A 57671-nucleotide genomic window follows, 5' to 3' on the forward strand; every position below is an offset into this window, starting at 1 on the left:
ATCTAACTAGACAGTTAACTTATATAAAGGGATATGTTTCCAAAGCTGAAGGTAGATTTAAAAACTTTGTGTCAGTCTTAGTGAAGGGTTTTAAGAGAATCTTAGAACTTTAGAGTTGTTTGAGCACAGCGAGTTCTCGAAAGTTCTTAGGTTGTCTTGAAACACAAGCTTTAGACTGATTAAAAGTTTTTAACGGACTGAAGCTTGGAAACATAGCCCGGGGTATAAGTTAACTGTCGGTCTTTGAGCCCTATCTCCCCACTTCATTCGCACTGCTATTGAATTAGCATGAGCTGTAAGACCTTCTGTATCTGCAAGCTTAATTATCTTATCTCCAACATCAAATAATGCTTCTTTGGAGTAATACATAAAACTTGATTTTTTCACAAAATCATCTACTGAAAGTGGTGAGAAAAATCTTGCTGTTCCACTGGTTGGCAACACATGATTAGGTCCTGCTATATAATCTCCTAATGGTTCTGGTGAATAAGATCCTAAAAATATAGATCCTGCATTTTTAATTTCTCCAAAAACTAAAAATGGATTTTCAACACAAACTTCTAAGTGCTCTGGTGCAATTTTGTTTGACATATCAATTGCTTCTTTTAAATTATCTACTACTATAATTACTCCGTAGTTTTTAAGAGAATCTAAAATAATATCTTTTCTGCTTAGATTTTCTACCTGTAGCGCTAATTCTTCTTTTACTTTTCCCACCAATTCTAAAGATGTAGTAACTAGTATTGATGACGCTAATCTATCATGTTCTGCCTGTGACATTAAGTCTGCTGCTATATATTTTGCATTTCCACTTTCATCTGCTATAATTAGAATTTCGCTAGGGCCCGCTATCATATCTATATCCACATAACCATAGACATTCTTTTTTGCCATAGCCACGTAAATGTTTCCTGGTCCAACTATTTTATCTACCTTATCAATACTCTCTGTTCCAAAAGCAAGCGCCCCTACTGCTTGTGCTCCTCCTACCTTGTAAATCTTATTGACTCCAGCTACATCTGCTGCTACAAGTATGTTAGGATTAATACCTCCATTCTTTGAAGGAGGGGTTACCATAACTATATTTTTAACACCTGCTACCTTAGCTGGGATAGCATTCATAAGCACCGATGATGGATAAGATGCCGTACCACCTGGTACATAAATCCCTACATTCTCTAAAGGTCTTATATTCTGCCCAAGCATAACTCCCTTTTCTTTAGTAATCATCCATGAATTTCTTTTTTGTTTTTCGTGGAAAAATTCTATATTTTCAGCGGCTAATTTAAGAGCATCTAAAAATTCTTTATCTACCATTTCATAAGCCTTATTAATTTCTTCTTTGCTTACTAAAATGTTATTTTTATTTACATTCTCGCTATCAAACTTATTTGTGTATTTTATTAAAGCTTCATCTCCATTTTCTTTTATGTCATCTAATATATTTTTAACTGTATTTGTTACATCTTGTTGTATACTTTCTTCTCTATCTTTAAGCTTACCCAAATATCTTTTACCTTCTTCAGTGTTTCCGTATACCACATTTATAATATCCATAATTTACCCTCCAATTACAACGATAGTTTGTCATTCTTCTCCCTTAGGAATTTCTATGCATTACTTGCTAATAAAACGTCTCTTAAGCTTACCTCTCTATGAACTTTTCCAATTATTTCCTCTATCTCATCCTTTTTCATCTTCATGCTAGCCATATTTACTACCATTCTTGCACTTATGCTGCATATATCTTCGTAAACTTCAAGGCCGTTTTCCTTTAGAGTACTCCCTGTTTCAACAATGTCTACTATTGCATCTGATAAACCTAATATAGGGGTAAGTTCTACAGATCCTTCTATTTTTATAATTTCAACATCCTGTCCTATTTTTCTAAAATATTCTCTTGCAACATTAGGATATTTTGTTGCTATTTTTTTTCTATTATATCCTTCATAAAAATTCGAATTTTTAGGCCCTGCAACTGCAAATCTGCAGCAACCAAACTTTAGGTCTAAAACTTCATAGAAGTTCTTGTTCTGCTCTAATAAAGTATCTTTTCCAACAATACCCATATCTACTACTCCATGCTCAACGTAAGTTAGCACATCTGGCGCTTTTACAAGTACAAAGTCTATATTATAATGTTCATCATGAAATATAAGCTTTCTTCCTTTATTTTTAAGTTGACTACAGTCAATTCCTGCTGATTCAAATATATCTATAGCACCTTCTTCAATTCTTCCTTTAGTAAGGGCTATTCTAACTGTCTTCTTATTCTTCATATAAAAACTCCTCATCCTGATTAAAATAAACTTACACTATTATGACCCTATTTATTCCCTTTTCTTTTGCATACTCCATAGCCTCTTTCTTAGACTCTAAAAGACTGAGTTCAGCAACTATATCTTTCTCTCTTAACTCCTCTGCTTTTTTATAAGCCTCTTTAAATGATTCATCTCTATAGTAAATTAATACTTTTTCCCTAGTTGCTTCTTGATTTGTATTCTCAAGAGCTCTAATTATACTGTCCACATCTAATGCAAAACCTGTGGCTGGCTGATCCTCACCAAATTGACGGATTAAGTTGTCGTATCTTCCTCCGCTTAGTATGTTTCCGCCTACTCCATGAGTATACCCTCTAAAAATTATTCCAGTGTAATAATCTAAATGCTGCACCATTCCCAAATCTACTGATAAGTAATCTTTAAATCCTGCACTTTTAATTATGCTGTATACTTTTCTTATGCTCTCAATAGATTTAAGCACCTTAGGATTATCTGTTAGCTCTTCAGCTTTGTCCAAAATCCTAATATCTCCAAATAGTCTTGGTAGTTCCTTAAGCATGCGTAGTGTATTCTTATTTATTACATCTTTTTTATCTTCTAAAAGCTCCGACAGAGCTGTGAAATTTTTATTCTCTATATATTTCCTTAATTTTTCTTTATCTTCATCACTTATATTTATTTCTTCAATTACTGCTTTAAAAAATTCAGCTTGCCCTAATTCTATTTTAAAATCCTTAAGTCCACACTTAATCAATGCTGTAATTCCCATTATTATAGCCTCAGCATCTGCTTTAAGACTTTTAATCCCTATTATCTCAATACCGGATTGAGTAATCTCACTATTTTTTCCGTTTAAACTTTCATTAACCCTATATATATTTGATGTATAGCATAATTTTAGTGGATGAGGTGCCTCTTTTAATTTAGTAGCTGCAATTCTCGCTATTGGTGTAGTCATATCTGGTCTTAGCACTAATATTCTCCCTTGATTATCAAATAGCTTATACATTTTTTCTTGAGGCAATGTAGCATTTTCACCATTAAATACATCATAGAACTCAAGAGTTGGTGGCACCACCTCTAAGAATCCACTATTTATATAGGTTTTTCTTAATATATTTTGAAGCTCTATTTTTTTTGTACATTCTTCAAATAAAGTATCCTTTGTTCCCTCTGGTATATATCTTTTCCACTTAATCATTATATTCACTTCCCTGTTTTATTACGTTACCAATTCACCATGTTAAAGCACTAATTCGTCATAGTAATATACTAACAGTTTATTTCTATAATTTCAATAGCATATCCAAAATATTAATAATTTTTCTATGATTAAAATGACTTTTTATTTTATAGACTTTTAATCTTATATTTGGTATGTTTAAATTATTAAAAATTACTATATGCTCTATAATTTATCCGATGACTTACCCGCTCTAATACTTCCATCGCACTCTGTGAAAGCGATTCGCACCAAATCGGAGATTTGGGCTCTCTGCTTTTCTTCAAGTGGGAGTAAAGAGCGGCTATGTCCCTGGATAACGACTTCTAAGCTTCAGATGGAGGTTAAATGCCTAAATGGCATTTAACGGGCAGAATTGCCCAGTGGTCGCAGACAAACTCCACCTGAAGCTAAGAATTCTGTTTATAAGAATGTAGAATCCTAATCCAGAAAGCTAGCTTTCCGCCTTATACCCTGTATTTTATATTAGAATAAAAGGAGTAGTTGTTAATGAAAAATTATCTAAGGCTTAAAATAACAGCAAAAGATCGAGTTGGCATAGTGCTGGATATTTTAAAAAAGCATTATGAAAATAATATAAATATACACTCTCTAGAAGTTTTCCCAGGTAAAGCGTACATAAAAATTGAAATTTTGAAAAATGAAAACAAATTGAATTTAATTAACAGCATACTTTCTCTAGACGAAGTATTTGAAGTTCAGGATGTAGAGTTGCTTCCTTATGAGAGAAATGAGCGAAGATTACTTGCTATGATAGACGCTGTACAAGATGGTATTATGGCTATAAATCATGATGAAGAAATTGAACTTTTCAACAAGTACTGTGAGAACATATTTCACATTGACAAAGAAAGTGTTCTTGGGAGAAAGGTTGGTGAATTTTTAGGCTTTGAAGCACCTATGATTAAGCTTTTAAAAACTGGAGAAAATTATGACAATATTGAAGTACATATAAAAAATAAGAATGGTCATATTCATTATATTACTACAGGACGTCCTATAAAAGATGATAAAGGAAAAACTATAGGTGCAGTAGCTTCCCTTAAGGATATAAATGAAGCAATAGAATTATCTAATGCTATTACCTCAAAAGAAGAAATAGCTTTTAAAGATATTATTGGAAATAGCTCTTCAATTATAAAAATAAAAAAAATATGCTCTGCTGTGGCCAAAAGTAACTCTACTATACTACTTCGTGGTGAAAGCGGTACAGGTAAAGAACTTTTTGCAAAAGCTATTCATAACTTGAGCTCAAGAACTGATAGAAACTTTGTTGCTATAAATTGTGCTGCCCTTCCTGACAACCTTATAGAAAGCGAACTTTTCGGATATACAAAAGGAAGCTTTACCGGTGCAAAGGAAGAGGGAAAAGATGGTCTTTTTAAAATAGCCGATAAGGGAACTATATTCTTAGATGAGATAGGTGAGCTTTCTCTTTCTCTTCAAGCAAAACTTTTAAGAGTACTTCAAGAAGGAACCATAAGAAAAATAGGAAGTGTATTAGAGGAAAAGATAAATGTAAGAGTAATAGCTGCTACAAACAGAAATCTGGAATCTATGATTAAAGATGGGACTTTTAGAGAAGATTTGTACTACAGACTTAATGTAATACCTATATTTATATCTCCTCTTAGAGATAGAATTCAAGATATCCCAATGTTAGTTAATTTTTTTATCAATAAATTAAATAAACAACTGGACAAAGATATAAAAGGTGCTGAAACTGAATTTATCGAGAAACTAGTAAAATATCAATGGCCTGGAAATGTAAGAGAATTAAGAAATGTTGTTGAGAGAGCAATGAACTTATGTTATAGTAATCTGCTTAACGAAGATAACTTAATTTTAGATTTCGAAAAAAATACAAATTACATAAATGAAGAAAAAAGAGATGATTTTAGTTTTACTCTCAAAGAAGTGGTAGAAATTGCTGAAAAGAAAGCACTATTGTCAGCAATAAAAAAACATTCTAGCTTCAGAAAAGCTGCAAAAACTTTAGGTATATCTCATACAACTATAATGAATAAAATAAAAAAATATAATATAGAATGTAAAGAATAATTTACATATGTAAAGAAAAATTGCCACAATTTAATATTGAATGGCAACTTTTTTTTACACCTTGACACAAATAGCCCCTTAAACAATTGGCATGAGTTTTGCTTTATATATAATCAAAATTATATTTTATAGAAATAAGGGGGATAAATCTCATGGAAAATATAAAAGAAATGGGTTTTGACACAAGAGCAATACATGGAGGACATATTGGAGATAAGCAATTTGGTTCTTTAGCTACTCCTATATATCAAACATCAACATTCATATTTGATTCAGCAGAACAAGGTGGAAACAGATTTGCTGGACAAGAAAATGGATACATATACACAAGATTAGGAAACCCAACTTGTACAGAAGTTGAAGAGAAATTAGCTTTACTTGAAGGCGGAGAAGCTGCAGTAGCTACAGGATCAGGCATGGGAGCTATTTCATCAGCTCTTTGGACTGCACTAAAAGCTGGAGATCATGTAGTTGCATCTGATACTTTATATGGTTGTACTTTTGCTCTTTTAAATCACGGTCTTACAAGATTTGGCATTGATGTAACTTTTGTAAATGCATCAAATCCAGAAGAAGTAAGAGAAGCATTAAGACCAAATACAAAAGTAGTTTATCTTGAAAGTCCTGCAAACCCAACATTAAAAATTAATGATATTAGAAAAATATCTGACATCGCTCACAAAAATAACAGTGATTGTCTTGTATTTGTAGACAATACTTTCTGTACTCCATGTCTTCAAAGACCATTAGAGTTAGGCGCTGACGTTGTAGTTCACTCTGCTACTAAATATTTAAATGGTCATGGAGATGTTATAGCAGGCTTTGTTGTTGGTAAACAAGACTTTATAAATCAAGTTAGATTCTTTGGATTAAAGGACATGACTGGTGCTGTACTTAGCCCATTTGATGCTTACCTTATCATAAGAGGTATGAAAACCTTACCTATAAGAATGGAAAGACATTGTAAAAATGCTATGGAAGTTGCTAAATTCTTAGAAGCACATCCTGCTGTAGATAAAGTTTATTATCCTGGACTAGAAAGCTTTGAAGATTATGAGCTTGCAAAGAAACAAATGAGCCATCCAGGAGCTATGATTTCCTTTGAATTAAAAGGAGGAGTTGAAGAAGGAAAAACTGTTATGAATAATGTTAAGCTTTCAACCCTTGCAGTAAGTTTAGGCGATGCTGAAACACTTATTCAACACCCAGCTTCTATGACTCACTCACCATATACAGCAGAAGAAAGACATGCTGCTGGCATTAGCGATGGTTTAGTTAGACTATCCGTTGGTCTTGAAAATGTTGAAGACATAATAGCAGATTTGAAACAATCTCTTGACTTAATAGTAAAGTAGCTTGTAAATAAAAAAAAAGAATCACCAAGGTGATTCTTTTTTATTGGAATGAGATTTATTATATTATATATGCAAGCATTTTCCCTTTTTATTAGAAATCTACTTTTTTACCGCTGTATGTGCATTGGAATACTTTCTTCATTTCTTCCACAGTTATTGGTCTTGGGTTTGATCCTGTACATGCATCTAAAATAGCATTCTTTGATATAAAGTCTAGATTTGCATTAAAGTCTTCTTCAGTTACTCCGTATTCTTTTAATGTTAGAGGTATATTTAAGTTCTTATTCTTTTCTTGTAAATAAGCTACTAGTGAATCTGTTAATTCAGCATCGGTATTTCCAGGTAATCCTATATACTTAGATATAGCAGCAAATCTGGATTCGCTAACTTTTCTATTAAATTGAATTACATATGGAAGGTATATAGCATTAGCACATCCATGAGGAATGTGGAATACAGCACCAGTCTTATGTGCCATACTATGAACTATTCCAAGTAGAGCATTTGAGAATGCCATTCCAGCTAGACATTGAGCATCATGCATTTCAGCTCTTGCTTCCTTGTCGCCATTATAGGACTTTTCTAAGTACTTATCTATCATCATTATTGCTTTTATAGCAAGTGGATCAGAAAAACTAGATCTTGCAGTTGCTACATAAGCTTCTATTGCATGAGTTAATGCATCCATTCCAGTATGAGCTGTTAACTTAGGTGGCATTGTTTGGGCTAATGCTGGATCTATTATAGCTACATCTGGTGTTAAGTTAAAATCAGCTAAAGGATACTTTATTCTAGCTTTATAATCAGTAATTACTGAAAATGCTGTAACTTCTGTAGCAGTTCCACTTGTGGATGATATCGCAACAAATTTAGCTTTTTGTCTTAATTCTGGCAACCCAAATGGAACAACTGCTTTTTCGAAAGTAAAATCTGGGCATTCATAGAATATCCACATAGCTTTAGCAGCATCTATTGGTGATCCTCCACCCATAGCTACTATCCAATCTGGACCAAAATCTCTCATCATTTGAGCACCCTTCATAACAGTATCAACTGATGGATCTGGTTCAACGCCCTCAAATATTTTAACTTCCATACCAGCTTCTTTTAAATAATCCTCTACTTTAGCTAGAAAGCCAAATCTTTTCATTGAGCCTCCACCAACAACTACAAAAGCTTTCTTACCTTTTAATGTTTTTAATGCCTCTAAAGCATTCTCTCCAAAATAAAGATCTCTTGGTAGCGTAAATCTTCCCATATCTATCCCTCCTAATAACCTAATTTTTTCCACAACTATTTATATAGCAAAATTTATGCCAAGTGTTTAAAGTTTTATTTTATGTGCTTAGATTATGAGAATCTCAAATTGAGATTTCTCATAATCTCAATTTGAGATTATAATGTTTTTATAATACTTAATAACCATTTATAGAATATTTTTTAATTTTTCTATATATAGTGGCTCTACTTATATTGAGCATTTCAGCAGCTTTTATTAAATCTCCCTTAGCTTCTTTAATAGCCTTTCTTATGCTCGACTTTTCCATTTCTTCTATGGTCATAACCTCAGAATTTTTATCATCTATGGTTGCAACCTCTTCATCATTTACTAAAGAGAGTCGCTTCTTAATATTTATGTAATCATATAAATACTCCTCTGTAATATTATTACTTTCACATAAATAATAAGAGCGTTCTACAACATTTCTCAACTGTCTTACATTGCCAGGCCAACTATAGTTACTTATTAATTCTAAATAGCGACTACTTAAAGCTTTAAAGCAGCTAGGGTTCTCACTGTTCAATCTATGAATAAAATAGTTAGCCAGTATTTCAATATCTTCTACTCTTTGCTTTAATGAAAGAGTCTTAATATTCATAACATTTATTCTGTAATATAAGTCTTCTCTAAAATTCTTATTTTTTATTTCATCTATTAAGTCACGGTTTGTAGCAGCAATAATCCTAACATTTAGTTTTTTTTCATAAGTTCCACCAAGTCTTGTAATTTTATTGTTATCCAGGACTCTCAAAAGCTTGGACTGCATATCTAAAGGCAACTCTCCTATTTCATCTAAGAAAATAGTTCCTCCATCGGCTAATTCAAACTTACCAGGATGTCCATCTTTAGCCGCTCCAGTAAAAGCTCCCTTTTCATATCCAAAGAGTTCACTTTCCATAAGTTCCTTAGGTAAAGATGCACAATTTACTGCTACAAAGGGACCATTTTTTCTAGTGCTATAGTTATGTATTGATTGGGCAAATAATTCTTTTCCCGTACCACTAGGCCCCTCTATAAGTATGCTGCAGTTAGTTATAGCAGCTTTTTTTGCAAATTCTATAGTCCTTTTCATATCTTTATTCTTAGTTACTATATCTTCAAAATTGTACTTAGCATTATATCCTGCCATAACATTTACTATCTTATGTAAATATCCCTCATCTTTAAAGGTTATGACTATACCATTAGCTTTCCCATTAAATATAATAGGAAAAGCGTTCATGCTGCACTTAATTCTTCTGTTTTTTATATAAAGATTACAATCTAAGTTATAGTATACATTCTCAATATTTAGTATTTTCTTTATAAAATCCATATCTTTAGTTAACGAATTAATATCAGTACTTAAAATTTCCTCTTCAGATATTCCAAGTATTTTTGATGCCATTTTATTGGTTCTTTTAATTTTCAAATCTTCATCTAGCACAAGCATTCCTTCAGAAATAGAATTAAATATTACATTTAGAAGCTTATTAGATTCTTGTAGAGCAAAATGCTTTTCAATTAAGCGGGCTCCCGAAGCTACAATTCCTGTAGTATGGGAATGTGCTTCAGAGTAGTTTCCAGACATATTTATGCACCCTATAATTTTATTTTCTTCATCATGTATAGTTGCAGCAGAGCAAGTAAGGCAGTGGTTTTTTGAACAGTAATGTTCTGCTCCTATTATCTGAACAGGCTTATCTAAACAAAGAGAAGTTCCGATAGCATTGGTTCCTGCAGATTTTTCAGACCAATTAGCCCCTACCACAAGATTTAATTCTTTTGACCTTTTAAATTCATGATTACCTATAGCATCTATAATATAACCATTCTTATCTGCAAGTACTATTACAAAACCTGACCCAGCAACTATCTCATATAAGCCTTCCATTATAGGATGCGCTACCTGTATTAACTGAGCATTTTCCTTTATTATGAAGCTCATTTCCCATTCTGATAGCTTTTCTACATGTTTTCTAAAAGGATTAACTTTAAGCTTCCTACATCTCATCCAGGATTCTCTTATTATAGAATCTAAATTTTCGTCTAATCTATCACTTTTAATACAATCTTCCCAATATCCTCTTATATACGGTAAATTTATTCTCACAAAATCACCTCGGATCTAAATAGTTTTATTTAGGCATCTGAAAGAAAATAACAAGTCAAAGATGCGACGGATATTTTGTGTCAGACAAGGAGGCAGGTTCCGCAGATAGTCAGCACTATCTAAGGGCTCTGCCGACGCAGTATGACGAAAAATAGACTAGCATACTGACTAGTTATTTTTTTGAAGATGCCCTAATATAGTTTTAACCTATATTAGTAATAATAACAATAATTTACAAAAATATCAATGCGACAAAAAAGCATATATTGTAAACAATATATGCCCTCTAACATATTAATCATGCATTTTGGTTATAACCTTGTAATACCTTTTCCAATAATTCCATAGCTTTATCTATATCATCATTCTCTACATTAAGTGGTGGTAAAAGCCTTATAACATCGCTCCCTGCAGTAACTGCTAGCAGCTTATTTTCAAAGCACTTCTTGCTAAACTCCTTTACATCTACCTTAAGCTTTATACCTAGTAATAATCCTACTCCTTTTATCTCTTCTATTATTGGATATTTCTCTTTTAAATCTTTTAATTTAGAAATAATATATTCACTTTTCTCATTTACCTTGTCTACTACTCCGCCATCTGTTAACTCCTTTAAAACAGCAAGACTTACTGCACAAGCAAGTGGATTGCCACCAAAAGTACTTCCATGATCTCCTGGTACAAGTACAGAGGCTTTTTCGTTAGTCATTACAGCTCCTATCGGAAATCCTCCACCAAGTCCTTTTGCCATACATATAACATCAGGAATCACTCCAAATTTTTGATAAGCAAATAAAGTTCCTAGCCTTCCCACACCACATTGAATTTCATCAAATATAAGAAGAGCATCATATTTTTCACATAATTCTTTAGCTTGCTTCAAATATTCAATGGCAGCTGAGTTTATTCCACCTTCTCCTTGTATAGGTTCGATTATAACTGCACAAACTTCACTACTCATTTTATCTTTCAAATCTTCTATATCATTAAATTTAGCACTTCTAGTTCCACCAATCAATGGCATGAAATCTTCTTGATACTTCTTCTGTCCTGTTACAGACAAAGCACCCATAGTCCTACCATGAAAAGAATTTTCCATGTATATTACTATATTTTTATCTGCTCCACCTTTTATCTTTCCATATTTTCTTCCTATCTTTACTCCACATTCCATAGCTTCTGTACCACTGTTACAGAAAAAAACAGATTTATGATCACTAAAATAGCATATCTTTTCAGATAACTCAACAGCTTGTTTACTCCAGTAGTAGTTAGATATATGCATTAGCTCACTGCTCTGATCAGCTATTGCTTTTGTTATTGCTGGATGACTGTGCCCTAAACAGTTAACAGCTACCCCTGATACAAAATCCATATATTCTATACCATTACTATCATATAGCTTACTTCCTAAGCCTTTTTCAAAAACTATATCAAATCTTCCGTAAGTATTCATTATATTACCTTTTGACATTTTTTTTCTCTCTCCCTTGAAGTAATTTTAGTTCCAAAATCATATACTATATTTGAAATCAAACTGTGCTTCTTTCTGCCATCTATAAGGTGTATATCTTTTGTTCCATTTTCTATAGCCTCTATACAGCACTCCATTTTTGGTATCATACCACCATTTATTATTCCTTCATCTATATAGTTTTTCACATCATCAGAGGTTATATTTCTAATGATACTTGATTTATCATTTATATCTTTATATACACCTTCTACATCCGTAAGGATCATAAGTTTTTCGCACTTAAGCTCGGAACTTATAAAGGACGCTGCATAATCTGCATTTATATTATATTTGTTGCCATAAGAATCACAGGCTATAGGAGAAATAACTGGCACCCTTCCCTTCTCTAGAATACTCAATAAAAAGGATTTATTTATACTTACTACCTCTCCAACAAAACCTATATCTATTTTCTTACCATTTTCATATATATATTTCTTCTTTGCCTTAATTAAATTGCTGTCTCTTCCACTTAGTCCTATGGCACTTATTCCTTGATTGCTTAAGCTTGCAGATATATCTTTGTTTATATGTCCTGAAAGAACCATCTCAGCTATATCCATTACATTTTTATCAGTAACTCTAAGCCCATTTTTAAATTCACTTTTTACACCGGTCATTTTTAACCACTTAGATATTTCTGGACCACCACCATGGACAATAATTATATTTATACCAAAGCGCTTTAGTAGAACTATATCCTCAATAAAGGCTTTAGATGCATTTTCATCATTCATTATGCTTCCACCATATTTTATTACAAAGGTTTTACCCTTAAACTTATCTATATCATGTAGTGCTTCTAAAGGTATAGAATTTTCTTCCTCCAACATCTGCTCCACCAACCTTATTAAATTTTATGAGAATAATTATACTCTCATTGTTATTAATATGCAATACATTTTAAATAATTTCATATTTTTATTGCATAATTATATTGGTTTATGTATAATTATTTTTATGAATAATTTAAAATATCTAGAGGTGATAAGATGATTAACGTAGGAATATTAGGTTCTACAGGCTACGCAGGCCAACAACTAGTATGGCTTTTAACTAATCATTCAAATGCAAATATTGTTTTTCTTTCTTCCCATAGTTATGAAGGAGACTTATACAGTGATATATATAAAAATTATTATGGTTTCAATAAAAATATTTGCATAAATATACAAGAAGCTGAATGTAAATTAAATAGCATCGATGTGCTTTTCATAGCCCTACCTCATGGAAAATCTTTTGATATAACAAAAAAAGCTCTTGAAAAAGGAGTAAAAGTCATAGATTTAGGGGCTGACTTTAGAATTAAATCAAAGGCTACTTATGAACAATGGTATGGATTGGACCACCAATGTAGTGAGCTTCTGGAAGATTCAGTTTATGGACTTCCTGAACTTAAACGTGAAAGCATAAAAAATGCTTCTCTAATTGCTAACCCTGGCTGTTACCCTACTGCGAGCATTTTAGCACTTGCCCCACTTTTAAAAGCTAAAATAGTTGACCCTAAGTCTATAATTATAGATGCTAAATCTGGAGTTTCTGGCGCAGGAAGAAATGCTGCTATACCAAATATATATACAGAATGTAACGAATCCATAAAAGCATATTCTGTTGCCTCTCATAGACATACTCCAGAAATTGAACAAGAACTTTCACATTTATTAGGAAGTGATTTAACTCTTGTTTTTACCCCTCATTTAGTTCCAATGAACAGAGGAATTCTATCTGTATGTTATGCAAACTTAACTATCGATATGTCGCAAGAGGAATTATATAAGCTATATGATGAATTTTACAAAGATGAGTTTTTCGTAAAAGTTACAGAAGATATGCCCGAAACCAAGTATGTTAAGGGTTCTAATATGTGCCATATAGGTCTAAGATTAGATAAAAGAACAGGAAAAGTAATAGTATGTTCGGCAATAGATAATTTAATGAAAGGTGCCGCAGGGCAGGCCATTCAAAATATGAATATTATGTTTGGGATTGACGAAAAGACAGGACTTAACTTTCCAGCAATGCTTCCTTAAGGCATGTAATTGACAATTGACAGTGGACAGTGAAGGAGGATTTTCTTACGTTTTGCTCCAGAAAATCTTTAATTTATAAAAACTCGTTTCACATTAATGAAACGAGTCTTAAAATATAATGGTTTTCTGACTTAAGGAAGGAAACTCACCTTATCTGTCCTCTGTCAATTGTCAATTGTCAATTGTCCTCTAAAACTTATTGTTATTCATAAGTTATCTTTTTATTCTCATCACATACAATCTTCGTATCTTTTCCATTTAGATTAGTTTTTAAAATTACTTTGTGTTTCCACAAATCAACTACATGTTTGAGAGTCTCCACTGCATATTGAAGTTGAAGCTCTCTTCCTTCAAAGACATGCTCAAGAGTTAAAGTTTTATCCATTTTAGACATATCTTCAACTCTGATATTAGGAATACTACCCATGCCACAGCTATTGCTTAAGGTATCTCTTATTTCCTTCCATCCTTCATCATCGGATATTTCATCAATCACATAATTTTTATCTTTCTTAATATATTGGAATAAATTAAGCTTGGTGCAAAGCTCCTTTGTCAAGTACCTTCTTAAGAAAGACTCATCTCTTTCTATGAGTCTTACCTCAAATATTTTTTCTTCTCCGTATTTCTGAACTAGGTCTTTATAAATTTCAAAGCCTAAGAAATACGGATTTATATTTCCTTGTAGTGGTACGATAACATCATTATGTCTTTTTATAAACTCAAGATAAAGCTTTTGAGGTAATTCTAATTTCTTTAGAATATTATAATGCCAATAGCTGGCCCAACCTTCATTCATAATTTTGGTTTCTATTTGAGGAACAAAATACTTTGTTTCATCTCTAACTATTTCTATAATATTTTTCTGCCACTCAAATAAATCACCATGCATAGATATAAAACCTAATATATCCTCTACAGGTTCTTGAGGTACTTTTTCAACATCAGGAGGCTCTGGCTTTTCTCTAGGTACAATTGGACTATAATTCATATCCAAACTTTTATAATCTTCCATTTTTCTTTTTCTAATCTCTTCATCGCTTAAGTTCTTAACTCCAACAGCTCTATTTGTTTGATATTTTAGAGCATGAGCTGCATTTAACATCTTTTCGACTTCTACATATCCTATACTCGGATCGTTGATGTATGATCTTATAATATCTGCATGATTTTTAAACATTTCCAAAGTATAAATTGCACTTGTGGCTTCTTTAAACATTCTATTATTTTTAAAAAAATCGTTGTGTCCATAAACATGGGCCATTGTTAATATTTGAAGCAGCATTGTATTATCCTTCATTAAATATGCAATACATGGATTTGAGTTTATTACCATTTCATAAGGAAGCCCTGTAAGATTATAATTATACAGAGTTCTTAGCTTTTCATATGCTTTTCCAAAGCTCCAGTGCGGATACATAGAAGGCATACCTACATAAACTTCATATGCCAGCATATCATTATAGTTTATGATTTCAAATTCCTGAGGATAATAATCAAGTCCAACTTCCCTTGCCTTTTCTTCTATTAAGTCATTCCACATCTCCAGATCAGCTACAGTGTATTCCAATTCCTCACCCCCTCTAACAAATTAGTAGTCATTATTTATTTCTACAGTAAGCATTTCTCTAAGCGCATCCCACATATCTTCTTTCTTTTTCATTGCCACAGATACAAAATTCTTTCTTTTAACTTCATTAGAATATCTCTTTTTTATTGCACTAGTATATCCATAAGCCATAATCTCTGCATATCCAAATAGGTTGCTAACATCACACAAGGTATTAGCCGCTTTAACAGCCCTATCATTATCTTCACTCCAATTATCTCCATCACTTACATGAAAAGCATATATATTCCATATAGCCGGATTGTATTTCTCGTCAATAATTTCTAAAGCCTTATTGTATCCGCTAGATATATAAGTGCCTCCAGATTCAACCTTGTGAAAGAATTCATTTTCTGTAACAACTTTAGCAGTGGTGGAGTGTGCAATAAATACAACCTCCACGTTTGAATATTTAGCTTTTACAAACTGATACAGCATAAAGAAAAATGATCTAGCTAAATACTTTTTATTTTGATCCATGGATGCCGAAGTATCCATTATGCACATTACCACTGCACTGTATTCTCTCTTCTTGGTTGGTTTTACTCTATAATATCTTAAATCATCTTCTTTAAAAGGAAATCTCCCTACAAGATCTTCTCCATCAAGAGAATATTGATTTAGCACTTCTTCATTCATTCCATTTTTTTGAACATCTTCTTTAAGTGCTCTTTTCATACCCTGTTTTCTTTTTAACTTTTCAACAACAGTTTTCTTTTTGGCAAGTCTTGGGGGGATTCCACTTTTCTGATAACCACACTTCTTCTTTGAACCATCTGACAATATTTCAGAAAATCTCTTTTTAGTCAAATTAGGTAAATTTAAATCCTGAAATATATATTCCATAATATCTTCTATGGTTATTTCAGTTTCGTATATATCTTCTCCTTCCTCATTACCTGCCCCTTTATTTCCACTTCCTTTGGCTTCTTTTTCAGTGCCTATTACGTCTCCTCTTTTCTCTGTTCCGTCACCACTTCCTACACCAGGCACATTTTTCCCATATACAAATTGATATTCTTTGAGCCCTTTAATAGGAATTTTTATTTTTTTATTTTTTGTCTGCCCTATAATACTTTCCTCTGACAGAATATCTACGAGATTCTTCTTTATTGAATCTTCAACAAGTTCTTTATGTCTTCTCCTATCCTCGCCAGCCCTATCATGCCCTATAGGGTTGAATTCTCTAAATACTGCCATAATATCAATCCTTCCATAGATTATTAGCAGCATATTTTAATATTACATCACAACAATGATCGCAATACCCGTTTTTCTTCATTTCTTCTACCATAGAATTATATTTCTTATGCTGTTCCTTATCTCTAACTTTTGATTTAGTAACTATACGTGACATCTCTCTTACTGATGATGTTATTTTCTTTTCTATAGCTTCTTTTAAAGGCTCATAGGATGTATAATCTACTTTTCCACCTTTTCTCATTAGATAGAACATATAAGAGGTGACATCGGATCTAAAGCCTTTAGCAGAACCTTCTGATATGCCAATTTGTTCTTCTATAGAACGCATAAATTTTTCGTCTGGGTCTAACTGTTCTCCAGTTGATTTATCTTTAATTTTAGCCCTATTAACATAAGCTTCTGCATGATCTAAATAATTATTGAATAAGCTCTCAGCTTGTTCCTTAAAGCTTTGAATAAATGCCTTAGTTATTTCTTTTTCAAGAACCTTATTATATTCTTTTCTTATGCTATCTTGAATTAATCCAAGATATTTCTTTCTCAAGTCATCAGCAACATCTAAATCTTTTATTGATTTAATAATACTTTCCATTACACTTAATGGATTAATACAATGATGTTCTGAGTCTGAAAGAGCATTATCTATAGCTTTAATAATAAATCTTGTTGATATACCCTCCATACCTTCTCTTATTCCGGCTTCTTCTCTAAGTTCCATAATATCTATCTTCTTAGTAGTTCCCTTTTCAACTATTTCTTCTCCATTATAAATCTTTAACTTAGTCAAAAGATCTACTTTATTAGATAGAGATAGTCTGCTTAATATAGCAAACATAGCAGCTACTTCAATAGTGTGTGGTGCTATATGAGCTTTAAAGTGACTCTTCTTTAATATCTTTTCATATATCTTTGTTTCCTCGCTTAATTCCATACAATATGGAACTTCAACCTTAACTATTCTGTCTAATATGGCTTCATTTGTATGGTCTGATTTAAACTTATTCCACTCAGCTTCATTAGAGTGGGCTATTATAACTCCATCGAAATAGATCATAGAACCCTTCCCTGGAGATGGTATAGATTTTTCTTGAGTAGCAGTTATAATAGTATGAAGATACTCTACATCATTTTTAAATACTTCTATAAATTCAACCAATCCTCTGTTTCCAACATCAAAAGCACCATTTAGGGAGAATATACGAGGATCATCTTCTGGATATAAATCCATCTTTGAAATATCTACTGATCCAACCAAAACTGATGTGTCTTGATTATTTGGATCAACAGGTGGTACTACCCCTATTCCTTTTCTAGATCTAATCGAAAATCCTGTTTTAACTACCGGGAAGTTTTCATACTGACCTTTAAATTCTTCTTTTAGCCTATGTCTACATACCGGACATAAATCTCCTTCTATTTTTATTCCTAAGTTTTCTTCAAACTGCTTTCTTAAATGTTTAGGAATAAGATGGAGAGGTTCTTCTCTCATAGGACAGCCTTTCAAAGCATATATAGCTTCACTTTCTTCTAAAGCTCTTTTTAATACTTCTACTATAGAAGACTTTCCTGAACCTACAGGTCCAACTAAATAAAGTACCTGTCTTGACTCTTCACCATTCATAGCTGCTGAATAAAAATAACTAGCTATTTTCATAAGAGTCTTTTCGATGCCGAAAAAATCATTTTTAAAAAAGTTATAACTTTTTATTGTTTCATTACCATATATTTTTCTTATCCTTAGGTTTTCTTCTGATTTTAAAATTTCCACACCTGGATCTGTTATTAAATTATACATTCTTCTATGTGCAAGCTGAGCAACTTCCGGATTTTCTTTTATAATCTGGAGATACTCTAATAAGGTTCCTTCAAATTCGTCTTTTCTTCCTTTTTCTCTATCCTGCTCTATTAATTCTTTAAAATTCATCCCTCAACCTCCATATAAAGTGATAAAAGAAAGACTATTTATATAATAATTTTAGATACATCATTATTTGATATATCTTTGTAGTATTTATATTAAATTTTTACATGTTTTAGAACAAAGTTAATTTTAGAAAAGACTGCAAATTTATAAGGGGTGTTTTCCTCGAAAACACCCCTTATAAATTATTCAATGATATAATTAGAATTCACTATATATGTAGTTAATTGCGTTATTGTCAGAAAAAAGGAAAATCAAGATTAATCCAAAGACTATAACTCCACAATACATAAATAACAAAGTATTATTATTTTTTATTTTATTATCTACCTTCATGATAATATTTATCAATCGCCTCGTCAATATATATCCATCCTTTCCATCCAAGATGCATAATATCCTTTAAAAAGTATCTTTCATACTCATGCTCTGATAAATCAAGCATTTCAAAACCATAACCTGTAACCAACGTTTTTATTTCCTTATAGCATGTCTCTCTATTTTCTTTTGGAAACTCACAATAGTCATACCACTTCCCATGAACAGGCACACTTACAAAAAGTGGTTTTATATTTTGACTTTTACATATTTCAAGTAATAGTTTAAAGTCTTCATATTCTGGTGAATTTATATAGGATTCGTTTTTATATGATCCACTATATGTATTTAAATTATCTTTTATATATTGATTGTAATAATCATTTAAAATATAAAAATCGTTATTATTAGTTTTAGTTTTTGCTAGTAATTCAGCCTTTTCCATTTGAACATTCCAGTCATACACTGAGAGCTTAGGTTCAATATACTGTTTTTCACCAGCTTTTTTATACTTTAACAATCTATCATATGCAATCCTCTTATCCCTGATGCTAAGTATATAAGACTTAAACTTGTAGTAGGGAGTTAAAATATCAAGCACAATCTTTGATGGTGTATTATTATAGGTATATAAACTTGCATATATACTAACCATTAAATTATTCTTATCACTTTCTAGAAGTTGCTTAGTTCTTTTTGCAAAGGACAATTTTATAGATTTATCAATATTATTATTAAACATAAAAGTATAAAATTGAAGTTCAGAAAAATTCATAAGGAATTCATTAGTTCCTAATCCTTTAGTATTAAACCATTGAGGAGATATAATTATTACAAGCTTTTTATCCTTGTACTCTTTACTTAATGCTCCAACTCTAGCAGCATGAATAATACTTTGACAATATCCTCTACCAACACCATTTATCTGAAACCCATCAGCTTTATCTGCAAAAATATTCATAGGATGGGTAGGTATTGTTTTATCTGCTAGCTCTGAAGAACCAAGTAATTGGAGATTATCTTTTCTCTCTAAAGATTTTTTTTGAAGAATAAGCCCTTTTTCTTTTTCTGACATAAGTTCATTTCCAAACTTATCATAATAAATGTTATCTATTCGGGTTGTATAATAATTATCTATTATATGTAAAGATGAAAATACTAAAATAACAAAGGCTGCAAAAGTACTTAATATAATAGCTATCTTTTTCATTATGTTACCTCAAGGAAACATATTCAATAATTTTATTAGGTGTATTTATATCCTCTCTTTGTACCTCTGTTGGCTCAATTTTAACTCCAAGCTTTTCTTCTAATGCAATTAAAAGTTCTATAGTTGCAAGTGAATCTAACAATCCTGAGTCAAATAAATCCAAGTCTTTATCTTCTTTCACTTCATCAACACCACATATTGATTCTAGTATATCTAATATTTTTTCTTCCATAGTTTCTTCCTCCAAATTTATAATTTATTTTTTAAATAAGTAACCAGAAAAAATTAAAAAACCAAAGCATACAAGGTTAAAGGTAACAAAGATAAACAAAAGGCTCCATGCCTCATTTTTCTTGGCTTTTTTATACCATTTACTTTTTCTTTCAATATAATCTGTGGTAATAATCAGTAATGCATGATATATTCCATATAGCAAATAAAAAGCTTGTGTTCCATGCCATATCCCCATAGTTCCCATGGTAATAAAATAACCTATATAAGAAGCAGTGAATCTGCTTTTAAACCATTTTTTCTTTAGTGCAGCCATTACAAATCTAGTATATAAAAAGTCTCTGAACCAAAAGGATAAAGACATATGCCATCTGTTCCAAAAATCTTTAATATCTTTGCTAATGAAAGGCATATTAAAATTTTCCGGAGTTGCAACTCCTAAAATATAGCTTGTCCCAATTGCCATTAAGCTGTATCCCGCAAAGTCAAAGAACAAATAAAAGCTATAAGCATACATATAATTTAATGTATTTAATAAAGTATGTGCTGTAGGTATTTTATTCATCCAATAGTTTGAAATCAAGACACCTATGATAAATTTATAAGCAATTCCTGTTGAAAGTTTCCATATTCCTTCTCTTAGATAAACTAAGTATTCTTCCTTACTTAAAACCTTATTTATGTCCTCTTGAAACCTTCTTGAACGATCAATAGGCCCTGAACTTATAGTTGGAAAAAATAAGAGAAAATAAGTAAAATTAAGTATACCTACTTCTGTTATCAATTCATCATATATTTCTAAAAGCATTTGAATTACTTTAAAGGTTAAATAAGAAATTCCCAAAAAACCAAGTTGTCTATTTATTAATAAAATATTTCCCCATTTATCTAATATCAGTGGTATAAGCGAACAAACTACCATTATCCATAAAATCCACCGTTGTTCATATCTTCTTCTTATAATCAAATAGAACTTTACTAAAATCAGTTCACCTATATAAAATAACATTAACAATGTAATTTGCTTTTTTGAATTACCAAATATCAATATTAGAGCTGCAATATTAGCTATAACACCATACTTTTTTAAGGACTTTCCATTGATACCTAAAAATATAGCTGGTATTAAAAGTATAAATAATACGTAAAAGAATAGTAATCCACTGTATGGAATCATTTCATCTCCTCCAGTAATGCCTTTCTGTTAACTTTTCCATTTATAGTCATAGGAAGCGATTCCACTATATTAATCTTTCTAGGAATCATATAGTCCGGTATAAACTTTTTCAGTTCATTTTTAATTTGCATAGCCATTTTAAATTCTTTGTCCCAAGGACTTCTATTTAAAGTAACTACTGCAGTTAAATGTTGAATCCTATTTTCTTTAATTACAGGAACTACAACACAATTATTAATAAATTCTATATTTCTTAAATTATTTTCAATATCTTCAAGTTCAATCCTATATCCATTTAATTTAATTTGAAAATCTATTCTCCCACAATAGTAGAGTAAGCCCTGCTTTATATACCCTTCATCTCCAGTCCTGTAACACCTCTTCTCTACTCCATTAATAACCTTTTTCGAAAAGGATTTCTCTGTTCTCTCCTTATTATTGTAATATCCTATACTTACACTGTCTCCTATTATAATTATTTCTCCCTTTTCTCCTTCTGGAAGCTCATTGCCATTTTCATCTATAATTATAACTCTACAATCTTTTTTAACAATACCAACTGGTAAAGGTACTATTTTATTTGCAATTTCTTCATTTATTTCAATAGAGGTTACTGCTACCGTAGCTTCTGTTGGCCCATACATATTTATAACCTTTGAGTTACTGAATCTTTTAAGAAGTCTTTGAGCACAACTATTTGCAAGTGTTTCTCCACAAAATAAGAAAGCTTCAAGTTTAGGAAGTAATTCTTCATTAAAACTACTATCGCCTAAACACATTTCTGCAAAGGAAGGTGTAGATACCCAAATATTTATATCTGAGCTACTAAAGCTTTCAAACAATAGTTTTAAATTTAATACCATAGACTTATCTATGCTAAAGAGAGTAGAGCCACTAGATAATGAAAGGTATAAGTCCATCACAGATAAGTCAAAAGAAAAAGGAGCCTGATTCATAAATACATAGTTAGCACCATCTCTTAATGAAGAAATCTTTGTTGCCCAATTGATAAAACTCTCTAAACAGGAAAGAGTAATCTGTACACCTTTCGGTTTTCCAGTACTTCCAGATGTATATATTATATAATATGTATCCTCTTCTTCTAAGGCATACTTTTCATCAGGTTTATGCAGCTTATATTGCGAAAGTATCTTTTTAATTTCATTATAACTCTTTACATTTACACCTAAAAAATTATAGTCAAATTCTCCTATATTAAATATCATCTTAGTCTGAGAACTTTCAACTATATCTCTAACTCTCTCATAAGGAAATGAAGTATCAATAGGTATATATGCATGTCCAGCTTTTACACAGGCCAAAAAACATATAAGCATCTCATGTTCTTTATGTCCATAAACAACTATTGGTGTTTTATCATCCCCAAATTGGTCAATAATATATGCAGCCATCGCATCAGACTTTTCAATTAGTTCACCATATGTAATAGAACTGTTTTTATAAATATGAGCTATTTGTTCACGCTTATCAATCTCATAACTATTTATTTTTTCAATCAAACTCATCCATATAATCCCCTTTAGCCTAATTCTACTTAATAACTATTTACCCTAATATTACGCATTTAACCATTATATATTATACTTTATTATTTAAGCATTTTCAAATAATGTAATTTTGCAAAAAGAAAAAAGAACTAGCTCTAATTTACTAGTTCTAAAATAATGTTAATAAATATGAGTAAAAAAGTACATTTTTATTATTGCCCTATAATTATAATGTTATACTTCTACCACTTTACCTATTCCATTTTCTAATGCTTTTTTATATATTTTATTTGCAGTTACCACATCCTGTACTGCAATACCCACTGTCTTAAACAAAGTTATTTCACTGTCATTTTCTCTTCCCTTCACTTTGCCTAGTATTACTTCACCTAATTCCCCATTTATTCTATTAGAATCTATAAGTCCTTTTTCCATAGGCTGAATAAAGTCACCAGCCTCAGCAATTACCGCATCCTTTGAATCAACAAATACTTTATCTGCTTTTGTAACAATGTACTCATCTAACTCCTGCATTTCTCTCGTATATGAGCCAACTCCATTTACATGAGCACCTTTTTTTACTAAATTTCCTGGGAAAACAGGCTTTCTAGATGTTGTAACAGCAGTAATTATATCAGCATCTTTTAATGCCTCTTCAGCACTTTCTGCTGCAACAATTTCTACTCTATATTCTTTCAATTGTATCTTAGCTGCTTCAACAAACTTCTTAGCTTCATCGCCTAAGGCAAAAACCTTTACAAGCTCAAGCTTTCTAACTGCAAGCAGCGCTTCAAGCTGACAGATAGCCTGACCCCCAGCTCCAAAAATAGCCGCTACCTTTGCATCAGGAGACGCAAGCACATCAGTAGCCGCTCCAGAAGCTGCTCCAGTTCTAAGCTGAGTTAAATAAGTTCCATCCATTATACAGCAAACCTCACCTGTAGTTCCATCTAACAAAATCATTTGAGCCGGTACTGATGGTATCCCCTTTTCTACATTCTTAGGAAATACTGAAACTATTTTTATTCCTACACTATCTAAATCAGGAACATATCCTGGCATAAATAAGCTTTGACCACCACATTTAGCAACATCGATATTCACTCTTAAAGGAACTACACTTTTCCCCTCTGAATAAATCGAAAAGGCCTGTTTAACAGAATCTACGGCATCTTTCATAGAAAACACCTTTCTTATGTCTTCTTTAGATAAAATTAGCATCCCTTTACCTCCATTTACTTTTATGTACATATAAACTTTGAAAACCTTTAAGTATATTTTAGCAATTTTTCAGATTTTCATCAAACACCTTTCAATCTTATATGGTTATATACGAAATTAAAAAATGCGAAGCATCTTTTAAGAGGACAATTGACAGAGGACAGAGGACAATGAAGGTGAGTTTTCTTTCTTGCGTCAGAAAACTAATTTATTTTTTAAGACTCGTTTCACTAATGTGAAAAAGCGATTTATAAATTAAAGATTTTTCGTAGTGTAAGGTCGAAAAATCCTCCTTCATTGTCCTCTGTCAATTTTCCTCTGTCCTCTTAAAAATTTTGTTTCACATAATTTTTATTTTACAAATTAAAGTAACCATGTTATTTACAGTCAAATTAAATACCTTTTCTATTTAAAGTACTGTACTCCAGCTTCAAATATTCTTTGATCCTTATTACCAGGAATGTTTTTCAACACATTTTCTCCTAGTCTTTCTGAGTGGGCCATCTTTCCAAGCACTCTTCCATCAGGACTTGTTATACCTTCAATAGCATAATCAGAACCATTAGGATTAAATCTTATATCGTAAGTTGGATTACCATCAAAATCTACATACTGTGTAGATATCTGTCCTTTTGCTATTAGTTCCTTAATAGTATTGTCATTTGCTACAAATCTACCTTCTCCATGGGATACTGGTATTGAATGTATATCTCCAACTTTTACATTGTTAAACCAAGGAGAAAGATTAGATGTAATCTTTGTATTTACTACATTTGAAACGTGACGTCCTATTTTGTTATAAGTAAGTGTTGGACAACTTTCATCTATATCTACTATTTCTCCAAATGGTACTAACCCAAGTTTGATTAAGGCTTGGAATCCATTGCATACACCAATCATAAGACCATCTCTATTCTTTAATAAATCCATTACAGCTTCTTTTATCTTTGGATTTCTAAATACAGTAGCGATAAACTTACCTGAACCATCTGGCTCATCCCCTGCACTAAACCCACCTGGAAGCATAATTATCTGAGATGATTTTATAACTTTTCCCATGTAATCTACGGATTTCTCTATATCTCTACCTGTTAAATTCTTTAATACCATAACCTCTGTATCGGCACCAGCTTTTTTAAATACTCTTTCTGAGTCATACTCACAGTTAGTTCCTGGGAAAACCGGTATAAATACCTTAGGCTTAGCAACTTTAATAGCTGGACTCTTAATATTTTCTGTAGTAAACTGTACCAATTCTATTTTCTTGTCTATAATTTCTGTATTCGTAGGAAATATATTTTCTAGTGTTTTTTCTGAGGCTTCTATAATGTTATCAATGCTTATTTCTATTCCATTTACAGATATAACAGAAGCAGTCTGTGTTGCTCCTAATATCTTATATTCTAATCCTTTTAATACTTCTTCTAAGTCCAAGTCACTTGTTACTTCTATTATTATTGATCCATATTGTGGTGCAAACAATTCCTGTTCATCGATATTATTAATGAAATTCATTCCTATTTTGTTTCCAAAGCTCATTTTACTTACCGCTTCACAGATTCCACCTCTTCTAACTGTTATAGCAGATAATACCTGACCATTGTTAACCATGGTATTAATAGTATTGTAATTTTTCTTAAGAACATCAAAATTCGGAAGGTCATATTGGTCTCTTAATAACGGAATTATTATAACCTTATTTCCTGCTGCTTTGAATTCGGGAGATATAACTTTATCTACATTAGTTACATTAACTGCAAAAGATACTAGTGTTGGTGGTACATCCATATCTTTAAAGCTTCCTGACATACTGTCCTTTCCACCTATTGCAGCAATGCCAAGTTCTTTTTGAGCATGCATTGCTCCGAGCAGCGCTGAAAATGGTTTTCCCCATCTTTCCGGTTCATCGTTTAATCTTTCAAAGTACTCTTGAAAAGTCAATCTTACTTTGCTTGCATCTCCACCACAAGCTACAATCTTAGCTACAGATTCTACTACTGCATATACAGCGCCATGGAATGGACTCCATTTAGCAATTTCAGGATTATATCCATAAGTCATTATAGTTCCTGTTTTAGTTTCCCTATTTAAAACTGGAAGTTTTGCAACCATTCCTTCTGGTGGAGTTAACTGATATTTACCCCCAAAAGGCATAAGTACAGTTCCAGCTCCAATACTACTATCAAATCTTTCAACAAGACCTTTTTGACTGCATATATTTATATCACTTAAAGTATCAATCCATTTATCTTTCAGATTATCTACTTCTATATTAAAACCAAAGTAATTTTTATCTTCTTGTGGTGCTTTTACTTTTATATCTGTCTTACTTCTTACCCCATTTGTATCTAGAAAATCTCTACTTAAATCTACTATTGCATTTTCTCGCCAATACATTTTTAGCCTTCTGCTATCTGTTACCTCAGCAACAGTTGTAGCTTCAAGATTTTCATCTTCTGCATACTTTATAAATTTTTCTTCATTCTTCTTTGATACAACTACTGCCATACGTTCTTGTGACTCTGATATAGCCAGTTCTGTTCCGTCTAAACCTTCATATTTTTTAGGAACTAAATCTAAATTTATGTTAAGTCCTTCTGTAAGCTCTCCTATTGCTACTGATACACCACCAGCACCAAAATCATTACATCTTTTAATCATAGCGCTTACTTCTTCTTTTCTAAACAATCTTTGAATTTTTCTTTCTTCAACAGCATTTCCCTTTTGAACTTCTGAACCACAACTAAGAATTGAATTTTCCGTATGCTTCTTAGAAGAACCTGTTGCACCACCGCAGCCATCTCTTCCTGTTCTTCCTCCTACTAATATTACAACATCTGTTGGAACAGGTGTTTCTCTAACTACATTCTTCATTGGAGCGGCACCGATTACTGCACCGATCTCCATTCTTTTAGCTACATAACCTTCATCATATATTTCAACTACTTGACCGGTAGTTAATCCAATCTGATTTCCATAAGAACTATATCCATGAGCCGCTTCTGTAGTTATCTTCTTTTGAGGAAGTTTTCCTGGAAGAGTATTTTCTATTTTTACTCTTGGATCTCCACTACCTGTAACTCTCATCGCTTGATATACATAGGATCTTCCTGAAAGTGGATCACGAATAGCACCTCCAAGACAGGTTGCTGCACCACCAAAAGGTTCAATTTCCGTTGGGTGATTATGGGTTTCATTTTTAAACATTACTAACCACTTTTCAACTTGTCCATCAATTTCTGCATCAACAACTATACTGCAAGCGTTTATTTCCTCAGATTGATCTAAATCATCAAGCATGCCTTTTTTCCTAAGTTCTTTCATACCTATAGTTGCTATATCCATCAAACACATTGGCTTATTTTTATCTAAATAAAGGCTGTTTCTAGTATTTATATATTCTTCATATGCCATTTTAATTGGATCAGTTAAATTTCCATTCTCTATTTCTACTTTATCTATTTCTGTCATAAAAGTAGTGTGTCTACAGTGATCTGACCAATAAGTATCTATTACTTTAATCTCTGTAACAGTTGGATTTCTTTTTTCTGTATCTCTAAAATATTGCTGACAAAACTTCAAATCATTAAAACTCATGGCAAGTCCTCTAGTATCCATGAAAGCTTTTAGCTCAGCATCATTCATTTCCACAAAACCCTCTAAAGTTTCAACTTCATCTGGTACTTTTAGCTCCATTTCTAAACTATCCAGCTTTGTAAGCAAAGCTTCTCTAGAGTCAACAGTGTTTATACAATAATTCTTAATTTTATCAAACTCTTCTTCAGACACATCTCCTTGTATTACATATACCTTAGCTGATAAAATGTTCGGCTTTTCACTCTGAGTCAGTATTTGAATACATTGAGAAGCAGAATCGGCTCTCTGGTCATATTGGCCTGGTAGATATTCTACGGCGAAAGCTTTATCACATTCATTTATGATTATCTCTTCTTCATAAATATAGTCAACTGTTCTTTCAGAAAAAATAGTATTCTTAGATTTTTCATATTCTTCATCTAAAATTCCTGATATATCATAACGATTAATAACTCTTATTCCTGATAAACACTTAATATTTAAGCTTTCTCTTAAATCCTTGAGTAAATTTTGAGCCTCAACATCGAACCCTGCTTTTTTTTCAACATATAATCTTCTAACATTACTCTTCATTTTCATTTCCCCTCACTTCAGAATTTTTACGAACATTTTTTACTAAACATAAAATATAATTCGTAGTTATTATATCACAAATTCATTATTTAACCAATATTAAATTAGCAAATATATTATAAATTTTAAAATCACTAAAAAAAGCAGTATTATAATCAGCTTCAATTGATTATAATACTGCTTATGTTTTTATAATATTGTATTTTAACTTTATTCTAATTATTGATTTTTCCAATCATAAATATTTCTTTAGCGTATTTACCTAAATTACGAACATTATTATATAATGGTTTGTCCTTTGAAACTACTCCTTTTATTACATGTCCATTAACAGTTTTAATTTCCACTTCTTCTCCTAATTCACAATTCTCTAAACAGCACCCTCTAATATAAACTTTAAAAGAGTGATCTCCATTGCTGTGGCCTACTTCTTCGATTTCAATCCAACTTCCTCTTTTTATCATTAAAATCCCCCCATTTTCTCATCCTAAAATTAATTTACTTTTATAAATTATATGCAATGTAATTTGTAAATATATTTATATTTTTAAAAATGGGGATAATAATCCTAAAATATTAATCTTTAAACAAGGAGGAATATAACAATGAATAGTGGTTGCAGAAACGCTACTAACCCTATCAATAATACTATGAGTGGTAGAGAGGATGCAGAAAAAAATAGCAAAAATGCAAAACGTAAGAAAGCTAGTTTTTTCTTTGTTTTTGTAACAATAGTTTGAGGGGGCATCGCGCTAGTGGAACTAGCCTCAGTAATCATAGGTGCATTAAGAGCATGAGTAAACCCTACTCAGTGCATAAAAACTGAGTAGGGTTTTATTCTTAATTATATATTGGATATTTACTACATAGTTGCTTTACTTCTTCTTTAATGTTAGATAAGTCTTTATCTCTGTTCTCTATCGTATAATTTATAAAGTAAGCTATCTTTTTCATCTCATCTTCTTTAAATCCCCTTGTAGTAACAGCCGGAGTTCCTAATCTTATGCCGCTAGTAACATTTGGACTTAGCTTATCAAATGGTATTGCATTTTTGTTTACCGTAATTCCTACACTATCCAAAAGTATTTCCGCATCTTTTCCAGTTATATTTTTACTTGTTAGATCAAGTAAAATTAAATGATTATCTGTACCACCTGTAACTAATCTGAATCCATATTTAATTAATTCTTCTCCTAAAACTCTACAGTTTATAATTACTTGATCAATATAATCTTTATATTGATCGCTTAGCGCTTCTTTAAAGCACACTGCCTTAGCAGCGATAGTATGCATTAATGGACCACCCTGAGTTCCCGGGAAAATCATTTTATCTAAATCCTTGCCATACTTCTCCTTACATAAAATAGCTCCCCCTCTTGGTCCTCTTAGAGTTTTATGTGTTGTAGTTGTTACGAAATCTGCATAAGGCACTGGTGATATATGTTTTCCTGCAGCTACAAGTCCAGCTATATGAGCCATATCTACCATCATATAAGCTCCAACCTCATCACAAATCTCCTTAATTCTTTTAAAATCTATTTCTCTCGGATAAGCACTTGCTCCAGACACTATCATCCTAGGCTTGTACTTCAAGGCCAAGTTTCGCATTTCTTCATAGTCTATTTTTTCTGATTGCTCATTTACTCCATAAGATATGAAGTTATAAAGTTTACCGGAAAAGCTAACTCTGCTTCCATGGGTCAAATGGCCACCATGAGCTAAATTCATTCCTAAAACTGTATCTCCAGGCTCAAGAACAGTCATATATACTGCCATATTTGCTTGTGACCCTGAATGGGGCTGAACGTTTACATACTCTGCATTAAACAATTTTTTAAGTCTTTCTCTCGCTAGATCTTCTGCTATATCCACAATATGACATCCACCATAGTATCTTTTTCCTGGGTAACCTTCAGCATATTTGTTAGTTAAAAATGAACCCATAGCTTCCATAACGGATTTACTAGTAAAATTTTCTGAGGCTATAAGTTCTATTCCCTTTTCCTGTCTCAACTCTTCTTTCATTATGGTCTCGTAAATTTCCTTGTCAGTATTTTTTAAATTTTCAAAATTCAAATTACACACCTCTCCCCTTTTTTCAAATTTTAAGTGGTAAAATTAATTTTAATACTTAAAACAAGCAATTATCAAAAAGTCTTTAATTAAATTATAAATCTTTCCTATTGTTTTATCAATATTTAGCAATAAACTTATTTATTTACATATGTAATAAAGCTAATAGTAATGTTAAGGTTAAAGTTTTTTAAAACTAATATCTGTAAGTTTTACTTTATGTTATAATACTTTATATAATTTTTAGTATAAGGGGAATGATCATGGATTTTAACAGAATAATAAATATGGCTACATATGCCGGAAAAATAATGTTAGAAAGTGGAGCAGAAATATATAGAGTTGAAGAAACTATGGTAAGAATTTGTAGCTCGTGGAATATTCCTAATTTAGAAACCTTTGTAACTCCAACTGTAATAATGGTTTCCGCTTCAACTAAATATGGGCAGCCTATATCTATAGTCAAAAGAATAAAGAAAAGAACAGTTAACTTAGAAAAAATATCACAAGTTAATGATATTTCTAGAAATATAAAAAGTAGAGGCCTGACATTAGATGATATTGAAAGCAAATTATCTCAAATCGAATCATCAAAAGCCTATAGTGATAAATTAAACATAGTTCTTTCAGGAGTAGCTGCTGCCTTCTTTTCACTGGTATTCGGCGGAAATTTAAGAGATTTTTTCGTGTCATTCTTTATTGGATGCAGCATTAGAATTATATCCTTAACTTTAAGTAATTTATCTGCAAATGATTTCTTTATAAATATATTATGTGGTTCTTTTACCGCTATAGTTGCTTTAACATCTACATATTTAAATATAGGTTCCCATTCAGACAAGATAATAATAGGTTCAATTATGCTCCTTGTACCCGGTCTTGCGATAACGAATGCAATAAGAGATACTATAGCGGGGGACTTGCTTGCTGGAATTTCTCGTGCCGTGGAGGCCTTTTTAGTTGCCGTTGGCATTGCTTTAGGTACTGGAGTTGTTTTAAGATTTTGGCTTGTTTATTTTGGAGGTGTAAAACTATGATTTTAAGTTCTATATATACACTTATTGCTACACTATGCTTCTCAGTTATATTTAATATAAGAGGAAAAAACTTGGTATTTGCAGCTTTAGGCGGCGGCATTAGCTGGTACATTTATCTGCTTACCTCTTCCCTTTTAAACGGATATAGTATTTTACCTTTTTTTATTGCCTCAGTAGTTGCTTCAATTTATTCAGAGATAATGGCACGTGTCTTAAAAACCCCTGTAACCACCTTTATAATATGTGCTATTATACCTCTCGTACCTGGCGGCGGAATGTATAACACTATGTTTCAATCTATACAGGGAAATTTAAATGAATCCCTAACCTTAGGATTACAAACTTTATCTATTGCTGGAGCAGTAGCTATAGGAGTATTTTTCGTTTATTCTACATCAAAATTATTATTTTTGGCTAAAAGAAGCTTTAAGATGAGAGTAAAAAAATATATGTAATACTTTTATAATAAAGTTTTCCTAATCGAAACTCTTTAATTTTACATATAAAACATTATAGGGTCACAAGAGAATCAGTTAACTAACTGTCTTGTAACCCTATCTATACTTATTTCAAAAACATTGTAAGTGTTGAAACTAATTCTTCTATTTTTTTTATTTCTTCTTGATTTTCCGAGTCACATCCAAAACATCTCTTTGCATAGTTTTCTAGCACGATTGCTCCTACTTTGTTAATGGCAGCTCTTGCCGCTGCAACTTGAATTAATATATCTTTGCAGCAAGCTTCATTGTCCACCATCTTTTCAATACCTTTAATTTGCCCCTCTATTCTTCTTAGTCTCGTTTGTATATCTTTTTTTGTTACTATAGTTTTATCCTCCATAAATACCCACTCCCAATTATTATAAATTTTAAATACCTATACCCCGTATTTTAAAATTATATCATCTTTATTATTGACTATCAATAAGTTCTTTATTCAACTGAAAAAGATACGCAATAATACGTATCTCTTTCAGTAATAACTTTTTCTTAACTATTTAAGGCATCTTTGACTTGTTATTTTCTTTCAGACACCTAATATAAATTTTTGTATAACTTCTGCTATAGCACCATTATTATTATCCTTTTCAGTTACATAGTCAGCATACTTTTTTATATAGTCTCTTGCATTATTAACCACAACGCCTAAACCTGCACACTTTATCATACTTATATCATTTTCATCATTACCGATGGCAATACACTCTTCTATAGATATTCCATAATTATTGGCTAATACTTTAAGAGCATTTCCCTTAGATACTCCTTGTTTAAGTATTTCTATATTATTTATTTCTGACTTTGTAGTCTCTATCCCTATTATGCTATCTATTCTTTTTCTTAATTCATCCAAATATTCTATATCATCATCAATAACAACAATCTTATTAATGTCAAACTCAGCTTTCTCTATAACTTCTTTTACATCAGGCACTAATCTTATTTCAATCCTAAACTTCCTATCTATTTCTCTATTAAAATTATAAAATCTTTCTGTTGCAAATCTAAACTGCTCACTATAAATGGCATTTTCATCATAGAAGTGAAAATAAGTATCCTTTTTCTCCCTTATTGCATCTATAACCTTCAAAATATCCTTTTTATCAATTGATTTAGAATAAATTACCTCTCTATTTTCATCTAATATTATAGCTCCATTACAACAAATCATTGGTTGTTTCTTTGATATAGTATCCCCATAAAACTTTAGTCCAGAAGGCATTCTTCCAGAAGATATAACAAATTTTACTCCTTTATTAACAGCTTTACTTATCATATCTAGATTATTATCTGTTATATGTTTATTGTCATTTAATAAAGTTCCATCCATATCTACAGCTATAATTTTATACTTCAATGCTATCACTCCTAATTGTTGTAGTATTTAGTATCTAAATCTATACTTAATATTTTTTAAACTTTAGCTATTCATGTAATAAATAATCAATTATTAACATAATGTATTTTAGAATTAATTTATATTAGGGTGGTGTAATTGAAAAAAATACTAATTTCCCTTTGCACTTTATTTATTATATCTATTTTACTTGTAGGGTGCAATTATAATTTTAGTAATATTAACTTTAATAAAACTAAACCAAATAACTTTTATTATACAAATATTCTAGCTAAAAACTTGACATTAGAGTCATCTGTAAAATGTGTAATATTAGATACAAACTTTTATAAAGAAAAAGAGCTTTCAAAAGAAAATCTAGATACAGTAAAATCTATGTTAAAAGCTCTCAATAAAAATAATTTTGTATCCAAGCCTAGAGACATTCCAGAAAAACCTATATATAAAATGTTTTTTACCTTTAATAAAGAAAAACTTGTAATTAATGTTTATAGCGAAAAATATTTGTCAGTGTACCCATGGGACGGCAACTATTCAATGGATTATATAGATATGAGCAGCCTCCCTATTTCATTAAATTTATATAATCTTTGCAAATTCACATTCAATTAAATAATTCTTAAGTAAAAATTTGCGCTAGATATAGAGTTAACAGGCCGAAAATTGACTTATACGCCGGGATATGTTTCCAATCTTCAGCACGTTAAAAACTTTTAGTCAGTCTAAAGCTTGTGTTTCAAGATAACCTAAGAACTTTCGAGAACTCGCCGTGCTCAAACAACTCTAAAGTTCTAAGGTTCTCTTAAAACCCTTCACTAAGACTGGCACAAAGTTTTTAAATCTACTTCAGCTTTGGAAACATATCCCTCTGTATAAGTCAATTTTCTAGTTTGTTTCTATATAATCTCCTAAATCTTTTTTAAAATTAGTAAAGTGTTTTAAATAGCTTATATATTTAACAAAATTATAAGCTAAATGTTGTATCATATACTAAAAAGAAACATATATTGTTATTATGATTAATTTTATGAAAGGTGCTTAAATGTTTATATGTCCTTATCTTTTTAGATCTAATATCCTATTTAGAAATCCTACCTCTTATATAAGGGTACTGCATGCTAGTCCTGGTTCTCCTGCTGTAGACATATATATAAATAATGTTCCAACTATTAGAGGGCTTGCTTATAAAAACTTTACAGACTATGCACCTATAACTTCTGGTTTATACAACATAAAAGTATACCCTAGTGGCAATACAACACGTCCTTTAATAGATACTAGCTTATTTATACCTGATGGAATTATTTATACTATTGCTGCAATAGGAGCTCCTCCAAACATCAGCCTGCAACCAATCGAAGATACACGCAGACCTATAATAGAAGGTAAAACTTTATTAAGATTTGTCCATTTATCACCTGATACACCTAATGTTGATATAACTTTACCCGATGGTACTGTATTATTTAATAATATAGGGTATAAACAAGTTGAAAGGTATATTTCAGTAAATCCTGGGGTATACAGAGTGCAGGCACGTTTAACTGGAACAGATAAAGTAATTTTAGAAGTGCCTAATATTAATTTGCATCCTAATAGATTCTATACAATATATGCAGTAGGTCTTAGCTCAGGTAATCCTCCGCTTCAAGTTTTAATACCACTAGATGGAAATAGTTATCTAACTCCTTAGTTCGAAAATCCTTTAAACTAATTTAAAAGGGCTTGGTTTAACCAAGCCCTCTATTAATACCCTAAATCTTTTGCCACAATTATTACTTTGATTCTTCCCTTTTGACCCTGTTTTCTAATAAGCACATAGTCGTTACATATTCTTTCTGGACTATCACACTCCATACAGTATCCTAGCTTTGTGCAAGGAGTTTTTCTATTAAGACGCTTTGCATTTGCAGGAGCTGCACAATATTTCATACGATTATCTGCTTCTTGTATATCTTTTACAATTTTATTTACTCCTACTACTACGATCACCTTATCTGGACCATAAAGCATTGCCGCTACTCTATTCCCAGTACCATCTACATTATATAGTTCACCACTTTCAGTTACAGCATTACTGCTTACAAAATAAGCATCCGCACTAAAACTTTTTCTAAAAATCTCCTTTATTTGTTCAACTGTTAGTCCTGGTGCATATCTATCTAAAAAATTATATTTTCCATTCCTTAAAAAATCAATAACTCCCGTTTCAAAAAGAGTCATAGACCCTCCAACGGAAACAGTATCTCCTTCTTTGATAAATTCAGAAATTTTATCTATTACAGCCTTTTCGTCTGCAACATAATATGCCTCCATATTATTTTTCTCAAGATTCTCAATGGTTCTCTTTACTTTCATATCCATTACATATTTGATATTATTATCCACATCTATTCCCCCCATAAATTTTATATAAAATAACTAATTGCCACTAGTAAGATACTATCATAAAAGTGACTATAAGTCTCACTTTATAGTATAAAAAACTAACGCTACTTTTTCAATGGACAGTTGAAAATTGATAGTTGACAGTGAAGGTAAGTTTCCATAGTACAACGGAGAAAAATCCTCCTTCACCGTCAATTGTCACCTAATAAAAAGGATGCCTAATAACAAGACATCCTTTTATCCTCTCTATATAGCGGTTTACAATCTTTAAAACAAAGCTTTAACCTTACTATAAATCTATAAACACTTCTTAATATCTATAATTTATGTACATTAGACGCTTGCGGTCCTTTTGGTGTTTCAATTATATCATAACTAACTTGTTGCCCTTCACTTAAATCTTTTCTTCTTCCTTCTTCTTTTATAGCAGAATAATGAACAAAAACTTCACCAGATCCATCATCTCCTGTAATAAATCCAAATCCTTTTTCGTCATTAAACCATTTTACTACACCTGTTGACATTAACATTCTCCTCTCTTCTTATATCTACCAACTTGTAAGAAAAAGTTCCATGCTTGTTTCTCACACTTTTTCCTTAATTAAATAATAAAAACCTTTAAACCCTATATCTAATAGCCGAAACCAAAATACATGATTTATATTTTTATTATTTACATTATTCTTATATTAATACAGTAAGTTTTAAATTAAGAAAGAGATTGCAATTATAACATACACAGCTATCAACTGGATTCCTTCAAGCCAATTGGATTCTCCATCACTAGCTACTCTGTTTACAATAAGAACTGATACTATAAGTGCTACCATTTCAAATTCATTGAATATTATACTCATTGGCTTAAACAGGAGGCTCACGAATACCAATACTGGTGCAACAAATAAAATTATCTGCAAACTTGATCCTACCGCTATTTCCACTGCTACATCCATTTTATTCTTAAGTGCCATTAGCACTGCAGTACTATGCTCCGCCGCATTACCTATGATAGGAATAATAATTATACCTACAAAAAATTTACTTAACCCTAATGATTCTGTCATTGGTTCTACAGAGCTTACTAAATATTCACTTTCTAAAGCAATAACTATAGTGCACACTAGTAAAATAATTATAGACTTTAAAATGCTCCATTTTGGTTCTGATTCATCCGAATGCTCTGATCCATACAAATCTTTATGAGTATAAAAGGAAAAATAAAGACCCAATAAATATATTATAAACATCGCCAAGGCAACACCTATACTAAGCCATTCATATTTTCCTGTAAGAAGTTCCTTATTTACTGTATGAGTAAATATAGCAGGAATACTTAACCCAATAACTGCAAATAAAAGCATACTTGCGGAAACTTCTACTATACTTTTGTTAAATTTCTGGACCTTATATTTAAGTCCTCCAAAAAACATACTTGCACCTAATACTAGCAAAATATTCCCTATAACAGAACCTGCTATAGAGGCCTTTACTACATCAAAAAGACCCTCCTTCAATGCAAAGAAAGATATTATAAGCTCAGTAGCATTCCCAAAGGTTGCATTCAGGAATCCCCCTATTCTAGGTCCTGAATATATTGATATTTCCTCTGTTGCTTCTCCCATCAACCCAGCAAGGGGTATTATAGCTAAAGATGAAAATATAAAAATCCATATAGGGTCCATTTTCATAAATTCAGCTGCTATACTTATAGGTATAAAAACAAGTAAGTACTTCAAAAATTTCATCATCTACACCTCTCAATAATTTCACCTTAAATACATATTTATTATACATAATATCATTGCATTTCTATGCACTAAAGTCCTATTTCATATTTCCATATTTATTTTACCAAAATATTCACAGTTTACAATAAAATTAATTATAAAGTTCTATTTATTTTGTGACTTTTGAAGTTGTAAACATTTATGTATTATAGTAAAATTTTATATATGTCGACTTTTGTTTATTATATGATTATTTTCGCAGACCACAATTTATAATATCGCATTATTAATAACGGAAACTCCTTTTCGATTCCTCAAAGGAGTAAACGATTCACACAAAATCGGAGATTTTGATTCTCTGCTTATTAGAAAGGATACTAAAATGAAAAAAGGAGATAAAATTGCAGCTATACTAATCGCAGGTATAATCATTTTAAGCTTTATTGGTGTTTTCGCATATAAACATTATATTAGCGGATCTAGCCGTATAGCTATAATTGAGCAAAACGGTAAAGTAGTTAAAACTATAGATTTAAATAAGATAAAAGAAAAAAGTGAATTTACTCTCCCTTACAACAACGGTCACTTTAATAAGATAGAATTGGAGCCTGGAAAAATTCGCATTATAGATGCAGATTGCCCTGATAAAATTTGTGTCAAAACTGGTTGGATATCTGAGCCAGGGCAAACAGCAGTATGTTTACCACATAAGTTAATGATAAGAATAGAGGGCAAAAACTCATCATATGACCAAATCTCTAGCTAAATTTAAATTTTTTTAATGATTGTAAGTTACAAATCTAGGAATTGCCTAACAAATTAAAAATTTTTATTAAAGAATTAAGGTGTAAACATGAATAAAACAAAAAGAATGGTATTTTTAAGCTTTTTAGTGAGTATTGCTCTTGTAATCTATATAATCGAAGCTCAAATACCTGTTTTATTTCCAGGTATAAAATTTGGGCTTGCTAATATGATATCACTTGCAGCACTTATATTATTAGGATGGAAAGAAGCTCTGTTAATAATGATTTTAAGAACAACTTTAGGTTCTATATTTGGAGGGACTATGCCATCCTTTATGTTCAGTCTGGCAGGAGGATTTTTAAGTAATATCGTAATGATTATCCTCTATAAAAATTTTAAAAATTCTATGAGCATATGGACAATAAGTATATGTGGCGCTGTATTTCATAATATAGGCCAGCTATTTGTAGCCTCAATTATCGTACAGAACTTTAGTATATATGTATATTTACCAGTGCTTCTAGTGTCAGCAGTACTTACCGGATACTTTATAGGACTTTGCACTAAATTTTTGACCACTCACTTAACTAAAATCTCTATTTTTAAAGAATTTCAGCAACAATAAATATATTACTTTAATTTAAAAATAACTTTGATTAATTTCAAGGTTATTTTTTATGTCCAATTAAATATAATTCTAAATTTTTGACTAATATTTAACTAATAAATCTTTGTAAAAATAAAAAACTAGATATTATTGAATAATATCTAGTTTTTTATAACTTTTTATTTAAAATAAAAACCTTTTACAATAAATGGAACTTATTCATAAAATACCGTATATATCCAGCTTTTAAGTCAATAAAATGTTGAAAAAGGAAAAACGATTTTTATATAACTGCAGCAATATTCATGGAAATTTGCTAGAGTTTTCTGATAATTCATGTTAAAATAATAACAATAGAATTGTTAAATTTATACCAATGTTATAGATATCTTATTGTAAAAATAATATTATCATAAGGAAGTGTATATTATGTCAGAGTTTAAAGTTTTATCAAAGGAAACCATTACTGTGAACATTAAACCTGGTGAATCTTTATTGATTATAAACAAAAAGAAAAAACTCTCTCCTAATAGCAGAATTACCTTTGAAGGTGAAAACATCATAGATATAGCAACAAAACACGCTAAAAGAGTAGATAACTCTTTTATGTCTTTGATCAAGGTCTATTTAACCTCTCTTAATCCTATAAGAACTATAGGAAAACAGTGCCCTGAGGCTATTTCTAATTATACTGGATTGTCTATTCTAGAATCGGAGGTTAAATTAAAGGAAGCCTTAAATAAATTGTCTTGTCCCGATATCGATACCTTAATGAAAAAATTTCCTTTTAAATTAGAAGCCTATGAAAAACAGAGACTAATGTTTGCACTAGCCTTCTTAATCAAACCAAAACTTATAATTTTGGATGATACAGTTTTTAAAATGGAACCTAAAATAAAATCCTATATATTAAAAGAGCTGGGCAAACTTAGAAAAGAAAATAAGACTAGTCTAATATTTATATCAAAGAAACTTGATATTGTTAATGAAGGTATAGATATTATTGCAATTATGTATAAGGGTACTGTAGTTGAATTTGCAAAAAAAGACTTAATTCTAACAGACCCTATTCATCCTTATACAAAACATCTTCTAAACCATAAGAGTACTTTAGATTTTACAGAAGAACAACCAGAAATTGTTGACTATGTAACAAACATTGTTACTACACCTAGAAACGACTGTTCTTTCTGCCTAAATTGTAAGAAAGCATCTTACGACTGCGTATATATGCCACCAAGAATAAAAACCATAGGCAGAGAAAGACAGGTAATTTGTAATGACGCTTAAAGGTAACTAATTCAAAAGTTTATCTATATAGGAAAAACAACTATAAAGTTAATTTATACCATAAACTAATTTGGTAATTTTTACGGAAAAAGATAAAGAATAAACAGTTGAAAATTGACAGTGGACAATGGACAGTTATGGATAGTTTTCTGACGTAAGGAAGAAAACTATCCTTCACTGTCAACTGTCAATTCTCAACTAAAAATATTACCAATAAATTTTAATCTATAAGTTAACCTTGGATTTAGAAACCCTATAGAGCCTATTTTTCTTTCTTGTAATCATCAATATCAAGCTTTAGCACTTTTGCAAAGTACTTAGCTGTACTTGCTTGAACACCAATAGTAATAATTATAGCCATAGATGTTACTGCTGATATTATATCTGCATGTTGCACTTTCATTGATATAATCATTCCCGCTAGAGCTGCAGGTATAACACCTGTTTCTCTTGTCCACATAAGATAAGCTATTTCTCTAAAGTTCCAAGATGCTTTTCTATCAAGTATGACAGAGAAGAACACAGATACTGGTCTTGCCACAAATATGAAGCCAATTACTATAATTAAAGCTCCTCCAAAGTATTTAGATAGAATATCAAAGTTCATTTGGATACCTAGTAGTACGAATATCATTATTCTTAATATAGAAATAAGTACTTCTTTAAATTTCAAGTGTAAATCATAGGATTCTTCTTCTATAGCTGAAAGTTTACATGTTTCTTTATTTCCACAAACCATACCAATTATAAAAACTGCCATAAATCCACTGAATCCAAAACGGACTGCAGTAAAGTAAGCTAAAAGCACTGCAACTACAGCAATTTCTCCTGCATATCCCTTTAATAAACCAAATTTACTTTCAGATACTAGTAATGTTGCTATGTATCCAATAATGCCTCCAACTAGTACACCCCCACCAGCTTCTTTTAACAAGTCAATGATGCTGTGACCTAGCGAGAAAGAACCTCCAGAAACTATGCCTATAATCGCAAAGGTTATTATTGCTCCAGCCGCATCATTAAATGCTGATTCTGATATAATTGTTTGCTTAAGCTTAGGGTTTATATTCATATTCTTAAATAATGGTACAAGCACTGATGGATCAGTAGACGCAATAACAGATCCTAAAAGTAAAGCATACATAAAATCAATATGAAGTACCTTATAAGCAAAAAATCCTGTTATAAAAGTTGATATTAGTACACCTACAGTAGACAACATTCCTACTGACAACTTAACTTCATTTAATACTTTAAGACTAATTTCTCTACCACCATCATACAGTATATATGATGCTCCAAACACTAATATAAGTTGATTAGCCACAGGATATTGATCAAAATTTACTAAATTTAAAACAGAGGGTCCAACTATTATACCTGCCAATATAAAAAACACTACATCTGGCATATGTACCTTCTTCCCTATTTTAGCAAATATAACACCTGAAAATATAATTAAAGCTAGCAACTTCATTAAATTTTCCGTAATTAATACCACATTTCCTTCCACTATATCACACTCCATTGCAGTTATCATTCCTATGAGTTGTCATCATATTCGCTATAACCTAACTTTACATAAATGTTTATCTTTCATCCAGTTTAGTTTAATTTTAGCATTACTACTGCCTGTTTAAAATACATTATATCATAGCACCTTCTCTTTTGTAACCATAGATTAAAGGCATAAAGAGTAATATATGCTGGTATATAGTTAATAACTATATATCAATTCTTCTACAGATATTATTAACATATATTTAGTTTTCTAGAATAAAAAAAATTTACTAATACACAAACTCATAATTGCAAATTTGCGTATTAGTAAATAATACATGTAATAATATTTAATATATTTCTAATATATCTTTCTCTTTTACTATTTAATACTTAAATTATTTGTCACACTTGTTACATTCACCACAGCTATCGCAGCCTGAAGAATTCGCTGCAACTTCCTGCTTACTTGCTATTATAGCTGCTGCTCCTACTCTTTCTTGTATAGCTTTTGTCGGACACTTAGCTATACATGTAGGCTCAGTACACTTCTCATAGCATATATGAGAATCAACTACTGCTAAATTATTTTCGATTTTGATTGCACCATGTGGACAGTTTTTGCCGCATATTCCACATCCTAAACAAGATACTGTACAAACCTTACGAGCCTGTGCTCCCTTATCTTTTGAGTTACAGTTTATATTTACATGTGCTCCAGCAGGCACCATATCTATAACTTTTTTAGGACAAATAGTTTCACATTTTCCACAACCTGTACACTTATTTAAGTTAACTATTGGTAGACCATTTTCTCCCATTGATAGAGCATCAAATGGACATGCTTTTGCACAGTTTCCAAACCCAAGACATCCATATTGACATCCCTTTTGTCCGCCTTGCATTAAACTTGCTGCAAAGCAATCTTGTATACCTTCGTAGTTATATACTTTAGCTGCTTTATCTACTGATCCTGCACATTTTACATGAGCAACTCTTGGCTCCATTTCTGGAGCAGACTTACCTGTTAACTCTCCTACTATTTTCGCTATTCGCGCTTTACCAGGAGCACAAAGGTTAGGAGGTACATCTGGATTTAAAACCACCGCTTCAGCATAAGCCAAACAACCAGCATACCCACAGGCACCACATTGTCCCTTTGGAAGAGCATCTTCAACTATATGAATAAGTGGATTTACCTCAACGGCAAACTTTTTATTAGCATATGCTAAAACTAAACCAAATACTAAACCCACAAGAGTCATTACTATTAAAACCATTATCGCAGTATTCATTTATTCCTCAGCTCCTTTCTACAAACTGATCATTCCGGAAAAACCAAGGAAGGATAAAGCTAGCATTCCTGCTAAGATAAATGCAATGCCAAGACCCTCTAGTGGTTTAGGTACATCCGCTAATCTTAATTTTTCTCTTAAACTTGCCATAAGAATAATTGCTAGGGCAAAACCCATACCTGATCCAATCGCATGAACCACACTCTTACCAAAGGAGAAACCTGAATCAGCATTTAAAAGAGGTACTCCAAGTACAACACAGTTTGTAGCAATTAATAGTAGGTATATACCCCACATATTATATAGCGCAGGCGCTTGCTTTTTAATAATCATTTCAAGCAGCTGAACGAAACTTGCAATTAGAAGTACAAATACACACGTTGTTAAGAATGTCAATTTATATGGAACCAATACAAAATGATGCACTAACCATGCTAAGGCTGAACTCATAGTCATAACGGAGGTAACAGCCATACCCATACCAACGGAAGCATTAAGATTTTTAGAAACACCAAAGAATATACATAATCCTAAGAATCTAGTTAAAACGAAGTTATTTACAACTACCGCACTTATAAACAACATTAAATATTCTCTCATTATGCTTCACCCCTTTCAGCTGCAAGTTTAGCTTGACGCTCTAAAAGCATTTTGAAACCAGCAACTAAATAACCAATTAGTATAAACGCTCCTGCTGGTAGTATCATTATAAGTGCAGGATTATACCATGATCCAAGCACTTGGAAACCAAATATAGATCCAGCTCCAAATAATTCACGAATTATACCTATTACTGTCATAGCAAGCGCAAAACCGCATCCCATTCCTAAACCATCGAAGAATGAAGGAACTACTGGGTTCTTTGATGCAAACACTTCTGCACGAGCAAGAATTATAGCAAAAACAACTATTAATGCTAAATATATACCTAATTCTTTGTAAGCTGCTGGAAAGTACGCTTGTAATAACAACTGTACTAATGTAACTATAGTTGCTATTGATGTAATATACACCGGTACACGAACTTTAGGATTTACAACCTTTCTAGTTATGGATACTACGGTATTATTAAGAGTTATAACAAACATAACTGATAAACCCATTGTTAAAGCATTTTTTGCCGTACTAGTTGTTGCAAGTGCAGGACAAAGACTAAGAGCTAGGACAAAAATGGGATTTTCAACAATTATGCCCTTTTTAAATATATTCCATAATTCTTTCATTCTTATTTACCTCCTGCATACTTAGTAACTTCTTCTACGGCTTCCTTAACACCCTTAGTTACTGCTCTTGAAGAGATTGTAGCTCCGGTCATAGCCTGGATATTTTTCTTGTTTGAAGGATCTTTTGTAACCTCTAGATCTTCAGCACCTTTGTTTTTAAACATACCTCTAAAAGAATCCTTTTGAGCATTGTCTCCAAGTCCTGGAGTTTCATTATGAGCTAGTATAGTAAAATCAATTACTTTTCCTTCTGGAGTAACAGCTACAAGCATTTTTATTGGTCCACCGAAACCTTTGCTTTCTGAAGGCACTACATAAGCAATAGTTTTTCCGCCCTTTTGTGCTTCAAACCATTCTTTCTTACCTTCTATTTCCTTAAATTTATCCGCATCTTTAACTAACCCTTGCATTGATTTATTTTTCATCTCAACGGCTTTTTTCTCTGCAACTGGATTGGTAACAAAGTAAGTTCCAGCAATTATTGCTCCTGATATAAAACAAGCTGCAGTTAAATTCATAGCTATTTGAAAAATACTATAGTGCTTTTCTGTATGTTCTGCTGACATTTCCAACTACCTCCTTGCTCCAAATTTAACTGGTTGACAGAAACGATCAATTAATGGTGTAAGAGTATTCATTAATAGTATTGAATAACAAACACCTTCTGGGTAACCGCCTGTCAATCTAATTAATGTAGTAAGCGCTCCGGCACCTACAGCAAATACAATCTGACCTTTTACTGTAATTGGAATGGTAACCATATCTGTCGCCATAAAGAACGCTCCTATGATTAGTCCTCCAGCCATCATATGGAATATTGGATCTCCTGTAAACATACCAGCTGGTCCAAATACCCAAGTTAAAATTCCTACTGTACCGATCATAAAAACAGGTACGTGCCAGTTTATATATTTCTTATAAATTAAGTAAGCTCCTCCTAGAATAAGTAATATAGTAGAAGTTTCTCCTATACTACCATTACGAGTACCAATAAATAATGCCTTGTACATGTTTGGTGTACCACCAAAAGTTTCAACAAGTTTTTGATAACCTTGTAATTTTAAAATCCCTAAAGGTGTTGCTGATGATACTGTATCAACAGCAGTATGCATCTTTGTCCATGTTGTCATAGCTACTGGGTAGGAAACCATTATCGCAGCTCTCCCTATATGAGCTGGATTAAATATGTTATAACCTAATCCACCCATTGAATGTTTAGCTACAACGATTGCAATAAATGATCCAAAAATTGTCATATACCAAGGTAATGCTGGTGGTAAACACATAGCCATTAATAAACCAGTTAAACATGCACTTCCGTCGCTTATAGTTATAGGCTTGTTTCTAAATTTTTGTACCATGTATTCAAAAGCCACCGCAGATAGAATTCCTATTAATAATGTTTTTAATGCTGGAATACCAAAATTATATATTCCAAACAGAGCTGCTGGAGCTGCTGCCAAGTTAACCTTCCACATTATATTTGATACTGACTCTTCTGAGCGAATATGTGGTGAACATGAAACGGTGAAAAGATTTCCTTTTGTTTCAGCTTCTTTTTCTTTTAATTTTGTATCTAAATTCTTATCTTTTATTACTTCAGCACTCATTAATATTCACCTCCTATTTTTTTGCAGCCTTTGCTGCATTTTGAGCTTTACTATATCTGATGTACTGTACAATATTACGTTTAGCTGGACATCCGTAAACACAGCTTCCACATTCTACACAATCTAAAAGATTAAACTCTTCTTTAGCTTCTTCAAATAATCCACGTTCACCTAGAATACTAAGCATACTTGGATTTAATCCCATAGGGCATGCATCTAAGCAGCGTCCGCAGCGAATACATGCTGACTCTTTTCCTGAATTAACATCTTCTTTACTTAATGCAAGTATTCCTGATGATCCTTTAATTATAGATACATTTGTGTTAGATTGAGCGAATCCCATCATAGGACCACCACTAATTATTTTTTCTGGTGTTTTTGAAAATCCACCACAATATTCAATAGCATCTTGGAATGTTGTTCCTACTCTCAGTAAAAGATTCTTAGGTTCCTTTATAGCTCCACCACTAATTGTAGTTACTCTTTCAATTACTGGTATACCTTTACAGACAGCATCAGCTATAGCTATAACTGTACCTACGTTTTGAACAACTACTCCCACATCCATAGGTAGTCCACCAGAAGGTACCTCTTTACCTGCTAAAACTGCTATAAGCATTTTTTCAGCACCTTGTGGATACTTAGTTGGTAATCCTACAACTTCTATTTCAGTGCCTTCAAAAGCTTTTGTCATTACACTTATAGCATCTGGTTTATTATTTTCAATACCTACATATCCTTTAGTAACTCCAAGTATTTTCATTGTTATTTTAACACCTGTAACTATACGCTCTGCATATTCAAGCATAGCTCTATGGTCTGCAGTTAAATAAGGTTCACATTCTGCTGCATTTAAAATGAAAGTATCAATTTTCTTACCTTCTGGTGGTGCTAGCTTAACATGAGTCGGGAAAGTGGCTCCACCCATTCCAACTATACCTGCATCTCTAATTATGCTGCGTAATTCATCATTGCTTAAAGTTTGCCAATCACGGTCAACAGGAAGTCCTTCAATCCATTCATCTTGTCCATCATTTTCAATAACTACTGACAAGCATTTGCCAAATACACTATGTGGGTAATCAGCTACATCTATAACCTTGCCCGATATTGATGCATGTATATTACTTGATACAAAAGCATCACTTTTAGCAATTATTTGTCCCTTTTTAATCATATCTCCTTTATTAACTATTGGTGCACAAGGTGCCCCTATGTGTTGTCTTACAGGAATTATAACTTTATTTGGCAGAGGCGCTACTTCGATCGCTTTGCTTGATGTATAGCTCTTACGATCATTTGGGTGCACTCCTCCACGAAAACTTTTTGCCATTTTTTCAACACCTCACTCAATATTTTTAAGATATTTATAAGAAAGCATAAAACTTAGCAATGCTTTAACAACTAAGACAATATACGTGTAATAATAGGTATCATTTTTTTATCACTTCGCGTAGACTTATCAAAAATCTTTACATAAATAACAGATAAAATAAATGCTACTATTCCACCACCAATTTGAAACATCCTAATAGATTGTCCCGCCTTTTCTCCTAACCATGTACCAGCAATGGCACCTAAGAAAATTGCAATAAGAGGCATAATATATACAATAAATGCTGCTTTTAGCATATTTGTCTCTTTTATCTCAAAAGAAACTCGTTGTCCAGGTTTAGCTCCAAGCGGATTTTGTACATCTAAGACTGTAGCATTATCTCCTGGGCATGCACCACAGTTTTTGCAATCACCATGTCTATTCGATTTCACCTTAGCCATGTCTCCAGAAACTTCTATTACTACACCCTCATTTTCTCTGGTCATACTTCTCCCCCCTTCCAAAATCACTAAAACCTACTAACAAAATACTATAGCTGATAGAGTATGAATTAATCTTTAGCAATTAATATGCCAAATATACAAATTATTATATTTTAAGCTAAAGCTTAGTTGATTAAAAATATGATATATTCTACTTTTTGAGAAAATTTCAAATATAACTTAGCATAAATAAAACTACTTATTAATTCTTCTATAATATATTTATTACAATAAGGGCTATAAAAACTATTCTCAAAGTGATAAATCGTTATCGATTTGATAATATTTTATCAAGCCACTTATATAGCGCATTTTATTTTTAAATTCAATGAACTATAATTATCACCTTGATAAAAATTCACTTTTAGCTTATACTAATTTACTATTTTTTCTAGAATTTAAGATAAGATGGATCATATTTGATTAAATTATTAACAATGAATAACTTTAGATAACATAAATGTAATTGTACTTTTAATATTAGTAAATTAATTTATTTTGTCGATTTTTCTAATCGTAGCATAGAGATTTATGCTGTACTAATATTACTATATGAACTGTGTTAGTATGTTTATGTTTATATTTTAAAAGCTGTTATATTTTATAGTGAAATCATTTACAGAAAACAATGTTAAGATCTACTTAACTTATAGTATATTCTGTTTGTTTTGTTCTTTGCAAACTTTTGATGATTTTCTTTCATTTAAACGCATAAATTTATTGATACAAACTTTTGTATCAAATTAACCCTTTCCACTGTAATTATACATGTTAAAAATTTAATTACAATAGTATTTATAATCCTTTAATGAAAATTTTTAAAAAAATTTCATAAATAATTAATATATTTTATGAAATTATTAACATGCACTTATGATAAATTAACATAATTTGTCACGATACATTTTCAGAATAATCTAACTTTAGAATTTTATTTAATAATTTTCTCATATTTTTCTAAATCGGCAATTAAATTTTAGCTATTTTTCTTATTTATTCATTATATCTTCTATATAAATTGAATAATTAAACAACTTAAAGTTTCATATAGCAGTAAGTTCATATTTTTACATTTTTTTCATGAGAAAATATGGAGTTAATTTTCATTTTTCTTTGTTATTTTTAAAACTATTTTTTAAAGATGTAACTTTTTAATTTGACATGATATGTATATTGTGTATAAACTTTAACAATATGTACTTTTTTGAATTTTTCTTCTATCTTTCCTTCACTTTTCTACCAATTCACTGAATGTAGATTTACGGTACTCTCTAATTTAGTAGGTGTTGTTATAGATTTCTTTGAAAACTTTTTCATAATCAAAATTCATAATATTATATTGTTGTATCATAAACTTTATAACCGTTGTATCATTTCTATAGATAAACAAAATTTATTTTTACAAACCAATAATTTGAAATGTGTTATACAATAATATATTTAAGTTTATTTTTTTCTACAACTATTGAATTTTACCATAATTTGTTATATGCTAATATTAAGATAGAAGTCTTTTTGCAAAATTCTTGCTTTTAAGTTTTGGCTCAACTTTATCAAATCCTTGATTAAGTACTATTAAAAAGGAGTTGACCTTATGAGCACTTACTTAATTATTATTTTCACCTCATTGCTTTTAGCTCTATTTTCCATTCTTTTTCTTATTAAATTTATATTCACACAAGAAAAGGGTTCAGAACAAATGCAAAATATATCAAATGCCATAAAAGAAGGCGCTATGGCTTTTATGAGAAGACAATATAAAACAATTTTTTGTTTGGCGCTCGTAACTGTTGTTTTAATTGTAGTTGCAAATTATTTTGGTAACTTGTCAAAAGGCTATGATATTGCCATCAAACAGGCTTCTCGTATTGGAATTGCTTTCATAACTGGTGCCTTATGTTCTGGTATATCTGGATATATAGGTATGTATATGGCAGTAAATTCAAATATCCGTGCTGCAGCAGGTGCAAAAAAAGGATTAAACTCGGCTTTAACCATAGCTCTTAGAGGTGGTGCTGTTACTGGTCTTGCCGTTACATCTCTTTCTCTTTTAGGTGTAGCTATACTATTCTTAATATTTGGTGGTATATCAGGAAATGATACTTTAATAAAAGAAGCTCCTTCTCTTTTAGTTGGATTTGGTTTTGGAGCTTCATTTGTAGCTCTCTTTGCCCAACTAGGTGGAGGTATTTATACCAAAGCAGCAGATGTTGGAGCAGATTTAGTTGGAAAAGTTGAGGCTGGAATACCTGAAGATGATCCAAGAAATCCTGCCGTTATTGCGGATTTGGTTGGTGATAATGTAGGAGATTGTGCTGGTAGAGGTGCTGATCTATTTGAATCAACAGCAGCCGAAAACATAGGTGCAATGATTCTTGGTGTAGCACTGTATCCTGTATTTGGTTGGAAGGGAATTCTATTCCCTTTAGTAACAGGAGCGGTAGGAATAGTATCCTCAATAGTCGGCTTATTCTTTGTAAAAGCTGACAAAGATACGGACAATCCTATGTCTGCATTATATAAAGGATATTTAATTACAACAATTTTAAACTTAATATTTTTATTTTTGATCGTAAAATCTATGTTTTCTGGTGTTTTGCCAGATGGAAGCCGTATAAACTATTTATACCTTTATTTCTGTGCTTTTACTGGAATAGTTCTTAGCTATATGTTTGTATTAATTACTGACTACTATACATCGTATAAATATAGACCTGTAAAATCAATTGCAGAATCTTCTAAAACAGGTGCGGCAACTAATATAATTACTGGAGTGTCTGTAGGTATGGAGTCAACAGCTCTTCCTGTTTTATTTGTTTCAATTGCTATTTTTACCGCTTATAAACTTGGTGAAGCTGCACTTGTTGGAGTATCTAATGGAGGTCTTTATGGTATTGCTATAGCTACTATTGGTATGCTTTCAACTTGTGCTTATATACTTGCTATGGATACTTTTGGTCCTATCACTGATAACGCTGGTGGTATAGTGGAAATGTCTGGTGCTCCTGATGAGGTTAGATTAATAACTGATAAACTTGATGCCTGCGGTAATACAACTAAGGCATTAACAAAAGGCTATGCTATCGGTTCTGCTGCTCTGGCTACCTTCCTTTTATTCTTTGCATATTTGGAGCAGGTAAAAACAATTCTAGGAAAGCCTTTAGATTCATGGTTTACAGTAGATATTGGAAAAACAGAAGTATTTATTGGAGCATTTTTAGGCGCCATGGTAGTATATCTTTTTGCCTCTACAGCTATACGTTCCGTTGGAAAAGCTGCTCAGTATGTTATTTTAGAGGTTAGAAGACAGCTCAAAGAAATACCTGGCATATTAGAAGGTAAATCAAAGCCTGACTATGCTACTTGTGTTGATATTGTTACTAAAGGTGCTTTAAAAGAAATGATATTACCTGGAATTATCCCGATTGCGGCACCAATCATCGTCGGATTAACTTTAGGTAAGGAAGCTGCTGCCGGATTTTTAATGATATGTACAATATCCGGTGTTGTTATGGCCCTCTTCTTAAATAACGGAGGCGGTGCCTGGGATAACGCAAAAAAATTTATTGAATTAGGAAACTTAGGCGGCAAAAAATCTGAAACTCACAAAGGAGCAGTAGTGGGAGATACTGTAGGAGATCCATTTAAAGATACTGCCGGACCTTCTCTTCACGTTTTAATAAAACTTATAAGTACTTTAACATTAGTTTTAGTATCCTTATTTAGGTAAAGTAGTTTAAACGGATGATCTTTATGATTATCCGTTTTTATTTTAAAATAATTAATTATTATAAGTAGGCTTTACTTTATTATTTTTTTAATCCACTTAGGAAGTTGCTTTACTTTAAAAGTATCAGATGATTGAAGAGAATTACTATATATTAATTCCCCATCAGCATAAACGCAAACTTTTCCTATTTTATCTCCTTTATTTATTGTGTAGTCTATTTTTTCAGGCTTCATAATCTTTACCGTATATTCAGCCCCATTTTTCACAGGAATCACCACATCATCCTCAAACTGCAATTTTATATTTCCTCTCTTCAAAGCAATTTCTCCTGCACTATCTCCTTTTATGAACATCTTTTTAAATTCATAATTCTTATTTACGTAATCAAATATTTTTATGCTTTCCTTCCATCTTTCTGTGCAGTTCAATACTACAACTATTACATCATTTCCTTGTATATTTGCTGAAGAAACTAAACACTTTCCAGCCTTTCCTGTATACCCTGTTTTTACACCAGTAGCCTCAGGCATTTGCCATAATATTTTATTTATATTATGATAGCTTCTTGTAAACCCCAGTGTTTTTCCATCTACATCTTTTGAACTTACTATTTCATTAAATAATTTGTTTTCTTTTGCTTTTGCTGTAACCACAGCTAAGTCGTATGCTGTGGAGTAATGTTCATCTTTATCTAATCCATGTGGAGTCTCAAAATGTGTATTTACAACCCCTATTTCTACAGCATACTCATTCATAAGCTTTGCAAACTCCTCTACACTTCCACTTATTCCTTCTGCTATTGCAACAGCTGCGTCATTTCCTGATCTTAACATTAATCCATATATTAATTCCTTTGTAGATATTTGCTCGCCTTTTCTAAGCCCCACTACTGACCCTCTCATTGAAGATGCCTTCGAAGATACTTCTATTTTTCTATCTAAATCACCATATTTCAAAGCAACTAATGCAGTCATTATTTTGGTTGTACTTGCCATAGGCACTAATTCATAAGCATTTTTTTCATAAAGCACAACTTTTGATTTACTATCTAGAGCTATAGCACATCTTGCACTCATAGTAATGCCCTTATTTGTACTATTCTTAGTGTTTGGATTACTTATTTCCAAAGCTTCCACCCTATTGGAAACAAATAAAGATAAAGTAAAAATAAATAAAAGCAATGAACATAGATATCTATGTCTTTCTCTCACTTTTTTATGCATAAGTTTTCCTCCTTTTAGTGGTCACACTGGGTAACCTTGCTTGTTTCCACTAGCAAAATTACCCGTTAAAGTCCATTTAGGACTTTAACCTCCCTTACTATTAAGGTTTAATGTTCTAAAAATTAATATCTACATTATATTTTTTCTTTAATTCATTAAATTAATCTTTAAATTTATTCCATTTGGTTATATAAATTCCCCATATGGATATAATTATTATTGTATACATAACTGGAGGAGTTTTTAATGCATATTCTATATATTGGAATTTTAATTTTGCTTTTAATTCTCTTAATTCCAATTCCTATTAAATTTAAAATTAAATATAGCGAAAAAGAGTTAAGATTTATTCTTTATAATATAGATATTACTAATAAGATGAATTATTTAAAGAATAAAACTAAACTTGATATTAAATATAAAGAAGACCGTATTCCTATTTTTTCCAATACACTAAAAGTATCATTAAATTCATTAAAAGCTATAAAATTTAAGCCAAGTCTAAAGATTAAAATAAATGTAGACTATGGTCTGGATGATGCTGCACAAACTGCATTAGCTTTTGGATTAATCTCTACATTTATTTCAATATTATTAAAGGCATCTAGTTTTTTCATACACATAAAAGATGAAAAAGTAAATATAAAACCTGAGTTTAACAAATTAATCCTAATATTAGAAATAGATAGTATAATTTTTATTAATTTGGCTAAAGTTATTTATATATCCGCCATAATTTATCGCAACCTTCGTAATAGAGAAAAAATTAATCTTGCTAACACATAAATAAAGGAGGAATTAAATATGGAAGGTCATCCTATAGAAAATTTACTAAAAAGTACTATGGAAAACCTTAAAGACATGATAGACGTCAACACAATAGTCGGAGATGCAGTTGAATCAAAAGACGGTTCCTTAATCATACCTATATCAAGAGTTTCATTTGGTTTTGTATCTGGTGGAAGCGAATATGACTGCAAAAATACTGGTGGTACAGGTTCTGATTACCCTTTTGGTGGTGGGTCTGGTGCTGGAGTCACAGTAAAACCTATAGCATTCCTTGTGATAAAAGGTGACTCTATAAGGCTTCTATCTTTAGATCAACAAAATACTTATGATAAACTAGTAGACTCTATTCCTCAAATAATGGACCTTTTTAAGAATATGTGCCATAGTGATAAGAAGTCTAAAAATAAAGAGCAGTGCTCTCATGAACCTACCCAATCTACTACTAGTTAATATGTAGATTTTCTTATCTGTAAATATAATTGTAAGAAAAGATTAACCCGATGTCCTAAAAACATCGGGTTAAATTTTACGAATTTTAAATTAAGCATCTTAAAAAATAACAATTCAAAAATGCCTTATATATTTAATCATTTAATTCCTCTCTGTCTATCGCAACCTCCTCTATAAAGCTGTCAAGACCAGGCATTTGGCCAATATTTTCAAGATCAAAATACTTTAAAAATTCTTCTGTTGTTCCATACAATATAGGTCTTCCTATAACATCTAATCTTCCACATTCCTTAATTAATCCTTTTTCTATAAGAGTAGATATAGCTCGGTCACTTTTTACTCCTCTTATCTCATCTATATCAACCCTAGTTATAGGCTGTTTATATGCCACGATGGCTAAGGTTTCTAATGCTGCTTGAGATAATCCCTGTCTTGAATTAATTCCCAAAAGCTTTTCAATATATACACTGTTGTCAGCCTTTGTAGCAAGACTATAACTTTCATTATTATTTATAATCTTTATCCCTCGACTTTCGCATTCATATAATTTTCCCATTTCCTTTAGTAGTTGTTTTGTAAAATCTAAACTACATTCTATAATAGATGCTATTTGCTTTATATCCAGAGGCTCACCTGAAACAAATAACAATGATTCTATTATGGAAAAATAAATATTCTTTGTTGAAACTTCTTCTAGTTCTAATTGATTAATATTCTTATTCTTCATGTTCCTCTACCCTCTCTACATATATCTCTCTAAAATTCCGCTCTTGTATTACAGTTACATACCTTAATTTCATAAGCTCCAAAAGAGCTAAGAAGGTTACAACTACTTCTATTTTTGAAGAACATTTTACTGCAATACTGGAAAATGGTATTCTTACACCTGTTTCAATGTTTTTTCTTAAATACTCCATTTTATCTTCAATCTTAAATTTGTCTATCGGAATCTCTTTATTTATAACATTTGTAGTATTTATTTTGTTTCTATAAACTGTTATAAGCCTATTATATATTTCATATAGGCTAAGCATCGTAACCCCTTTAAGGAGTTCTTGATGAGACTGCGGTTTCTTCTTTTCTTCTATAATTTCAGGTTTTTTTCCAAACATTCTTCCTAGTCCTAATTCCCTGTCTTTAAGCAATTTAGCAGCAGCCTTAAACTTTCTATATTGAAGTAGTTTGTCCACTAATTCTTTTCTAGGATCCTGAGCATCTAAATCTTCAGCACTTTCTTCAATTTTAGGCTTAGGTAACAGCATTTTTGATTTTATTTCAATAAGAGTAGCCGCTATAATTATAAATTCCGAAGTTATTTCAAGATCCATCTCTTCCATGGTATGTATATACCCTAGGTATTGCTTAGTAATTTCATGTATCTTTATATCATATATGTCCATCTTACTCTTTTTAATAAGATGTAGAAGTAAGTCAAAAGGCCCTTCAAAATTTTCAATTTTTATATTTAAAGACATTTAATTATCTCTCCCAAATTATCCACTAAATATTTTTTATCATCTTTTATACCTGTATTCAACTTTAATTTCATTATAAATTTCAAAATCCTTCCTATGTTTTTACCTTCATTTATGCCAAGTTTACTTAAATGTTCCCCATTTATATGTAACTTTACTTCTTTTAATTTGTAAACATAATTAATAATTTTGTATTTTAATTCTGTATTCCAACATAAAATCATCAAAGCATATAAATCTATATTTTTTAATACACTACATATCTCATAATTATCCATAGCTTTCATTAGCAAGTCAACTATTTTGTCTTTGTTATAATAATAATATTTAATTGACTTCTTTAAATCTTTATCTAAGAATGAATTGTTAATAAAAATATCTATATACTTTTCATCTCTTAATGAGTAAAATATATTTAAAGTTCTTAAATTTATATCCTCATAGCTTCCTAAGCAATTTTCTATTCCTAAAAAATGTGTTTCTAATTTTAATACTCCTAATTCATTACATAGAGCCAAATTTTCTATCCAATTATCCTCTCCACACATTAAAAATAATTCCTTTATTATTCTGTCAGAGCTAATAGTATTAATATCACCTTTATTTATACTTCTAATTATCTCATTTTTGTCCTGCAGTTCTAGACCATATCTTACGCTATATTTAATTGCTCTAAATATCCTTGTTGGGTCCTCAGCATAGCTATTGCTGTGAATTTTTTTAAGTTTTCTATTTCTTAAGTCTAAAAGCCCGTTAAATAAATCAATAATCTCATTATTAATTATATCATAAGCTAAAGAGTTAATAGTAAAATCCCTTCTAAATAAGTCGTCCTCAATGCAAGAGGGCTCTACTATAGGAAGTGATCCATTTTTTTCATAAGTCTCTTTTCTGCATCTTATTAAGTCTATTACTATACCATTATTAAATTCAATTGTGGACGTTTGGAATTGAGAGTGATACTCATATTTTTTTACAAAGGATAAATTATCTATAACAATTTTAGGATCTTTATTTATACATATATCTATATCTTTAGTACTCTTTCCTAAAATACTATCCCTCACTGCTCCACCTACTATATAGGCTTTAATATTACAGCTTTTACATAAATCTTTTATTATATTTATAACATCTATCTGATCTTTATTATAGCTATTGAGAATATCCATTTTAACTCCCTCTATAATCTTTTATTTTATTCTTTTATATAAAGTCTTTAACAAACTGAAGCTTTGGAAATATACTCCGGGGTGTAAGTCAATTTTCGGCCTTGAAACCCTATATATATTATACAATGCAATTCATTATAAATTCTATAATGAAAAGTGAACAATGTATAATGAACTTTTAGTTCACTTTTCATCGTTCACTTCTTAATTTTAAATACCTTTATCTAAAATTTTTGTAAAATTATTTTTTAAATTTTCAAAAACACCTGCTTTTTTAACATCTCTATCGCTATAGATTTTTGTCTTTCCAACTAATTCACCATTCACATATACTTCACAATGTCCAACTACTTCATTTGCTTTATATGCTTTTCTATTTGTATCCACAATACACTTTTTAGTTACTTTACTATCTTTACCTTTTTCCACTATTATGTTTAAATCTTCTTTTGCTTTGGCTATGAAGAATCTATCTCCTTGTTTATTTAAAGTAATTTTTTCTACATCTGCACCCTTGGATAAAAGCTTTTTACACTCAAATTTTGAAAAGCCATAATTTAAAAGCATGCTAGCGTCTTTATTTCTTACTTTAAATGTTGGAGAACCCATAACAACTGAAAGCATTCTCACTCCGTCTCTTGTAGCAGTTGCTGATATACAGTACTTAGCCTCATCAGTAAAACCAGTTTTTAATCCGTCACATCCCTTAAAAAATCTTACTAATTTATTATGATTCACTAATCCTATTGGGCTTTTTCTTCCTTCGGATATTGTCTCCATATATGTTCCTGTGTATTTCAGTATAGCTGGATGTTTTAGAAGTTCTTTGGACATAATTGCTATGTCATAAGCTGTAGTTACATGGCCAGCTGCACTTAATCCTGTACAGTTCTTAAATGAGGTATTTTTCATGCCAAGTTGACTTGCTTTTTCATTCATAAGCTTAACAAAAGCATCTTCGCTTCCTGCTAAATATTCTGCCATAGCTACTGCTGCATCATTACCAGAAGCTATTCCAATACCTTTAATTAGGTCCTCTACACTTCTAACTTCACCGGTATCCAATAGCATAGAACTTCCACCCATTTTTTTAGAATTTTCACTCACTGTAACTTTATCACTCATCTTGACTCTTCCAGAGTCTACTGCCTCCATTGCTAAAAGCATAGTCATTATTTTAGTTACAGATGCAGGTGGCAATTTTTCATTAGAATTTTTTTCAAATAATATT

Annotated in this window: 50 protein-coding genes (1 of these 50 running past the window's edge); 14 read left to right on the forward strand and 36 right to left on the reverse strand. The window is 31.3% G+C overall.

Annotated elements, in window-relative coordinates; genetic code table 11:
* Nucleotides 1-189: 189 nt before the first annotated feature.
* Genes hisD through I6U51_RS09720 form a run of 3 tightly spaced genes read right to left on the reverse strand, consistent with a single transcriptional unit; the run spans nt 190 to nt 3483 of the window.
* Nucleotides 190-1551, reverse strand: a complete 1362-nt coding sequence (gene hisD, locus I6U51_RS09710; RefSeq protein ID WP_211142580.1) for a histidinol dehydrogenase — start codon at nt 1549-1551, stop codon at nt 190-192.
* A gap of 59 nt (nt 1552-1610) precedes the next feature.
* A complete protein-coding gene (hisG, locus tag I6U51_RS09715) occupies nt 1611-2279 on the reverse strand; it encodes an ATP phosphoribosyltransferase (protein WP_211142457.1) in 669 nt (222 codons plus the stop codon).
* A 31-nt stretch (nt 2280-2310) separates the two neighbouring features.
* Nucleotides 2311-3483, reverse strand: a complete 1173-nt coding sequence (locus I6U51_RS09720) for an ATP phosphoribosyltransferase regulatory subunit (RefSeq protein ID WP_211142458.1) — start codon at nt 3481-3483, stop codon at nt 2311-2313.
* Between the two features lie 531 nt (nt 3484-4014).
* Between I6U51_RS09720 and I6U51_RS09725 the strand changes: the two genes are divergently transcribed.
* Together I6U51_RS09725 and megL are read left to right on the forward strand one after the other, a co-directional pair.
* Entirely contained in the window at nt 4015-5586 is a 1572-nt protein-coding gene (locus tag I6U51_RS09725; RefSeq protein ID WP_211142459.1) for a sigma 54-interacting transcriptional regulator, read from the forward strand.
* A 152-nt stretch (nt 5587-5738) separates the two neighbouring features.
* Nucleotides 5739-6941, forward strand: a complete 1203-nt coding sequence (gene megL, locus I6U51_RS09730) for a methionine gamma-lyase (protein WP_211142460.1) — start codon at nt 5739-5741, stop codon at nt 6939-6941.
* A 91-nt stretch (nt 6942-7032) separates the two neighbouring features.
* On the opposite strand, the gene I6U51_RS09735 is transcribed toward megL, so the two are convergent.
* From I6U51_RS09735 to argB, 4 genes are all read right to left on the reverse strand, one after another.
* Complete coding sequence (locus tag I6U51_RS09735) at nt 7033-8199, reverse strand: iron-containing alcohol dehydrogenase (RefSeq protein WP_211142461.1); 1167 nt, start codon at nt 8197-8199, stop codon at nt 7033-7035.
* Between the two features lie 157 nt (nt 8200-8356).
* A complete protein-coding gene (locus I6U51_RS09740; RefSeq protein WP_343069607.1) occupies nt 8357-10315 on the reverse strand; it encodes a sigma-54-dependent Fis family transcriptional regulator in 1959 nt (652 codons plus the stop codon).
* Nucleotides 10316-10613: 298 nt separating this feature from the next.
* The gene (locus tag I6U51_RS09745) at nt 10614-11789 is read right to left on the reverse strand and encodes an aspartate aminotransferase family protein (protein WP_211142462.1); all 1176 of its coding nucleotides are present in this window, start codon (nt 11787-11789) and stop codon (nt 10614-10616) included.
* Nucleotides 11771-12664 carry an acetylglutamate kinase gene (gene argB / locus I6U51_RS09750; RefSeq protein WP_211142463.1) on the reverse strand — a complete coding sequence of 298 codons (894 nt, stop codon included), beginning with the start codon at nt 12662-12664 and terminating at the stop codon, nt 11771-11773. Before argB ends, I6U51_RS09745 begins: the two co-directional genes overlap by 19 nt.
* 159 nt (nt 12665-12823) lie before the next feature.
* Here argB and argC point away from each other — a divergent pair, with 159 nt between their 5' ends.
* Complete coding sequence (gene argC, locus I6U51_RS09755) at nt 12824-13861, forward strand: N-acetyl-gamma-glutamyl-phosphate reductase (protein ID WP_211142464.1); 1038 nt, start codon at nt 12824-12826, stop codon at nt 13859-13861.
* A 202-nt stretch (nt 13862-14063) separates the two neighbouring features.
* Here argC and I6U51_RS09760 read toward each other — a convergent pair whose 3' ends face one another.
* The 10 genes from I6U51_RS09760 to I6U51_RS09805 form a co-directional block, all read right to left on the reverse strand.
* Nucleotides 14064-15431 (reverse strand): SpoVR family protein, encoded by a 1368-nt coding sequence (locus I6U51_RS09760; protein WP_211142465.1) that lies wholly within the window; start codon nt 15429-15431, stop codon nt 14064-14066.
* Between the two features lie 21 nt (nt 15432-15452).
* Nucleotides 15453-16670: a sporulation protein YhbH gene (gene yhbH, locus I6U51_RS09765; RefSeq protein ID WP_211142466.1), complete on the reverse strand. Its 1218-nt coding sequence runs from the start codon at nt 16668-16670 to the stop codon at nt 15453-15455.
* Between the two features lie 4 nt (nt 16671-16674).
* Nucleotides 16675-18597: a PrkA family serine protein kinase gene (locus I6U51_RS09770; protein ID WP_211142467.1), complete on the reverse strand. Its 1923-nt coding sequence runs from the start codon at nt 18595-18597 to the stop codon at nt 16675-16677.
* Between the two features lie 319 nt (nt 18598-18916).
* Complete coding sequence (gene dltD, locus I6U51_RS09775; protein WP_211142468.1) at nt 18917-20122, reverse strand: D-alanyl-lipoteichoic acid biosynthesis protein DltD; 1206 nt, start codon at nt 20120-20122, stop codon at nt 18917-18919.
* A gap of 4 nt (nt 20123-20126) precedes the next feature.
* Entirely contained in the window at nt 20127-20354 is a 228-nt protein-coding gene (dltC, locus tag I6U51_RS09780) for a D-alanine--poly(phosphoribitol) ligase subunit DltC (RefSeq protein WP_211142469.1), read from the reverse strand.
* A gap of 24 nt (nt 20355-20378) precedes the next feature.
* A complete protein-coding gene (dltB, locus tag I6U51_RS09785) occupies nt 20379-21530 on the reverse strand; it encodes a D-alanyl-lipoteichoic acid biosynthesis protein DltB (protein ID WP_211142470.1) in 1152 nt (383 codons plus the stop codon).
* On the reverse strand, nt 21527-23056 hold the full coding sequence (gene dltA / locus I6U51_RS09790) for a D-alanine--poly(phosphoribitol) ligase subunit DltA (protein WP_211142471.1): 1530 nt from the start codon (nt 23054-23056) through the stop codon (nt 21527-21529). Before dltA ends, dltB begins: the two co-directional genes overlap by 4 nt.
* Before the next feature lie 216 nt (nt 23057-23272).
* Nucleotides 23273-24259, reverse strand: a complete 987-nt coding sequence (locus I6U51_RS09795; RefSeq protein ID WP_211142472.1) for an ornithine cyclodeaminase family protein — start codon at nt 24257-24259, stop codon at nt 23273-23275.
* 405 nt (nt 24260-24664) lie between these two features.
* A complete protein-coding gene (locus I6U51_RS09800; protein ID WP_211142473.1) occupies nt 24665-28429 on the reverse strand; it encodes a phosphoribosylformylglycinamidine synthase in 3765 nt (1254 codons plus the stop codon).
* A 215-nt stretch (nt 28430-28644) separates the two neighbouring features.
* Nucleotides 28645-28893 carry a hypothetical protein gene (locus I6U51_RS09805; protein ID WP_211142474.1) on the reverse strand — a complete coding sequence of 83 codons (249 nt, stop codon included), beginning with the start codon at nt 28891-28893 and terminating at the stop codon, nt 28645-28647.
* Between the two features lie 141 nt (nt 28894-29034).
* Between I6U51_RS09805 and I6U51_RS25070 the strand changes: the two genes are divergently transcribed.
* Nucleotides 29035-29169, forward strand: a complete 135-nt coding sequence (locus I6U51_RS25070; RefSeq protein ID WP_281395950.1) for a hypothetical protein — start codon at nt 29035-29037, stop codon at nt 29167-29169.
* 100 nt (nt 29170-29269) lie between these two features.
* Here I6U51_RS25070 and glyA read toward each other — a convergent pair whose 3' ends face one another.
* Nucleotides 29270-30505 carry a serine hydroxymethyltransferase gene (glyA, locus tag I6U51_RS09810; RefSeq protein ID WP_211142475.1) on the reverse strand — a complete coding sequence of 412 codons (1236 nt, stop codon included), beginning with the start codon at nt 30503-30505 and terminating at the stop codon, nt 29270-29272.
* A gap of 260 nt (nt 30506-30765) precedes the next feature.
* Here glyA and I6U51_RS09815 point away from each other — a divergent pair, with 260 nt between their 5' ends.
* Nucleotides 30766-31539 (forward strand): threonine/serine exporter family protein, encoded by a 774-nt coding sequence (locus tag I6U51_RS09815; RefSeq protein ID WP_211142476.1) that lies wholly within the window; start codon nt 30766-30768, stop codon nt 31537-31539.
* Complete coding sequence (locus tag I6U51_RS09820) at nt 31536-31994, forward strand: threonine/serine exporter family protein (RefSeq protein WP_211142477.1); 459 nt, start codon at nt 31536-31538, stop codon at nt 31992-31994. Before I6U51_RS09815 ends, I6U51_RS09820 begins: the two co-directional genes overlap by 4 nt.
* A gap of 109 nt (nt 31995-32103) precedes the next feature.
* Here the strand turns inward: I6U51_RS09820 and I6U51_RS09825 are convergent, their stop codons facing one another.
* Both I6U51_RS09825 and I6U51_RS09830 read right to left on the reverse strand, forming a co-directional pair.
* Complete coding sequence (locus tag I6U51_RS09825; RefSeq protein ID WP_211142478.1) at nt 32104-32379, reverse strand: metal-sensitive transcriptional regulator; 276 nt, start codon at nt 32377-32379, stop codon at nt 32104-32106.
* A 186-nt stretch (nt 32380-32565) separates the two neighbouring features.
* Nucleotides 32566-33396, reverse strand: a complete 831-nt coding sequence (locus tag I6U51_RS09830) for a Cof-type HAD-IIB family hydrolase (protein WP_211142479.1) — start codon at nt 33394-33396, stop codon at nt 32566-32568.
* Between the two features lie 138 nt (nt 33397-33534).
* Here I6U51_RS09830 and I6U51_RS09835 point away from each other — a divergent pair, with 138 nt between their 5' ends.
* Together I6U51_RS09835 and I6U51_RS09840 are read left to right on the forward strand one after the other, a co-directional pair.
* On the forward strand, nt 33535-34008 hold the full coding sequence (locus I6U51_RS09835; protein ID WP_211142480.1) for a DUF4883 family protein: 474 nt from the start codon (nt 33535-33537) through the stop codon (nt 34006-34008).
* Between the two features lie 430 nt (nt 34009-34438).
* Nucleotides 34439-35089, forward strand: a complete 651-nt coding sequence (locus I6U51_RS09840) for a DUF4397 domain-containing protein (RefSeq protein WP_211142481.1) — start codon at nt 34439-34441, stop codon at nt 35087-35089.
* Nucleotides 35090-35142: 53 nt separating this feature from the next.
* Here the strand turns inward: I6U51_RS09840 and I6U51_RS09845 are convergent, their stop codons facing one another.
* From I6U51_RS09845 to cax, 3 genes are all read right to left on the reverse strand, one after another.
* Entirely contained in the window at nt 35143-35784 is a 642-nt protein-coding gene (locus tag I6U51_RS09845; RefSeq protein ID WP_425489759.1) for a lactate utilization protein, read from the reverse strand.
* Nucleotides 35785-36101: 317 nt separating this feature from the next.
* Nucleotides 36102-36314, reverse strand: coding sequence for a cold-shock protein (locus I6U51_RS09850; protein WP_425489760.1), 213 nt, complete (start codon nt 36312-36314; stop codon nt 36102-36104).
* A gap of 174 nt (nt 36315-36488) precedes the next feature.
* Nucleotides 36489-37529, reverse strand: coding sequence for a calcium/proton exchanger (gene cax, locus I6U51_RS09855; RefSeq protein WP_211142582.1), 1041 nt, complete (start codon nt 37527-37529; stop codon nt 36489-36491).
* A gap of 364 nt (nt 37530-37893) precedes the next feature.
* On the opposite strand from cax, the gene I6U51_RS09860 reads away from it, so the two are divergent.
* The 3 genes from I6U51_RS09860 (at nt 37894) to I6U51_RS09870 (ending at nt 40155) form a co-directional block, all read left to right on the forward strand.
* Nucleotides 37894-38277 (forward strand): NusG domain II-containing protein, encoded by a 384-nt coding sequence (locus tag I6U51_RS09860; protein WP_211142484.1) that lies wholly within the window; start codon nt 37894-37896, stop codon nt 38275-38277.
* Between the two features lie 87 nt (nt 38278-38364).
* Nucleotides 38365-38883: a Gx transporter family protein gene (locus I6U51_RS09865; RefSeq protein WP_211142485.1), complete on the forward strand. Its 519-nt coding sequence runs from the start codon at nt 38365-38367 to the stop codon at nt 38881-38883.
* Nucleotides 38884-39294: 411 nt separating this feature from the next.
* Nucleotides 39295-40155: an ABC transporter ATP-binding protein gene (locus tag I6U51_RS09870; protein ID WP_211142486.1), complete on the forward strand. Its 861-nt coding sequence runs from the start codon at nt 39295-39297 to the stop codon at nt 40153-40155.
* Nucleotides 40156-40417: 262 nt separating this feature from the next.
* On the opposite strand, the gene I6U51_RS09875 is transcribed toward I6U51_RS09870, so the two are convergent.
* From I6U51_RS09875 to I6U51_RS09910, 8 genes are all read right to left on the reverse strand, one after another.
* Entirely contained in the window at nt 40418-41668 is a 1251-nt protein-coding gene (locus tag I6U51_RS09875; protein WP_211142583.1) for a cation:proton antiporter domain-containing protein, read from the reverse strand.
* 385 nt (nt 41669-42053) lie between these two features.
* On the reverse strand, nt 42054-42950 hold the full coding sequence (gene rnfB, locus I6U51_RS09880; RefSeq protein ID WP_211142487.1) for an RnfABCDGE type electron transport complex subunit B: 897 nt from the start codon (nt 42948-42950) through the stop codon (nt 42054-42056).
* An 18-nt stretch (nt 42951-42968) separates the two neighbouring features.
* Complete coding sequence (locus I6U51_RS09885) at nt 42969-43550, reverse strand: electron transport complex protein RnfA (protein ID WP_211142488.1); 582 nt, start codon at nt 43548-43550, stop codon at nt 42969-42971.
* On the reverse strand, nt 43550-44173 hold the full coding sequence (rsxE, locus tag I6U51_RS09890) for an electron transport complex subunit RsxE (RefSeq protein ID WP_211142489.1): 624 nt from the start codon (nt 44171-44173) through the stop codon (nt 43550-43552). Before rsxE ends, I6U51_RS09885 begins: the two co-directional genes overlap by 1 nt.
* Before the next feature lie 2 nt (nt 44174-44175).
* Nucleotides 44176-44739 carry an RnfABCDGE type electron transport complex subunit G gene (locus I6U51_RS09895; RefSeq protein ID WP_211142490.1) on the reverse strand — a complete coding sequence of 188 codons (564 nt, stop codon included), beginning with the start codon at nt 44737-44739 and terminating at the stop codon, nt 44176-44178.
* Nucleotides 44740-44745: 6 nt separating this feature from the next.
* Entirely contained in the window at nt 44746-45783 is a 1038-nt protein-coding gene (locus tag I6U51_RS09900) for an RnfABCDGE type electron transport complex subunit D (protein ID WP_211142491.1), read from the reverse strand.
* A 13-nt stretch (nt 45784-45796) separates the two neighbouring features.
* Nucleotides 45797-47116, reverse strand: coding sequence for an electron transport complex subunit RsxC (gene rsxC, locus I6U51_RS09905; protein ID WP_211142492.1), 1320 nt, complete (start codon nt 47114-47116; stop codon nt 45797-45799).
* Between the two features lie 71 nt (nt 47117-47187).
* Nucleotides 47188-47604, reverse strand: a complete 417-nt coding sequence (locus tag I6U51_RS09910; protein ID WP_211142493.1) for a SoxR reducing system RseC family protein — start codon at nt 47602-47604, stop codon at nt 47188-47190.
* Between the two features lie 1591 nt (nt 47605-49195).
* Between I6U51_RS09910 and I6U51_RS09915 the strand changes: the two genes are divergently transcribed.
* Entirely contained in the window at nt 49196-51331 is a 2136-nt protein-coding gene (locus I6U51_RS09915) for a sodium-translocating pyrophosphatase (protein ID WP_211142494.1), read from the forward strand.
* Between the two features lie 71 nt (nt 51332-51402).
* On the opposite strand, the gene I6U51_RS09920 is transcribed toward I6U51_RS09915, so the two are convergent.
* On the reverse strand, nt 51403-52554 hold the full coding sequence (locus tag I6U51_RS09920; protein ID WP_211142495.1) for a D-alanyl-D-alanine carboxypeptidase family protein: 1152 nt from the start codon (nt 52552-52554) through the stop codon (nt 51403-51405).
* A 246-nt stretch (nt 52555-52800) separates the two neighbouring features.
* Between I6U51_RS09920 and I6U51_RS09925 the strand changes: the two genes are divergently transcribed.
* The gene (locus I6U51_RS09925; RefSeq protein ID WP_211142496.1) at nt 52801-53340 is read left to right on the forward strand and encodes a DUF2953 domain-containing protein; all 540 of its coding nucleotides are present in this window, start codon (nt 52801-52803) and stop codon (nt 53338-53340) included.
* Nucleotides 53341-53358: 18 nt separating this feature from the next.
* The gene (gene ytfJ / locus I6U51_RS09930; RefSeq protein ID WP_211142497.1) at nt 53359-53793 is read left to right on the forward strand and encodes a GerW family sporulation protein; all 435 of its coding nucleotides are present in this window, start codon (nt 53359-53361) and stop codon (nt 53791-53793) included.
* A gap of 133 nt (nt 53794-53926) precedes the next feature.
* On the opposite strand, the gene scpB is transcribed toward ytfJ, so the two are convergent.
* From scpB to I6U51_RS09950, 4 genes are all read right to left on the reverse strand, one after another.
* Complete coding sequence (gene scpB / locus I6U51_RS09935) at nt 53927-54520, reverse strand: SMC-Scp complex subunit ScpB (protein WP_211142498.1); 594 nt, start codon at nt 54518-54520, stop codon at nt 53927-53929.
* Nucleotides 54510-55268 carry a segregation/condensation protein A gene (locus tag I6U51_RS09940; RefSeq protein ID WP_211142499.1) on the reverse strand — a complete coding sequence of 253 codons (759 nt, stop codon included), beginning with the start codon at nt 55266-55268 and terminating at the stop codon, nt 54510-54512. The genes scpB and I6U51_RS09940 overlap by 11 nt, the downstream gene beginning before the upstream one ends.
* The gene (locus I6U51_RS09945; RefSeq protein WP_211142500.1) at nt 55259-56440 is read right to left on the reverse strand and encodes a CCA tRNA nucleotidyltransferase; all 1182 of its coding nucleotides are present in this window, start codon (nt 56438-56440) and stop codon (nt 55259-55261) included. The genes I6U51_RS09940 and I6U51_RS09945 overlap by 10 nt, the downstream gene beginning before the upstream one ends.
* A 210-nt stretch (nt 56441-56650) precedes the next feature.
* Nucleotides 56651-57671, reverse strand: partial view of a D-alanyl-D-alanine carboxypeptidase family protein gene (locus I6U51_RS09950; RefSeq protein ID WP_211142501.1) — the 3' portion only. It continues 176 nt past the right edge of the window; only the last 1021 of its 1197 coding nucleotides appear in the window; its start codon lies beyond the right edge, outside the window; its stop codon occupies nt 56651-56653.

This window comes from Clostridium aciditolerans (genome assembly GCF_016316925.1).
Lineage (GTDB): Bacteria > Bacillota > Clostridia > Clostridiales > Clostridiaceae > Clostridium_AM > Clostridium_AM aciditolerans.

Coding starts and splice junctions, on each gene's coding strand:
- I6U51_RS09735 (WP_211142461.1), bottom strand. CDS start 8,199: ATGGGAAGATTTACGCTACCAAGAGATCTTTATTTTGGAGAGAATGCT.
- I6U51_RS09720 (WP_211142458.1), bottom strand. CDS start 3,483: ATGATTAAGTGGAAAAGATATATACCAGAGGGAACAAAGGATACTTTA.
- rnfB (WP_211142487.1), bottom strand. CDS start 42,950: ATGAATACTGCGATAATGGTTTTAATAGTAATGACTCTTGTGGGTTTA.
- I6U51_RS09820 (WP_211142477.1), top strand. CDS start 31,536: ATGATTTTAAGTTCTATATATACACTTATTGCTACACTATGCTTCTCA.
- I6U51_RS09895 (WP_211142490.1), bottom strand. CDS start 44,739: ATGTCAGCAGAACATACAGAAAAGCACTATAGTATTTTTCAAATAGCT.
- I6U51_RS09860 (WP_211142484.1), top strand. CDS start 37,894: ATGAAAAAAGGAGATAAAATTGCAGCTATACTAATCGCAGGTATAATC.
- I6U51_RS09800 (WP_211142473.1), bottom strand. CDS start 28,429: ATGAAGAGTAATGTTAGAAGATTATATGTTGAAAAAAAAGCAGGGTTC.
- I6U51_RS09910 (WP_211142493.1), bottom strand. CDS start 47,604: ATGACCAGAGAAAATGAGGGTGTAGTAATAGAAGTTTCTGGAGACATG.
- I6U51_RS09925 (WP_211142496.1), top strand. CDS start 52,801: ATGCATATTCTATATATTGGAATTTTAATTTTGCTTTTAATTCTCTTA.
- rsxE (WP_211142489.1), bottom strand. CDS start 44,173: ATGAAAGAATTATGGAATATATTTAAAAAGGGCATAATTGTTGAAAAT.
- I6U51_RS09770 (WP_211142467.1), bottom strand. CDS start 18,597: ATGAATTTTAAAGAATTAATAGAGCAGGATAGAGAAAAAGGAAGAAAA.
- I6U51_RS09940 (WP_211142499.1), bottom strand. CDS start 55,268: ATGTCTTTAAATATAAAAATTGAAAATTTTGAAGGGCCTTTTGACTTA.
- I6U51_RS09745 (WP_211142462.1), bottom strand. CDS start 11,789: ATGTCAAAAGGTAATATAATGAATACTTACGGAAGATTTGATATAGTT.
- I6U51_RS09865 (WP_211142485.1), top strand. CDS start 38,365: ATGAATAAAACAAAAAGAATGGTATTTTTAAGCTTTTTAGTGAGTATT.
- dltD (WP_211142468.1), bottom strand. CDS start 20,122: ATGAAAAAGATAGCTATTATATTAAGTACTTTTGCAGCCTTTGTTATT.
- scpB (WP_211142498.1), bottom strand. CDS start 54,520: ATGAAGAATAAGAATATTAATCAATTAGAACTAGAAGAAGTTTCAACA.
- I6U51_RS09945 (WP_211142500.1), bottom strand. CDS start 56,440: ATGGATATTCTCAATAGCTATAATAAAGATCAGATAGATGTTATAAAT.
- I6U51_RS09725 (WP_211142459.1), top strand. CDS start 4,015: ATGAAAAATTATCTAAGGCTTAAAATAACAGCAAAAGATCGAGTTGGC.
- argB (WP_211142463.1), bottom strand. CDS start 12,664: ATGTTGGAGGAAGAAAATTCTATACCTTTAGAAGCACTACATGATATA.
- I6U51_RS09840 (WP_211142481.1), top strand. CDS start 34,439: ATGTTTATATGTCCTTATCTTTTTAGATCTAATATCCTATTTAGAAAT.
- megL (WP_211142460.1), top strand. CDS start 5,739: ATGGAAAATATAAAAGAAATGGGTTTTGACACAAGAGCAATACATGGA.
- I6U51_RS09920 (WP_211142495.1), bottom strand. CDS start 52,554: ATGCATAAAAAAGTGAGAGAAAGACATAGATATCTATGTTCATTGCTT.
- I6U51_RS09870 (WP_211142486.1), top strand. CDS start 39,295: ATGTCAGAGTTTAAAGTTTTATCAAAGGAAACCATTACTGTGAACATT.
- I6U51_RS09885 (WP_211142488.1), bottom strand. CDS start 43,550: ATGAGAGAATATTTAATGTTGTTTATAAGTGCGGTAGTTGTAAATAAC.
- I6U51_RS09915 (WP_211142494.1), top strand. CDS start 49,196: ATGAGCACTTACTTAATTATTATTTTCACCTCATTGCTTTTAGCTCTA.
- dltB (WP_211142470.1), bottom strand. CDS start 21,530: ATGATTCCATACAGTGGATTACTATTCTTTTACGTATTATTTATACTT.
- yhbH (WP_211142466.1), bottom strand. CDS start 16,670: ATGGCAGTATTTAGAGAATTCAACCCTATAGGGCATGATAGGGCTGGC.
- cax (WP_211142582.1), bottom strand. CDS start 37,529: ATGAAATTTTTGAAGTACTTACTTGTTTTTATACCTATAAGTATAGCA.
- I6U51_RS09825 (WP_211142478.1), bottom strand. CDS start 32,379: ATGGAGGATAAAACTATAGTAACAAAAAAAGATATACAAACGAGACTA.
- I6U51_RS09795 (WP_211142472.1), bottom strand. CDS start 24,259: ATGCTAATTTTATCTAAAGAAGACATAAGAAAGGTGTTTTCTATGAAA.
- dltA (WP_211142471.1), bottom strand. CDS start 23,056: ATGAGTTTGATTGAAAAAATAAATAGTTATGAGATTGATAAGCGTGAA.
- dltC (WP_211142469.1), bottom strand. CDS start 20,354: ATGGAAGAAAAAATATTAGATATACTAGAATCAATATGTGGTGTTGAT.
- argC (WP_211142464.1), top strand. CDS start 12,824: ATGATTAACGTAGGAATATTAGGTTCTACAGGCTACGCAGGCCAACAA.
- I6U51_RS09900 (WP_211142491.1), bottom strand. CDS start 45,783: ATGAGTGCTGAAGTAATAAAAGATAAGAATTTAGATACAAAATTAAAA.
- I6U51_RS09805 (WP_211142474.1), bottom strand. CDS start 28,893: ATGATAAAAAGAGGAAGTTGGATTGAAATCGAAGAAGTAGGCCACAGC.
- I6U51_RS09850 (WP_425489760.1), bottom strand. CDS start 36,314: ATGTTAATGTCAACAGGTGTAGTAAAATGGTTTAATGACGAAAAAGGA.
- I6U51_RS09815 (WP_211142476.1), top strand. CDS start 30,766: ATGGATTTTAACAGAATAATAAATATGGCTACATATGCCGGAAAAATA.
- hisG (WP_211142457.1), bottom strand. CDS start 2,279: ATGAAGAATAAGAAGACAGTTAGAATAGCCCTTACTAAAGGAAGAATT.
- I6U51_RS25070 (WP_281395950.1), top strand. CDS start 29,035: ATGAATAGTGGTTGCAGAAACGCTACTAACCCTATCAATAATACTATG.
- ytfJ (WP_211142497.1), top strand. CDS start 53,359: ATGGAAGGTCATCCTATAGAAAATTTACTAAAAAGTACTATGGAAAAC.
- rsxC (WP_211142492.1), bottom strand. CDS start 47,116: ATGGCAAAAAGTTTTCGTGGAGGAGTGCACCCAAATGATCGTAAGAGC.